The 56,136-nt window shown below is 46.1% G+C and carries 62 protein-coding genes and 2 tRNA genes (2 of these 64 running past the window's edge); 50 read left to right on the plus strand and 14 right to left on the minus strand.

Features of this window, described 5'->3' with window-relative positions:
- The 6 genes from JMX98_RS03830 to JMX98_RS03855 all read left to right on the plus strand — a co-directional run.
- On the plus strand, positions 1-845 hold the 3' end of the coding sequence (locus JMX98_RS03830) for a type I restriction-modification system subunit M (protein WP_201584823.1). The gene continues 1,534 nt to the left of window position 1, outside the view; only the last 845 of its 2,379 coding nucleotides appear in the window; its start codon lies beyond the left edge, outside the window; the stop codon is at positions 843-845.
- The gene (locus JMX98_RS03835; protein WP_201584824.1) at positions 845-2,209 is read left to right on the plus strand and encodes a restriction endonuclease subunit S; all 1,365 of its coding nucleotides are present in this window, start codon (positions 845-847) and stop codon (positions 2,207-2,209) included. Before JMX98_RS03830 ends, JMX98_RS03835 begins: the two co-directional genes overlap by 1 nt.
- A gap of 41 nt (positions 2,210-2,250) precedes the next feature.
- Positions 2,251-2,961: a hypothetical protein gene (locus tag JMX98_RS03840; protein ID WP_201584825.1), complete on the plus strand. Its 711-nt coding sequence runs from the start codon at positions 2,251-2,253 to the stop codon at positions 2,959-2,961.
- Positions 2,962-3,142: 181 nt separating this feature from the next.
- Complete coding sequence (locus JMX98_RS03845) at positions 3,143-3,901, plus strand: hypothetical protein (RefSeq protein WP_201584826.1); 759 nt, start codon at positions 3,143-3,145, stop codon at positions 3,899-3,901.
- A gap of 164 nt (positions 3,902-4,065) precedes the next feature.
- The gene (locus tag JMX98_RS03850; RefSeq protein WP_201584827.1) at positions 4,066-4,686 is read left to right on the plus strand and encodes a hypothetical protein; all 621 of its coding nucleotides are present in this window, start codon (positions 4,066-4,068) and stop codon (positions 4,684-4,686) included.
- Between the two features lie 34 nt (positions 4,687-4,720).
- The gene (locus JMX98_RS03855; RefSeq protein ID WP_201584828.1) at positions 4,721-8,017 is read left to right on the plus strand and encodes a type I restriction endonuclease subunit R; all 3,297 of its coding nucleotides are present in this window, start codon (positions 4,721-4,723) and stop codon (positions 8,015-8,017) included.
- A 588-nt stretch (positions 8,018-8,605) separates the two neighbouring features.
- Here the strand turns inward: JMX98_RS03855 and JMX98_RS03860 are convergent.
- The 7 genes from JMX98_RS03860 to JMX98_RS03890 form a co-directional block, all read right to left on the minus strand.
- On the minus strand, positions 8,606-10,870 hold the full coding sequence (locus JMX98_RS03860) for a DUF3987 domain-containing protein (protein ID WP_201584830.1): 2,265 nt from the start codon (positions 10,868-10,870) through the stop codon (positions 8,606-8,608).
- Between the two features lie 143 nt (positions 10,871-11,013).
- A complete protein-coding gene (locus tag JMX98_RS03865; protein ID WP_201584831.1) occupies positions 11,014-11,190 on the minus strand; it encodes a hypothetical protein in 177 nt (58 codons plus the stop codon).
- Positions 11,177-11,461 (minus strand): hypothetical protein, encoded by a 285-nt coding sequence (locus JMX98_RS03870; RefSeq protein WP_201584832.1) that lies wholly within the window; start codon positions 11,459-11,461, stop codon positions 11,177-11,179. Before JMX98_RS03870 ends, JMX98_RS03865 begins: the two co-directional genes overlap by 14 nt.
- A gap of 3 nt (positions 11,462-11,464) precedes the next feature.
- Entirely contained in the window at positions 11,465-11,761 is a 297-nt protein-coding gene (locus JMX98_RS03875; protein WP_201584833.1) for a helix-turn-helix transcriptional regulator, read from the minus strand.
- 844 nt (positions 11,762-12,605) lie between these two features.
- Positions 12,606-13,004 (minus strand): hypothetical protein, encoded by a 399-nt coding sequence (locus JMX98_RS03880; protein ID WP_201584834.1) that lies wholly within the window; start codon positions 13,002-13,004, stop codon positions 12,606-12,608.
- A 45-nt stretch (positions 13,005-13,049) separates the two neighbouring features.
- A complete protein-coding gene (locus tag JMX98_RS03885; RefSeq protein ID WP_201584835.1) occupies positions 13,050-14,063 on the minus strand; it encodes a tyrosine-type recombinase/integrase in 1,014 nt (337 codons plus the stop codon).
- 164 nt (positions 14,064-14,227) lie between these two features.
- A tRNA-Arg gene (locus JMX98_RS03890) sits at positions 14,228-14,304 on the minus strand.
- A 301-nt stretch (positions 14,305-14,605) separates the two neighbouring features.
- Here JMX98_RS03890 and JMX98_RS03895 point away from each other — a divergent pair.
- The 4 genes from JMX98_RS03895 (at position 14,606) to queF (ending at position 18,333) form a co-directional block, all read left to right on the plus strand.
- A complete protein-coding gene (locus tag JMX98_RS03895; protein ID WP_201584836.1) occupies positions 14,606-15,274 on the plus strand; it encodes a c-type cytochrome in 669 nt (222 codons plus the stop codon).
- Between the two features lie 321 nt (positions 15,275-15,595).
- On the plus strand, positions 15,596-16,558 hold the full coding sequence (locus tag JMX98_RS03900; protein WP_201584838.1) for an ABC transporter ATP-binding protein: 963 nt from the start codon (positions 15,596-15,598) through the stop codon (positions 16,556-16,558).
- Between the two features lie 47 nt (positions 16,559-16,605).
- Positions 16,606-17,379, plus strand: coding sequence for an ABC transporter permease (locus JMX98_RS03905; protein ID WP_105246556.1), 774 nt, complete (start codon positions 16,606-16,608; stop codon positions 17,377-17,379).
- An 84-nt stretch (positions 17,380-17,463) separates the two neighbouring features.
- Positions 17,464-18,333, plus strand: coding sequence for an NADPH-dependent 7-cyano-7-deazaguanine reductase QueF (queF, locus tag JMX98_RS03910; protein WP_201584840.1), 870 nt, complete (start codon positions 17,464-17,466; stop codon positions 18,331-18,333).
- Between the two features lie 95 nt (positions 18,334-18,428).
- On the opposite strand, the gene JMX98_RS03915 is transcribed toward queF, so the two are convergent.
- Positions 18,429-20,153 carry a proline--tRNA ligase gene (locus JMX98_RS03915; RefSeq protein ID WP_105244894.1) on the minus strand — a complete coding sequence of 575 codons (1,725 nt, stop codon included), beginning with the start codon at positions 20,151-20,153 and terminating at the stop codon, positions 18,429-18,431.
- Positions 20,154-20,914: 761 nt separating this feature from the next.
- On the opposite strand from JMX98_RS03915, the gene JMX98_RS03920 reads away from it, so the two are divergent.
- The gene (locus JMX98_RS03920) at positions 20,915-21,694 is read left to right on the plus strand and encodes a DUF4230 domain-containing protein (protein ID WP_201584841.1); all 780 of its coding nucleotides are present in this window, start codon (positions 20,915-20,917) and stop codon (positions 21,692-21,694) included.
- Between the two features lie 17 nt (positions 21,695-21,711).
- Here the strand turns inward: JMX98_RS03920 and JMX98_RS03925 are convergent, their stop codons facing one another.
- A complete protein-coding gene (locus JMX98_RS03925) occupies positions 21,712-23,316 on the minus strand; it encodes a cryptochrome/photolyase family protein (protein WP_201584842.1) in 1,605 nt (534 codons plus the stop codon).
- A 245-nt stretch (positions 23,317-23,561) separates the two neighbouring features.
- Here JMX98_RS03925 and JMX98_RS03930 point away from each other — a divergent pair, with 245 nt between their 5' ends.
- The 7 genes from JMX98_RS03930 (at position 23,562) to JMX98_RS03960 (ending at position 31,907) form a co-directional block, all read left to right on the plus strand.
- The gene (locus JMX98_RS03930) at positions 23,562-24,233 is read left to right on the plus strand and encodes a phosphoribosylanthranilate isomerase (RefSeq protein ID WP_201584843.1); all 672 of its coding nucleotides are present in this window, start codon (positions 23,562-23,564) and stop codon (positions 24,231-24,233) included.
- 164 nt (positions 24,234-24,397) lie between these two features.
- Positions 24,398-25,672, plus strand: a complete 1,275-nt coding sequence (gene trpB, locus JMX98_RS03935; RefSeq protein WP_227680021.1) for a tryptophan synthase subunit beta — start codon at positions 24,398-24,400, stop codon at positions 25,670-25,672.
- A gap of 130 nt (positions 25,673-25,802) precedes the next feature.
- A complete protein-coding gene (gene trpA, locus JMX98_RS03940) occupies positions 25,803-26,627 on the plus strand; it encodes a tryptophan synthase subunit alpha (RefSeq protein WP_201584911.1) in 825 nt (274 codons plus the stop codon).
- 317 nt (positions 26,628-26,944) lie between these two features.
- Positions 26,945-27,922 (plus strand): acetyl-CoA carboxylase, carboxyltransferase subunit beta, encoded by a 978-nt coding sequence (gene accD, locus JMX98_RS03945; protein ID WP_198336862.1) that lies wholly within the window; start codon positions 26,945-26,947, stop codon positions 27,920-27,922.
- 162 nt (positions 27,923-28,084) lie between these two features.
- Positions 28,085-29,452: a bifunctional tetrahydrofolate synthase/dihydrofolate synthase gene (folC, locus tag JMX98_RS03950; protein ID WP_201584844.1), complete on the plus strand. Its 1,368-nt coding sequence runs from the start codon at positions 28,085-28,087 to the stop codon at positions 29,450-29,452.
- A 388-nt stretch (positions 29,453-29,840) separates the two neighbouring features.
- Entirely contained in the window at positions 29,841-31,103 is a 1,263-nt protein-coding gene (locus JMX98_RS03955) for an SPOR and LysM peptidoglycan-binding domain-containing protein (RefSeq protein WP_201584845.1), read from the plus strand.
- 273 nt (positions 31,104-31,376) lie between these two features.
- Positions 31,377-31,907: a DUF2726 domain-containing protein gene (locus JMX98_RS03960; protein ID WP_201584846.1), complete on the plus strand. Its 531-nt coding sequence runs from the start codon at positions 31,377-31,379 to the stop codon at positions 31,905-31,907.
- Between the two features lie 63 nt (positions 31,908-31,970).
- Here the strand turns inward: JMX98_RS03960 and JMX98_RS03965 are convergent, their stop codons facing one another.
- From JMX98_RS03965 to gatC, 5 genes are all read right to left on the minus strand, one after another.
- Entirely contained in the window at positions 31,971-32,906 is a 936-nt protein-coding gene (locus JMX98_RS03965; protein ID WP_201584847.1) for a DUF1853 family protein, read from the minus strand.
- Positions 32,907-33,125: 219 nt separating this feature from the next.
- Positions 33,126-33,202, minus strand: a tRNA-Pro gene (locus tag JMX98_RS03970).
- 115 nt (positions 33,203-33,317) lie between these two features.
- Positions 33,318-34,844: an Asp-tRNA(Asn)/Glu-tRNA(Gln) amidotransferase subunit GatB gene (gatB, locus tag JMX98_RS03975; protein ID WP_201584849.1), complete on the minus strand. Its 1,527-nt coding sequence runs from the start codon at positions 34,842-34,844 to the stop codon at positions 33,318-33,320.
- Complete coding sequence (gatA, locus tag JMX98_RS03980) at positions 34,844-36,340, minus strand: Asp-tRNA(Asn)/Glu-tRNA(Gln) amidotransferase subunit GatA (protein ID WP_201584851.1); 1,497 nt, start codon at positions 36,338-36,340, stop codon at positions 34,844-34,846. The genes gatB and gatA overlap by 1 nt, the downstream gene beginning before the upstream one ends.
- 66 nt (positions 36,341-36,406) lie before the next feature.
- Positions 36,407-36,721 carry an Asp-tRNA(Asn)/Glu-tRNA(Gln) amidotransferase subunit GatC gene (gene gatC / locus JMX98_RS03985; protein WP_105244904.1) on the minus strand — a complete coding sequence of 105 codons (315 nt, stop codon included), beginning with the start codon at positions 36,719-36,721 and terminating at the stop codon, positions 36,407-36,409.
- A 620-nt stretch (positions 36,722-37,341) separates the two neighbouring features.
- Here gatC and JMX98_RS03990 point away from each other — a divergent pair.
- From JMX98_RS03990 to JMX98_RS04145, 32 genes are all read left to right on the plus strand, one after another.
- Entirely contained in the window at positions 37,342-38,370 is a 1,029-nt protein-coding gene (locus JMX98_RS03990; protein ID WP_083608617.1) for a rod shape-determining protein, read from the plus strand.
- Between the two features lie 250 nt (positions 38,371-38,620).
- Positions 38,621-39,475 carry a rod shape-determining protein MreC gene (gene mreC / locus JMX98_RS03995; protein ID WP_105244905.1) on the plus strand — a complete coding sequence of 285 codons (855 nt, stop codon included), beginning with the start codon at positions 38,621-38,623 and terminating at the stop codon, positions 39,473-39,475.
- A gap of 74 nt (positions 39,476-39,549) precedes the next feature.
- Positions 39,550-40,035, plus strand: a complete 486-nt coding sequence (gene mreD / locus JMX98_RS04000; protein WP_201584853.1) for a rod shape-determining protein MreD — start codon at positions 39,550-39,552, stop codon at positions 40,033-40,035.
- A 198-nt stretch (positions 40,036-40,233) separates the two neighbouring features.
- Positions 40,234-40,944 carry a Maf family protein gene (locus JMX98_RS04005; protein WP_201584855.1) on the plus strand — a complete coding sequence of 237 codons (711 nt, stop codon included), beginning with the start codon at positions 40,234-40,236 and terminating at the stop codon, positions 40,942-40,944.
- A 151-nt stretch (positions 40,945-41,095) separates the two neighbouring features.
- Complete coding sequence (locus tag JMX98_RS04010; RefSeq protein ID WP_201584856.1) at positions 41,096-42,733, plus strand: Rne/Rng family ribonuclease; 1,638 nt, start codon at positions 41,096-41,098, stop codon at positions 42,731-42,733.
- Between the two features lie 466 nt (positions 42,734-43,199).
- Positions 43,200-43,511: a 30S ribosomal protein S10 gene (gene rpsJ / locus JMX98_RS04015; RefSeq protein ID WP_010196670.1), complete on the plus strand. Its 312-nt coding sequence runs from the start codon at positions 43,200-43,202 to the stop codon at positions 43,509-43,511.
- A 47-nt stretch (positions 43,512-43,558) separates the two neighbouring features.
- Positions 43,559-44,197, plus strand: coding sequence for a 50S ribosomal protein L3 (rplC, locus tag JMX98_RS04020; RefSeq protein WP_201584857.1), 639 nt, complete (start codon positions 43,559-43,561; stop codon positions 44,195-44,197).
- Positions 44,198-44,211: 14 nt separating this feature from the next.
- Complete coding sequence (rplD, locus tag JMX98_RS04025; RefSeq protein ID WP_201584858.1) at positions 44,212-44,814, plus strand: 50S ribosomal protein L4; 603 nt, start codon at positions 44,212-44,214, stop codon at positions 44,812-44,814.
- Positions 44,811-45,161, plus strand: coding sequence for a 50S ribosomal protein L23 (rplW, locus tag JMX98_RS04030; protein ID WP_075102271.1), 351 nt, complete (start codon positions 44,811-44,813; stop codon positions 45,159-45,161). The genes rplD and rplW overlap by 4 nt, the downstream gene beginning before the upstream one ends.
- 11 nt (positions 45,162-45,172) lie before the next feature.
- Positions 45,173-46,003: a 50S ribosomal protein L2 gene (gene rplB / locus JMX98_RS04035; RefSeq protein WP_201584859.1), complete on the plus strand. Its 831-nt coding sequence runs from the start codon at positions 45,173-45,175 to the stop codon at positions 46,001-46,003.
- A gap of 12 nt (positions 46,004-46,015) precedes the next feature.
- Entirely contained in the window at positions 46,016-46,291 is a 276-nt protein-coding gene (gene rpsS, locus JMX98_RS04040) for a 30S ribosomal protein S19 (protein ID WP_010196682.1), read from the plus strand.
- A gap of 10 nt (positions 46,292-46,301) precedes the next feature.
- Positions 46,302-46,631 (plus strand): 50S ribosomal protein L22, encoded by a 330-nt coding sequence (gene rplV, locus JMX98_RS04045; RefSeq protein ID WP_045446615.1) that lies wholly within the window; start codon positions 46,302-46,304, stop codon positions 46,629-46,631.
- A gap of 3 nt (positions 46,632-46,634) precedes the next feature.
- Positions 46,635-47,357, plus strand: a complete 723-nt coding sequence (gene rpsC, locus JMX98_RS04050; protein WP_201584860.1) for a 30S ribosomal protein S3 — start codon at positions 46,635-46,637, stop codon at positions 47,355-47,357.
- A gap of 3 nt (positions 47,358-47,360) precedes the next feature.
- The gene (gene rplP, locus JMX98_RS04055; protein WP_025644399.1) at positions 47,361-47,774 is read left to right on the plus strand and encodes a 50S ribosomal protein L16; all 414 of its coding nucleotides are present in this window, start codon (positions 47,361-47,363) and stop codon (positions 47,772-47,774) included.
- Positions 47,774-47,971 (plus strand): 50S ribosomal protein L29, encoded by a 198-nt coding sequence (rpmC, locus tag JMX98_RS04060; protein WP_025644397.1) that lies wholly within the window; start codon positions 47,774-47,776, stop codon positions 47,969-47,971. Before rplP ends, rpmC begins: the two co-directional genes overlap by 1 nt.
- On the plus strand, positions 47,968-48,243 hold the full coding sequence (gene rpsQ, locus JMX98_RS04065; protein ID WP_021813375.1) for a 30S ribosomal protein S17: 276 nt from the start codon (positions 47,968-47,970) through the stop codon (positions 48,241-48,243). The genes rpmC and rpsQ overlap by 4 nt, the downstream gene beginning before the upstream one ends.
- 182 nt (positions 48,244-48,425) lie before the next feature.
- Positions 48,426-48,794 carry a 50S ribosomal protein L14 gene (rplN, locus tag JMX98_RS04070; RefSeq protein ID WP_010196702.1) on the plus strand — a complete coding sequence of 123 codons (369 nt, stop codon included), beginning with the start codon at positions 48,426-48,428 and terminating at the stop codon, positions 48,792-48,794.
- Positions 48,795-48,802: 8 nt separating this feature from the next.
- Positions 48,803-49,120 carry a 50S ribosomal protein L24 gene (rplX, locus tag JMX98_RS04075; protein WP_075102275.1) on the plus strand — a complete coding sequence of 106 codons (318 nt, stop codon included), beginning with the start codon at positions 48,803-48,805 and terminating at the stop codon, positions 49,118-49,120.
- A gap of 21 nt (positions 49,121-49,141) precedes the next feature.
- Positions 49,142-49,678, plus strand: coding sequence for a 50S ribosomal protein L5 (rplE, locus tag JMX98_RS04080; protein WP_075102276.1), 537 nt, complete (start codon positions 49,142-49,144; stop codon positions 49,676-49,678).
- Positions 49,679-49,690: 12 nt separating this feature from the next.
- Positions 49,691-49,996 (plus strand): 30S ribosomal protein S14, encoded by a 306-nt coding sequence (gene rpsN, locus JMX98_RS04085; RefSeq protein WP_075102277.1) that lies wholly within the window; start codon positions 49,691-49,693, stop codon positions 49,994-49,996.
- A gap of 11 nt (positions 49,997-50,007) precedes the next feature.
- On the plus strand, positions 50,008-50,406 hold the full coding sequence (rpsH, locus tag JMX98_RS04090; RefSeq protein WP_201584862.1) for a 30S ribosomal protein S8: 399 nt from the start codon (positions 50,008-50,010) through the stop codon (positions 50,404-50,406).
- Between the two features lie 220 nt (positions 50,407-50,626).
- Complete coding sequence (rplF, locus tag JMX98_RS04095) at positions 50,627-51,160, plus strand: 50S ribosomal protein L6 (protein WP_201584864.1); 534 nt, start codon at positions 50,627-50,629, stop codon at positions 51,158-51,160.
- A gap of 11 nt (positions 51,161-51,171) precedes the next feature.
- Positions 51,172-51,522 (plus strand): 50S ribosomal protein L18, encoded by a 351-nt coding sequence (gene rplR, locus JMX98_RS04100; protein WP_075102280.1) that lies wholly within the window; start codon positions 51,172-51,174, stop codon positions 51,520-51,522.
- Between the two features lie 2 nt (positions 51,523-51,524).
- Positions 51,525-52,040: a 30S ribosomal protein S5 gene (rpsE, locus tag JMX98_RS04105; protein WP_075102281.1), complete on the plus strand. Its 516-nt coding sequence runs from the start codon at positions 51,525-51,527 to the stop codon at positions 52,038-52,040.
- 20 nt (positions 52,041-52,060) lie between these two features.
- Positions 52,061-52,240 (plus strand): 50S ribosomal protein L30, encoded by a 180-nt coding sequence (gene rpmD / locus JMX98_RS04110; protein WP_071003155.1) that lies wholly within the window; start codon positions 52,061-52,063, stop codon positions 52,238-52,240.
- Entirely contained in the window at positions 52,240-52,680 is a 441-nt protein-coding gene (gene rplO, locus JMX98_RS04115; protein ID WP_198336875.1) for a 50S ribosomal protein L15, read from the plus strand. Before rpmD ends, rplO begins: the two co-directional genes overlap by 1 nt.
- Before the next feature lie 19 nt (positions 52,681-52,699).
- Entirely contained in the window at positions 52,700-54,031 is a 1,332-nt protein-coding gene (secY, locus tag JMX98_RS04120; protein ID WP_178377954.1) for a preprotein translocase subunit SecY, read from the plus strand.
- A gap of 32 nt (positions 54,032-54,063) precedes the next feature.
- A complete protein-coding gene (rpmJ, locus tag JMX98_RS04125; protein WP_025644371.1) occupies positions 54,064-54,180 on the plus strand; it encodes a 50S ribosomal protein L36 in 117 nt (38 codons plus the stop codon).
- Positions 54,181-54,431: 251 nt separating this feature from the next.
- Positions 54,432-54,788: a 30S ribosomal protein S13 gene (gene rpsM, locus JMX98_RS04130; RefSeq protein ID WP_198336876.1), complete on the plus strand. Its 357-nt coding sequence runs from the start codon at positions 54,432-54,434 to the stop codon at positions 54,786-54,788.
- Positions 54,789-54,808: 20 nt separating this feature from the next.
- Positions 54,809-55,198 (plus strand): 30S ribosomal protein S11, encoded by a 390-nt coding sequence (gene rpsK / locus JMX98_RS04135; RefSeq protein WP_058368279.1) that lies wholly within the window; start codon positions 54,809-54,811, stop codon positions 55,196-55,198.
- Between the two features lie 48 nt (positions 55,199-55,246).
- A complete protein-coding gene (gene rpsD / locus JMX98_RS04140) occupies positions 55,247-55,888 on the plus strand; it encodes a 30S ribosomal protein S4 (protein WP_105244911.1) in 642 nt (213 codons plus the stop codon).
- Positions 55,889-55,969: 81 nt separating this feature from the next.
- Positions 55,970-56,136 carry the 5' end (the start) of a DNA-directed RNA polymerase subunit alpha gene (locus tag JMX98_RS04145; RefSeq protein WP_075102286.1) on the plus strand. Its footprint extends 841 nt past the window's final position, so only the first 167 of its 1,008 coding nucleotides appear in the window; its start codon is at positions 55,970-55,972; the stop codon falls past the right edge of the window.

Consider the following 56,136-nt stretch of genomic DNA (forward strand, 5'->3'; position numbering starts at 1 on the left):
GCTATCGCCGTATTACCATTGAGCGTCCGCTACGTCTATCGGCTCAGCTGTCAGATAGCGCGTTAGAGACCCTACGTTATGCACCTAAACCGTTCGATATGGTCATGCCAGCGCTGTATGAGGCATTTGGTGGTAACTGGACGACTGACAACTATGGCGACTTATCGGCGGTTACGACTGAGGCGCGTGCGATGATTAAGGCGGACTTTTCTGAGCTAAAAGAAAAGCAAATCAAAGACGTGCTTGACTCTAAAGTATGGCGAGATCAGCTTACGCTTATACATAAAGCCAAAGCCTTGCAAGCGGCGATTGGTGAAAACCAATTCGATGACTACAATGAGTTTGAAAAAGTGTTTAAGCAAGCGTTAAAAGACGCTGAGATTAGCTTAGACACCAAAGAGAAAAAGCAGCTGATGGATGCTATCACATGGAAAAACCCTGAAGCTGAGCCCGTCATCAAAAAAGCGGTCAAGGTTGAAAGTCCGCTTTATGGTGCGTTTAGCTATAAGCCTAGTCAATCAGACAAGCCAGCCAAAATAGTAGAGTTCCAAACAGACAGCGATCTACGTGATTATGAAAACGTACCACTTAATCCTGAAGTGACGACCACTGAACTGATTGAAAGTTACTTTGCCAATGAAGTGCAGCCGCATGTGCCTGATGCGTGGATCAATGCCGATAAAGTAGACGCGATAGATGAAGAGATTGGTATTGTTGGCTTTGAGATACCGTTTAACCGTCATTTCTATGTGTATGAGCCACCGCGCCCGCTGGCTGAGATTGATGCGGATTTAGATAAAGTCAGCGCGGAGATTATGCAGTTATTGGGTGAGGTGCATTCATAATGGCAAAATACATTACTTATGCAAGTCATAAAGCTACAAATATTACTGGTTTAGAAAACATACCTGAACATTGGGAAATTAAACAAGTTCGCTACTTATTATTAGATGGTCAAGACGGTATTAAAATAGGACCTTTTGGTAGTGCTTTGAAACTAGAGGATATGGTTGAGGCAGGTTACAAAGTTTACGGGCAGGAAAATGTCATTAAGAAGGACTTTTCTTTGGGTAAAAGATGGATTAGTGAAAATAAATTTAATGCTATGCAGGTTTATCGAGTTCACTCTGGTGACATACTAATCACTATGATGGGTACTAGCGGTAAGTGTGAAATCGTACCTGATGACCACCAGACTGGGATTATTGATTCGCATCTTATACGTTTGGGATTACAAAAGGATAAAATGTTACCCAAATTTTTTAAGGTTTTAATTGATGGAACTTTAGAAATTGAGTATCAGGTTAAAATTCAGGGTAAAGGTTCAATAATGCATGGGCTTAACTCCAGCATAATCAAAAGCTTAGAACTGCCTATACCTCCATTATCAGAACAAAAGGACATTCTAAACTTCCTCGACTTTGAGACCGCCCAAATCGATACCCTAATCGAAAAGCAGCAAACCCTTATCCAACTGTTAAAAGAGAAACGCCAAGCGGTCATTAGTCATGCGGTGACGAAAGGCTTAAACCCTGATGCGCCGATGAAAGATTCAGGCGTCGAATGGCTTGGTGAAGTGCCTGAGCATTGGGAAGTAAAAGGTATCAAACGTCTATCTGAGATAAAACGAGGTGCTAGTCCAAGACCTATCGCTGACCAAAAATATTTTGACGACGAAGGTGAGTATGCTTGGACACGTATTGCAGATGTTTCTAGAGCGGGTATGTACTTAGATACGACAACACAGCGTTTGTCTGATTTAGGCGCTGCTTTAAGTGTCAAGTTAGAAGCAGGTGAGTTGTTTTTGAGTATCGCGGGTACTGTAGGCAAGCCATGTATAACAATATCAAAAGCATGTATCCATGATGGATTTGTTTATTTTCCAACTTTAAAAATTAATAATAAGTTTCTCTTTTATATTTTTGAAGCAGGACAAGCTTATTTAGGTCTAGGCAAGATGGGTACTCAGTTAAACTTAAATACTGAAACTGTTGGCGGTATTGAAATAGGTTTACCACCTAAAAAAGAGATAGAGGCAATCATCAAATATATAGAAGATGAGACAGCTAGATTTGACCATCTAATAGATAAAGCAGAACAAGCCATCCAACTCATGCAAGAACGCCGAACCGCTCTAATATCCGCTGCTGTTACGGGTAAGATTGATGTGCGGGGTTGGACTGCGCCTGATATTGAAGTAGGAACTTAATCACTAAACTAACTGTAATGATTTGCAAGAAGGTATAAGTAATGCTTGAGTCTTTAAAAGCCTTAAGGGTATTAAAAAAAATTAATAAATTCAATGCAAAAGGTGACCATGAAGCTGCCCTAAAGTTATGTAATGAAGGATACGCGACCTATGCTAGTAGCAAAAAATTAGCAACTCGTCTCCATGCGCAGGCTATTTTGACAGCGAAAGGTACCACCTTACTTTATCTCGATAGAAATCTTGATGCGATTTCAAACTCCGATAGCATCATTAGGCTAATTGCTGAGAGGGTAGATAGTGATCTTTGGTCTGCCTATGACAGAGAAGCTCACTGGACTAAAATAAGAGGGCTATACGCCCTAAAAGATTATGAAAAAGTCGTTCAGCTTATAGATTCAATCAGTGATGAATATACAACCTATACTGACAGCGTGACAGAATGTATAACAGCTAGTATGTTACTGCTAAAAACTGAAGTTCTAAAGGTAGAAGGAGGGTTTAATGCTGAGCGATTTGAGATACTTCGAAAAATAGTTAGCCGCTATCATCCCAGTAGTGAACCCAATGTGATAGCACAAGTCATAACAGCAATTAGTGAGATGTTAGTTACTTGTATTCAAGAAGATCATTATGAACATGCTTTTCAAATGTACCAGCATGCGGTGTCTCTGTATGGACCACATAGAATAGAAGTACAGAGAATGGAAGCTGCTTTACAGCCATTCAAAGCGTATTTAGATGGGAATGAATAGTTTTGTAGCAAGAGTTATATGCACCTAAAAGCCGTAAAAAGAAAGTATTGCTTTGTTCAGCTTGTAATGAAAACCCTTTAGATAGCAATTTTGCTATTATTGATTTTACTTAATTTGCTAAAAAGACTGGTAAGTTAAATACGTCTTTTACTTAAATAATATAACCACAAGGACCAAAGTTGTGAAAGTATTTACCCTAGTCGCTATAGTAGCTGCCATGACCGTAACCAATACCGCACAAGCCGAAACTTATAAATGGGAAGATGATTTTTGCAGTATGCAGGGTGAGTTTGACAGTAATAAATATACTGCTAAGCAAATCAAGAATTCACATTTAGTATTAGAAAGCTTAACCAGATCAAATCTAGATAGCTTTTTTTCGCCTATGAGTATTGAGGCGTTAGACAAATTGTCGATGAAAGACCTAGATATACTAACCGAAGAATACAAGCAAGTTAAGCGCAATGTAGAACGACTTGACGTTGTGCCTGAAGCAAAAGGTTATAAGCAAGAGTTGGTCAAATCTATTGACGGCGAATATAAACAAAATAAATTGACGATTTTGGGATATCTGAATCCCAGTGAGGCACTCAAGCAAAGCCCGCAAATGTGTAAAACTTATATTGAGCCGTTATTAAAGAATGAAACGGCTGTGCAAAATAGATGGAAGCAGTTTGTTGAAGAGCAAATTCAAGAACAAGCAGATATCACAGACGATGGTGGTAAGTATTATCGCAGTTTGGCTACCAAGCGCTATCAGGAAGAAAAAGCCAGCAACCCTACTAAGTACGCCAAGATAAACTTGGTTACTTTTGGCTTTGGTAATTGCGTGAATGAGCAGGTCTATCATGCTGACTCTGAAGTGGTATTTAAAAATCAGCAAAAGCTCAATAAAACCTTGTTTGGTAAAAGCTTTAAGCAGATGTGCGATGAGCCGTAAAACTTGGATTACGTTTTTTAATGAAGCCGAATAAACCGCCCAACTCGTGCAAGTATGCCGCACCGCTCTAATATCTGCTGCCGTCACGGGTAAGATTGATTGATGTTCGAGGGTGGGTTGTGCCTGAGTAGAGTACACGGTCTGAATTAAAAATAGAGTTAGCTATGAAAAACAACGCTATAAAATACCGAAAAATAAGAGGCATCAACCGCCGTAAACGTGCTATTGAGCAATGGGGTGATAATCGTAAGAGCCTTAATATTGATCTACTGACTCAAGAAAAAAGAGACTACGTTAAGTTTCGGGTACAACCATGGTCGCGCTTACCTTTAGGCAGTAGTGTTTATCCTGAGCCAACAGGTGACTGTGAGTATTTACTGATTAAAAATTTGCAAAAAATCTATCAGTCATGGCAAGACCCGTTAGAAGCGTTGCAAACTCCTTACTATCTACAAATTTGGCTATACGAAGAATATATCAGTCAATCCCAAGTAGTTTGCGCGATAAAGGATCATAAAAACTTTTATCAGAATACCTTTGAGTCAGTAGATAAACAGCCCCAAAATGGTATTCAAAGCTCTATTCACTACAATGCAAACACTGCTAAGTACTTAGATTGCCATATCTGGCAGCTCAGTCGGCATATTGAAGCTTATGATATGACCGATGAAGACAGTAGAGAAATGGTGCAAGAGACTGACCCTAGTAAGATATTGAGAACAGAGATTATTAATGGTCGAGAACATAAGATCGTTGAAATTAACAAAGTTTGGTTGATCTCGTAAGCCTAATTTATAACCCAATAATAAGAATCATGTCATGACTCAGACTAGCACTGCTACTAACGCCCATAACATTACCTACGAATCTGTCTTCCAAGCCGATATCGTCACTCAGATGCAAGCGCAAGGCTGGCAGCTGGGCAATCCTAGCGGCTATCAGGCAGAGACCGCACTATACGAGCAAGACGTGCTGGATTTTGTGAAGACCACCCAACCGCAGGAATGGGAGAAGTTTTGCCGTACCTTTCCTATCGACTCTGAGCGCCACTTTATCGCCGCCTTAGTTAAGCAGCTCAACAAGGCAGACGCGCACGCCACCGATAGAGCGTCGCGTACCTATGGCACCTTAGGTGTATTGCGTCATGGTCTAAAGATTCGTAACGCGCGCTTCTCACTTTGCCAGTTCAAGCCTGAGCACAACCTCAATCCTGAGACCATGGCACGCTATGAAGCCAATATTTGCCGCATCGTACCTGAAGTAGTGTATAGCCCGCACATTGTTGCTAATAAAAGCAGTCTTCAAGATAGCACTGATGGCAAGGTCGCTAAGCGTAACCGTATCGATATCGTACTATTCGTCAATGGCTTGCCTGTCACAACGATGGAGCTAAAGTCAGAATTTAAGCAAGCGGTACAAAATGCCATTACTCAGTATAAGAAGACCCGCCTGCCAAAAGACCCTGATACTAAAAAACCTGAGCCGCTGCTAACGTTTAAGCGCGGCGCATTGGTTCACTTTGCCGTCAGTCAGTATGAAGTCTATATGACCACGAAGCTGGCAGGTGATAGCACTTACTTCTTACCGTTTAACAAAGGTACCAGCGATGGCGGTGCGGGTAATGACGTGCCAGCGGATAGCAGTCGTTATGCCACCGATTACCTATGGAATGAAGTGCTGACGCCTGATAACTTGCTGGCTATCCTTGGGCACTTTATGCACTTGCAGATAGAGGAAGAAGAGGACGCTATTGGCCGTAAGTCCAAAAAAGAGACCATGATGTTCCCGCGCTATCATCAGTGGGACGTGGTGACCAAGCTGGTCAATGCGGCCATTACTGAGGGCGCAGGTCAAAAGTATCTCATTCAGCATAGTGCGGGTTCGGGTAAGTCTAACTCTATCGCATGGACAGCGCATCAGCTATCCACCTTGTACAACAGCGACGGCGATAAGCAGTTTGACTCGGTCATTGTCATCACTGATCGCACTGTACTGGATGACCAGCTTCAAGATACTATCTATCAATTTGAACATGCCGATGGCGTAGTCGGTAAGATCAACCGTAAAGAAGGTGACGGCTCAAAGTCTGAACAGCTTGCCGAAGCACTGGTCAACTCCCAGCCGATTATTATCGTCACTATTCAGACCTTCCCATTCGTACTCAAAGCCATTGAAGACTCTAGCGTTTTAAAATCACGTCGCTATGCCATTATCGCCGATGAAGCGCACTCCTCACAGACAGGCTCTACCGCACGCCAGCTCAAAGAAGTGCTGGTCTCAGGTGATATAGACAGTAATACAGATGATGATAAGCCGCTCTCTAGTGAAGATGTTTTAGACGCCACATTAGCTGCGCGCCGTAGCAGTCCGAATCTGAGTTATTACGCCTTTACCGCCACACCTAAGCCAAAAACCATTGAGCTGTTTGGCCGTCTGCCTAACCCTGACTTGCCAGCCGCTAGTGATAACCTGCCAGCCGCTTATCACGTCTATTCTATGCGCCAAGCGATTGAAGAGGGTTTTATCTTAGATGTGCTCAAGAACTACACCAACTACAAAGTGATGTATCAGCTCACTCAAAAGCTGGCTAGCGATGACGATGAGGTCGATGCCCGCCGCGCCAAGATTAAGCTGAATAACTGGGTGCGACTGCATGAGCACAATATCGCGCAGAAAGTTAAGATCATCATTGAGCACTTTAACGACAATATAAAAGGCTTACTCGGCGGGCAGGCCAAAGCGATGGTAGTGACAGGCTCGCGTAAAGAAGCGGTACGCTACAAGCTGGCCTTCGATAACTATATTGCAGATAGTGGCTATCGCGGCATCAATGCCATGGTCGCGTTCTCAGGGGAAGTTACCTTTAACGATAATGATCCTGATAGCGGCGCACTACTTGGCGAGAAGTTCACTGAGCATAATATGAATATTGGGCTAAAAGGTCGTGATATGCGTAAAGCTTTTGATAGTGATGACTATCAAGTGATGCTAGTGGCCAATAAGTTCCAGACAGGCTTTGACCAGCCGAAACTCTGCGCCATGTACGTAGATAAAAAGCTGACAGGCGTGGACTGCGTACAGACCCTTTCACGGCTGAATCGTACCTATAAGGGTAAGGCTGAGAGCGGTACGTTTGTGCTCGACTTCTTTAATGATCCTGAAGACATCCTTGAGGCCTTCCAGCCGTACTATGAGACCGCCACTTTAGTGAATGTGTCTGACCCCGATCAGGTGTATGACCTGTATGAGAAGCTACGCGCCAGCGGTATCTTTTTATGGCATGAGGTCGAGCAGTTTGTTGAAGCTTTTTATAGTAAGAGTAAGTCTAACGCTGCCATTAGTAACATCTGCAAGCCAGCGGTCGAGCGTTGGCAGAAGCGCTATAAGCTAGCACGCGAGCAAGCCCAGCACGCTAAGGAAATGCTTGAGCGTACCAAAGCGACAGGTGATGTGGTGCTGATGACCAATGCGGAGAATGACTATAAAGGTTTTAAGGCTGATCAAGATGCGCTAGAGATCTTTAAAAAGGACTTAGGGACATTCACCCGCCAGTATGAGTTTATGTCGCAAATCGTTGACTACGACGATAAAGAGCTGGAAAAGCTGAGCTTATACGCCCGTAACCTACGGCCATTATTACGCGAAAGTGTGGACAATGAGGATGATATTGATCTAACCAACATCGCTATGAGTCATTACCGTGTCTCAAAGCTGCACCAGCAGGATCTAAAGCTAAAGGAGGGTAGTGGTGAGTTAGAAGCTGGCGGCGGTGGCGGTACAGCAAAGCCAAAAGATCAGAAAGAAGAGCTGTTATCAAAGGTCATTAATCGATTAAATGAGGTGTTCGCTGGCGAGGACTTTACCGATAAAGACATGATCAACTTTCAAAACACAATTTGGGATAAAGTGACTGAAAATGAGATCGTGGTAAAGCAGTTTAGTAATAACAGTACCGATCAGATTATGCTCGGCGGTTATCCTGATGCGGCGATGGATGCGTTATTTGAAAGCCAAGAAGCCTACGAAGGTATGACCATGCACTTACTATCTAACCCTGATCAGTTTAAGAAGTTTATTCGTTTGATGCTTGATACGAAGCTGGGTGAGCATGCGTAGGTGAGGTTCTTTAGGGAAAAGTAAGGGTTTAAGGGCAGCATTTATCTAGATAAATAAGCTCCTTTTTTCTGCTTCCTCTTGCTTCCAAAGCCCTTCGCCGATTCCGCTGTATCTATTACGTATCAAGGGATCGGCGTAATTGCAGTTTTTTGAAAAACGTGTTTCCTGCTTCCAAATTCGCTTGCTTCCATCGACCTTGGCTCTAGATATTTGATGGATCTACTAAGGATAGTAGAAGTATGAATAATTAATATTATGTACCTATTCACCTGCCAGCCTATTCTGTTGAATTAACCATATTGGCTCTAACCTAAGCCTGACAAAACTGACAAAACTGACAAAACTAATTAATAGGCAATAAAAAAGACGCTATATCTCAATAACGTCTAACTATTGCACTGACATAACTGACGAAACTAGGGCATGTCCTCAATTCAATCAATAGTCATCTAAATGGGCTAAAAATGGCTAAATCTGGCCAGACGGTGTCAAATAGCTGACTAATATCTCAATATTATCTGCGCTATTTTCCTTGTTTGACGGCGATTTATCTCATTTTTATCGCCATTTTTGAAATGAGGACACACCCTATAAAAGCTCATTTAATCTTGAGTTGATATAGTAACGCTCTGTCGGTCTACCTCCTTGCCCTGTGCTTTTTACTTCCTGCCAGCTTAGCCAGTTGTGTTCGACTAATATTTCTAGCGCGTTCAATACGTCATCGCTATCAGTTAAACCTCTCCACCCTTTGCGGATTAGCTGGCGTGCGGTAAAGCCGTGACCGATCCAATCGGTTTTGTCAGTTTTGTCAGCTCCCTTTTTGACCATTTTCATTATTTTATCGGCTAAATAAGAGGCTTTGATATTCGCGCTATCGGTGACAGTGCTATATATTCTCATCATGTGGCTCTCTAACACTTCGCACCATGCCAGCGCTGCATTAAGTGCGTTCAAGTTGACTGCACCTAATGACGTACCATGTTCGATACAATCGACTAAGTGAAAGACTAATGCTAATGACGGTACTGTTTTAGCATACTTGATTAGATGCTCAGCTATGATGCTATGCTCAGCGTCACTAGCTCTTACTTTAAGCGCGTCATACCAACTCATAAACACTTGATAAGCATCATCAGTAAAGCGGTAATAAGGGCGCTTGTGATAGTCATCAATCGGGTTTGCACCATAGCGCATAAAGTCACCTAACTGCATACTATCAATCGTTTCAAACAAGCTATAGATAGCGTCACGGCTTGGCTTGTCAGGTGGCAAGTCACGCTCTTTACTGTTTGGTAATGGGTCGGGGTAAACCATCAACTGAAAGCGCTGAATAAGTCCGTCATTGCCTAAACCTTTCATCGTTTTAGATAAATAATACTCGAGCTTGTCAGGCTGAATACCACCGATAACCGATAAACAATGGGTGTCGATAAACACTGAGCCTCTGCCTATTCTATCGACTTGAAAGCTACCTAAACCATTAAAGCCCTCAAGATAGAATGATCGCGCTTGTTGATTGCTTTCACTCTCTAATGAAGCAAGCCAACCTGTCAGCTCATCACGCTTTACCAGCATACCGTTTTTGTGTTTGCTCTCAAGCTCTCCGATACTCTCAATCGTACCGTCATCAGTAACGTAACGCTTAATCTCAGGTATAAGCTCATCACTTTGCTTTACCTCTGCCAACTCTTGCGCTTTGGCTTTTAAATCAACATGACTAATTTCAGCATCATCATCAGTTTGGGTCGCTAGCTTTTTAGCAAGGTCACTAAGCTGCTTCTCAGCTGCCTTTGTCATATGCTTGTTAAGCTCTTTTTGTGTATCATGCTCGAGCTTATCTGCATTATATTTATCTTTAGCAAGTCCGACTAAATGTGATATTGGCTTTAACCCTTCAGATAATGACGGTGATTTCTTACTCGATGGGTTGCCAATGATTGCACCATAAAAGTTCGGTACTACCTCCCAGTTATCGTACATCTTAGGGTAGATGCTCAATTTTGAGCCTATCAAGCTGCCTAACGATACCATCAAGGGCATTAGCACATATTCAATAGGTACGCTCAAGCGCTCAGCACAGTTTGAAGCATAATTCCATAGCAGTTTTGGCATTATATCGCTTGTGAGTGTCTTAACTGGTGGCAGTGTTTGACTGATTGGCTTAGGCTTTGGTTTGCCTAGCGCCTGTAAGTCGATAATCTCAGCATCAGCGATTAGGTCATCATAATCAGCATCAAACTCAAGCGCGTCATAAATGAGCGTATGCTCACAAATAATGGCTTCAACATTCACGCCTTTAAGCGGTGTTATTACTTTGGCCTTGTGCTGTGAAGTGGTCATGATGGTTACTTGCTGCACCTCTGCAAAATGTTTCACCGTCCGATTAAACAAACTAGGTACAAGGCAAGTGAGTACCGTTATATCAATACCTAATTTACGATAAGCGTCATAACAGCACACTGCCTCAGCAAGATCAGCTATGACTATCCACTTACTATCACGACTCATTGAGCCAATGACAAAAGCACTCGGTATATCAGTGTCAGATATAAAGATACGTCCGTTATCCTTAAGCGGTACGCTGGCAAGTGTGACAATCTCAGCTTGATTATTAACTTTTAGCAGTCCGATAGTGTTAGCAGTGTCGAGCTGCTTTTCTCCTGCCAGCGCTCCTGTAAATATGCTAATATCTCTATCTAGATAGATAACTGAGTTTAATGATCCATTACTTAGTAAGCTTTCTAACGTGCCATGACCTGTTACATCTGCCAATGTAGCGAGTCTAAAATCTGCTATAAATTGTGACAAGCCTGTGCTGATAGCATGGGCTTTGTTGTCTTTATCGGTTGTCATTGCTGCCCCCATCACCATGTGTTATGCGCTTTGCTGCCTGTTTATAGTGTGGGTAGTGATAAGCGCGTCTGTTTTTACGCTTTTGTGCTTTACCGTGTTTTGATTTGGCAAAAACTAATTGCGCGTCCATAAGAGTCTGTGATTTATCGCTGCTCATGGGTCACCTCGCTATACTGTACGATGCAAAATATTGGTGACAGTAGTAAGCCAATGACGACTACCCATACCATAAACTCTAGTAGCTTTGATGGTAGGCTGCGCTTGCCAGCTTGTACTTCATGCTGGGGCTGTAGGTTATCTTTAGAATTATTGCTGCTCATAGGGGTTCACCTCCAATTCAGGCATCAAGATCAGCTGGGTCATGATGCTTTCGCTCAAACCAATAGCGCTTTCATTAATACTCACCAAAGCCGCCCTTACTGCTATTATCACGCCTTTGCTGGCTGGGTCGCTAACTTCTATCATATTGAGCGCATAAGCTAGGCTTTCACAATCCTCAGCGTAGCTTTGTATATAATCATCTACTAATGACAATTCATGACTATCTACTGCGACTAGGCGCGGCTCTAATATCTCATTTGATTGGTTCATGACTTATACTTCATTTTTGGTGGTAGCATCGTCGTCTGACGGCTGAACATGACTGCCTAGCCAGCTATTAATATCAGACAAGCGCCATAGACTAGCCCGCCCAATTTTGATCGGTTTGGGGAATTTGCCTTCATTGATTAGATGGTAGATGTGCTTTGCACTAAAGCCTGTGATACCGCGTGTGGCGGCTTTGGCAGTGACGGTGCGCGTTTGACCTGACTTGGTGGTGTAGGTCTTAGCGTTTCGCGCTGGTTGGTTGGCAAGATCTGTCATTCTCAGATACTGATCTTTCAATATCATTTTGTTATACCTTCTCTTAAGTTTTTTGTCTGAATTAGCGATAAGTCAAAAAATTGGCAATAAAGCACCTAGACCGCCTTATTTTGTAAAAGACAGTTTTAGTTTTTCGTAATTTGGCTTTATATTTGCAACTTGGCTTAATGCTGTGATTCTTGTGGTGCTGGAGCTTCTAGAAGAGGAAGTGAGAGAAATCTGAGATGGCAATATTAACTTGCTAATTTTGCTACTAATGATAGTATACGGTTAACATTCTAGCGAGCTAGCTTTGAATATAGAGTGTTGACAATAACCAATGTATAAATTCTGATCTCTCTCTCATCTCTTTTTGAGGGTTAGTTATTTCAAGAATTTGTCTCCTTATGTTGGTTTCTCAATAAAATAGGTGGGCAGATAAATCGCTTTGAAGTTTGGCGACTAGGCGCGATTTATTAGCCCATACTATTCATTAATTTCTAATAAGTTTAATTAAAAACGGCTATGTGTTATTCAGTAACATAGGGTTAGCTTAGCACACCTTTATATATTCACAATAAGTGCGCTTAGTGCCGAACAATCGCTTATATGAATATTAGATTTTATTCACTATCTGATAGTGAACTTTTGTTCGTTGTTGTTCGTTGTTGTTCGTTGTTGTTCGTTGTTGTTCGTTGTTGTTCGTTGTTGTTCGTTGTTGTTCGTTGTTGTTCGTTGTTGTTCGTTGTTGTCAGTTATAAGCAGTAAGCCTGTTCAAGCTATTGATAATGAATCTCATTAATTAGTAACATTTCTTTACAATAACCCAGAGATTAATGATGAGAGTTTTTTAAAACTCAATTTTTACAATGAATATCTTCATTGCCTTCTACTATAAATGCTTAAGAAGTCCTTGTATGACATCTTCTGGTACTCCTTGAGCTTGTAAGCTTTTGATTATAATATCTCTATCATGCAGTGCTATATCAGTCGTTTGCTCATTACGGCTTTCCATTTCTTTAGTGAGTTCATCAGGAGTCAATAAATCAAAGCTGACCGCCTTGCCTGCGCGTAAGTCATCAAGATAGTTCGCCCAGCGGTGCATCATCATTTGGCGCTCGGCTAAATTCTCTGATAAGTCGTAGCGCCTTCTCACGCTCGATTGCTCTAAGTGAGCAAGTTGTATCTCTATGAGGCTTTCACGAAATTGCAGCTCATACAGTCCTGTGCTGGCAAGCTGCCTAAAGCCGTGCCCCGTCATTTTAGGGTAGGGGTCACCTGTATAGCCCATGCGCTGTAGTGCCTGATTAAACCATGCTTCACTATAGGGTTTGTTTCATTCAAAGTTATAGAACACATATCCTGTCTGCTCTGTTAAGGGACGCATACGTTCAATGATAGCCATTGCTTGCGGTGACAGCGGAATAATATGGTCTTGGCGCATTTTCATCTTGTGCGCTGGAATACGCCATACGCTTTTATGATAATCAATCTCTGACCATTCAAAGTGCCTTAGCTCTTTGGTACGCACAAAGCACAGCGTCATCAGCTGTAAACCTGCTACGGTCTGCTCATGAGCGTTTGGGTGGTTATTAATGTACTGATCAATGTTGCGGAGTAGGTCGGGGAATTGGTGCTGCTCTACCGCTTTCATACGTTCGGCTTTATGCGGCCTGAGCGCTTTGTTACGTCCAATGGCGATATTAGTAATATCATAACCCAGTGTATTAATAGCATACTCAAAGATGGCGCTGATCAAACCCATACACTTGTGCGCGGTCTCAGAGGTATGTTTGCCTTGCTGCTCAAAGCTGGCTTGAATGGCAAGCCCTGTCTTAATAATATCTTGCGCGGTGATGGCACCAATAGGGTAGTTACCTAGATGTTTTAAGATGTGGTTATCTAAGAACCCTTGCAGCTTTTGTACGTTCTTTGCGGTAGTCTTGGATTTTCCATCAAGATAGCTTTTAGCAATGACTTTAAATAAGTCCTTTTGCTCAAAGTTGTTCTTTTCAATGCTTTTGTGTTCGGTGGGGTCGATACCATCAGCCAATAATGCTTTTGCTTTGTCACGTTCGATACGCGCTTGCTTGAGTGATACTTGCGGCTTGAATGATGAATCAATCACTTGTTTTGATGATTTATAGATACCGATTTGGTAGGTTTTTTGTTTGGGCTTAATGTCTTTGACCGATTGATAGCGGTATGACATTTGCCAAAACAGTGAGCCATTAGGATGTTGTATTAGAGATAAACTATTACCATCACTGTGACGGGTGACTTTGTCAGGTGCTGACTGCTTAGCTATGGCCTTCACACCGTTATCAGTTAATAGATAGTCTTTTCTCATAATCAGGGCAGCCGTAAAAGATGTTAAATGTTTTAACAACAAATTTAACAACATTCTATAGGTGCTACTAGGTAATGACAAGTAATATCAAAAGACTTGAACTGAAGCTATTAAAGGTGTGTAGGGGTTTGAGGTAATGCTAGGAAGTGGTGAAATACGATGATTGGTGCGCTCGGCGGGAATCGAACCCACGACCCTCGGCTTCGGAAACCGATACTCTATCCAACTGAGCTACGAGCGCCTAAAACAGACTTAAAAATCAAGACCGCTTAGTCTAACAAATAAAAGTCAGAAAGCCAATAAACGAAGGCAGAGATTGAGGTTTTTTAAGAAAAAACAGGATAGTCATTAAACAAGCATGGCAATCTACCCGCCTTTTCCCTTATAATGTCAGGGAGAATTCATATTTATAATCACCGATTGCAAGTGTGCTGGCACGCGGGATGGCTGTTTGCTATTGATGACGAGAGGTCGTCAAAGGAGGACAGACAGAATGTCCGAGCCGTGCCAGCCTTTGTATACGTAATAAGAGAACGTGACGAATGAGAAAAGTAGTTATGTTATCGGCAGCTGCCATTCTAGGAATCGCTAGTATCGCGGTGAGCCAAGCTGAAAGTGTTGTCGACACGCCTGTGACTGTCTCTGATGTAGCAGAAGCGCAGGAAGTGGTAGAAAACGCACCTGAGCAGTTGGGCGATGCCCCACAAGCTGCTGCAGATACCACTGATGGCGACGCTGCGACTGACGCTGCGGCCTCAGAAGATGGTCAAGCAGATGACGCAGTAGAAACTGCCGCTGCCGCACCTGCCGCCGAAGAAGAGATTCCACAAGATACGCCGCAAGTGCAAAAGCTGATCGCGCTATATCCAAACTTGATTGCTCGTATTCAGCCAGTTGCCAAAGTCTGCTTCGAAGACGACGAAGTGTGTGACGTGACCCCGCGCGCCGCTGGCCCAGCCGCTGGCGATGGTCCTCGCGACGGCAAAGCTGTGTATAATGCGGTATGTCAGACATGTCACGGTGCAGGCCTACTTGGCTCACCTATGTTAGGCGATGCTGGCGCATGGGGTCCACGTATCTCAAAAGGTAAAGACACCCTATATACCCATGCCATCAATGGCTTTAACGCCATGCCTGCCAAAGGCGGTGCGGATATCCCTGATGAAGAAGTCCAAAACGCTGTCGATTATATGGTTGGTGAAGCAAGCTAAACAGTTGCTTTTATCGGCTTGGGGTGTCTGATTTAGATTAAATAGGCATCCGTAACCTGTCACGGTCTATTGACTTGTCGTGAGCGACTTGCCGCAAACCATATGTATCTGTAAGCTATATGTGTAAAGCCTATAACTCGCCTATTTCATTTTATGAGGTAGGCGTTTTTTTTTATGATGAGTATTATCAAACGGATGGTTCTGGTATAGCACCGTTGAAATCCGACCCTAGTAGCCTCATTTTATGAGATTACATCGTCTCATTTGGCTGTTTTTCTCTTCTCAAACGCTTTTACATCGATAATCAATAAAGAGGTATTCATGTCTGAGGTACCAGCACTTGCTATCCAGAATTTATCCAAAACCTATGGTAATGGGTTTTCGGCACTCAAAGATGTCAGTTTAACCGTCCCGCAGGGTGGTTTTTTTGCGCTGCTGGGGCCAAACGGTGCTGGTAAGTCAACGATGATTGGCATTATTAGCTCACTTTTTAAACCCACCACTGGCAGTGTCAAAATTTTTGGCACCGATTTGCTCGAAAACCCAGCGCTGGCCAAGCAGTATCTTGGCGTGGTGCCGCAAGAGTTCAATTTTAATCAATTTGAAAAAGTCCAAGATATCTTGATTACCCAAGCAGGGTATTTTGGTATCCCGGCCAAAGAAGCTCGTCCAAGAGCCAAGCGCTTGTTGACCGCGCTTGGGCTGTGGGATAAGCGCAACAGTAAATCACGCGAGCTATCTGGCGGCATGAAACGTCGTCTGATGATTGCTCGTGCTTTGATTCACAAACCAAAACTATTGATTTTGGATGAGCCGACGGCTGGGGTCGATATCGAGCTGCGCCGATCTATGTGGGATTTTATGCAGCAGATCAATATCGAAGAAAAAACCACCATTATCTTGACCACTCACTATCTTGAAGAAGCAGAGCAGCTGTGTAAACGCATTGCGATTTTGGATCATGGTGAGATACGCATCAATACCGAAATGAAAGATTTGCTCGCTCAATTATCGGTGGAGACATTTGTTTTTGATCTTGAAGTCCCGTTGACCCAGCCGCTAGAGCTGGATGGGGTGACAGGGTTGTCGCAGCCAGATGAGCAGACCTTAGAGGTAACCCTAACAGAAGGCGAGTCGTTAAATGGTGTGTTTAACCAATTATCTGCTCAAGGCATTACGGTGGCCAGTATGCGCAACAAAGCCAACCGCTTAGAAGAGCTATTTATGCGCTTGGTAGAAAAAAACATTCAAAGTGCAGACAGTATGAAGGAGGCGGGATTATGAGTCAAAAGGCCGTTGATCAAGATCAGAGCATCGACTATCACAAAACCATGTCGTGGAATAAAAGATGGATCTCTTTTCGTACCATCTGGCTAAAAGAGGTGCGCCGAATCCTACGTATCTGGCCGCAGACCCTACTGCCACCTGTCATTACCATGAGCCTGTATTTTGTCATCTTTGGTAAGATGATCGGCTCACGTGTCGGTGAGATGGGTGGGGTGCCGTATATGCAGTTTATCGTGCCTGGTCTAATCATGATGGCGATTATCACCAACAGTTACTCCAACGTTGTCTCAAGCTTTTTTAGTGCCAAGTTTACCGCCAGTATTGAGGAGCTTTTGGTCTCACCGGTCTCCAAGCATGCGATTTTGATGGGGTATATCAGTGGTGGTATTTTCCGCGGGCTGGCAATTGGTTTGATTGTCTCGATTGTGGCGTTGTTTTTTACCGATTTGGGTATCGAGCACTTATTTGTCACGGTGTTTACCGTCCTTGGCACCTCGACTTTGTTTTCATTAGGCGGCTTTATCAACGCGGTATTCGCTCGCTCGTTTGATGACATCTCCATCATTCCAAGCTTTGTATTGACGCCGCTTACTTATCTTGGCGGGGTGTTTTATTCGATGGAGAATCTGTCACCATTTTGGCAAAACGTCTCGTTATTGAACCCGATTGTCTATATGGTGAATTCGTTCCGTTATGGCATCTTAGGGTATTCTGATGTCAACGTTTGGTACTCGATGGCGGCGATTTTTGTATTCTGTGCGATATTTTATACCATCGCTTATCGTTTGTTGAATAATGGCTCACGCGTGCGCTTGTAATGGTCAGCGTGTGAAGCGATAGCGATGCCCAAAGCGCTGTCGGTTGAGCAGTTAGGGTTTAACGATTAAATAGTAGGAAAGTAAATGAGCATACATGGCATCTTAGGTGAGCAAACCACCGATTATCCGACGCAGTATAGTCCAGAGACGCTATATCCGATTGCGCGCAGTCTGGGTCGTGACGCGATTGGTTGGCAAGACGATAAATTAGCGGTGGGGGTGGACTGGTGGCAAGCCTTTGAGATGTCTTGGTTAAATAAGCAAGGCGTCTCGCAAGTTGCCATTGCGCGCTTTGGTATTCCTGCCAGCTCACCATTTATTGTCGAGTCAAAATCGTTGAAGCTTTACTTAAACAGCCTAAATTTTACCGAGTTTGCCAGCTGGGACGACGTGCAAGCGCTGATAGCCAAAGACTTATCAGCCTGCGTGCAAGCTCAGGTAACCGTTGAGTTGTTTCGCTTAGATGATGAAACATCAGGGCTACATATTGCTCAGCCCGATGGCGTCTGTATTGATGATGCCTTAGCGAATAGTAGCGAGAAGGTAACACTGTGTGCGCATCCCGATGCGTCATTGCTGCGTGATGAAGCAGAGGCGCGTGGTGAGAGTGTGATAAGTGATGGCACTCAGCCTTATCGTTTTTATTCTAATTTGCTGCGTAGTAACTGTCCGGTGACCAACCAGCCAGATTGGGGTACATTAGCTGTGTCAATTACAACGGAGCAGCCCATTCATACGGCCAATATGCTGCGCTACATATTAAGCTTTCGTCAGCACAATGGTTTTCATGAGCAGTGCGTCGAGCAGATATTTGCTGACTTGAGCCAACACTATCAGCCACGCGCATTGATGGTTCGTGCGTGGTACACCCGCCGCGGCGGTATCGATATCAATCCTTGCCGCGTCAGTGATATGAGTTTGTTGCCGACGCCGAGTCGTTTGACTCGTCAATAGAGCCATTGTTTAAAATAGCTTGGCTGATACAAAAAAAGCGCCTATCTTATTGAATAAGACAGGCGCTTTTTATTGCATAGGTTTTACTAATAAAACTATTTGCTACTTACTTTTGCCATGACTTCTTCGCGGCTGAGCATTTGTTTTTCTGATTCACGGCGATTGACGTACTCAAATTTACCTTCGGCCAAATTACGGTCAGAAACCACGATGCGATGCGGGATACCAATCAGCTCAAGATCGGCGAACTTGACCCCTGGACGCTCGTTACGGTCGTCTAGCAATACGTTGACGCCTTGAGCTTTTAGCTCTTCGTATAACGCGGTGGCCGTTTGCATGACGGTTTCTTCTTTAGACTTCATCGGAATGATAGCAACTTCAAAAGGCGCAATCGAGTCCTCAACGGTCGGCGTTTGTGGCCACATGATGCCGTTTTCGTCGTTATTTTGCTCGATGGCTGCTGCGATGATACGGCTGACGCCGATACCATAACAGCCCATCATCATGGTCACAGGCTTGCCATCCTCACCAGAGACGGTTGCGTTCATCGCTTGCGAGTATTTATCGCCCAACTGGAAGATATGACCGACTTCGATGCCGCGTTTGATTTTGAGCGTGCCTTTGCCATCAGGAGAAGGGTCGCCTTCTTGCACATTACGCACATCAACGATACGCGTAATGCTGGCGTCACGTGCCCAGTTCATGCCGATGGTATGTTTATTCACTTTATTCGCGCCTGCCACAAAGTCTGACAAGGTCGCCGCTGAGCGATCGACAAATACCGGCATATCCAAATCCACACCGATATAGCCTTTATGCAGGCCAGCAGCTTTTAGCTCTTCATCAGAGGCCAGGGTCAATGGTACGTTGGCTTCTTCGATTTTCTCAGCTTTGATGGTATTAAGCTGATGGTCTCCGCGTAGTACCACCGCAATCAGCTGCGGTGTGCCATCTTCTTTATGACCATGGACGATCAAGGTTTTGACGGTATTGGCAAGCGGAATATCTAAGTGTTCCGCCACCATCTTACAAGTGGTCATGCCTTCGGTGAGCACGTCTTCGCGCTCTTGCTTTGGCGGTTGGCGTTCAGCCATGTTAAATGAGATAGATTCGGCAAGCTCGACGTTGGCCGCATAGTCTGAGGAGTCAGAAAAAGCGATATCATCTTCACCGCTGTCAGCCAACACATGAAACTCATGCGAGGCAAAGCCGCCGATAGAGCCGGTATCCGCTTGTACCGCACGGAAGTCTAAGCCTAAGCGGGTGAAGATACGCGTATAAGCCTCATACATATCATGATAAGTCTTTGCGAGCGAAACTTGATCGACATGGAACGAGTAGGCGTCTTTCATGGTGAACTCACGCGCGCGCATCACACCAAAGCGGGGACGAATCTCGTCGCGGAATTTCCCTTGGATCTGAAAGAAGGTAATCGGTAGCTGCTTATAGCTGCGGAGCTCGCCTTGGGCCAGATTGGTGATGACCTCTTCGTGCGTCGGGCCTAGCACAAAATCCCGATCGTGACGGTCTTTAAAGCGCAATAGCTCAGGACCATAGTCATCAAAACGCCCGGTGGTCTGCCACAGTTCAGCGGGCTGCGTCATCGGCATCAGGACCTCTTGAGCGCCTACGTTTTGCATCTCTTCACGAACAATACGTTCGACCTTTTGCAAGACGCGTAGCCCCATGGGCAACCAGATATAAAGCCCCGAAGCGATTTTGCGAATAAGACCGGCGCGCACCATCAACTGGCTTGAGACGATGTCGGCGTCGCTTGGGGTTTCTTTTAGAGTGGCAAATAAAAATTGACTGGCTTTCATAAATAAAGCGTAACCTTATCAACGATAAAAAAATAAGAAATAGTGGGGTGTTGAGCATAGGGCTATCGTTTCATGGACGCCGTAAGCTTACCTTTATCACTTAGCAATGAACTAGGGGTTTCCTAGTAGATAATGTGTCGCAACTGGTCTCTAACCACTAATCGCGGGCAACTACGCTTTTGCGGCCAAGACACTGGTAAACAAGACACTGGTAAAGCAGTATCGTCACAAAACCGCTCTCACAATAAAAGGGCAGATTTGGATTGACGTATCGATAGAGTAGACGGCGACATATCGGAATTGAACAAGTCACCAAACGTGTGATGAAAACCTATCTTGCAAAAAACCTGACCAATAAATCTGTGCCGACATTTTATCAATACAATCTGTCTATGTTAGGTAAAGTTCGCCCAAGACGCAATGACTTTTTGTTTTTTCAGCCGTAACTTCGGTCAAAGAATGGCAGATGATTATTGAGACTCGATTATTTACCAGTGTTAAGCTGATTTATGGCAAATGGCGCGCGTGTTTTTACTCATAATCTGGTCGCAGGTTATGTTGCGTCTTGGTAGCTATTACTTGAAGTAATAGGTGATTAGTAGCATTTATAGACAGACAGGCGGATGAGATAGGTAGGTGGTATCACGCAGCGAGATAAAAGTACGATTTGATAATAGCGAGGCAATAAAAAGCGCTGTTAAGTCGCTGTCGCCAAGAGACTCATCTGATCTATATAACTGATAATACTGAAGGTGGTGTCGATGAATCATCCTGATAATAAAGCGCCTGCGGATAACGCGCGCGACAACAAATATCCAGCGACAAATCCATCAACAAAAAAGCCCATTGCCTTTATGTCGTGGCTGATATTGCTGATTGGTTTGGCCGCGCTGGCATTTGCTATCTATAGTATGCAGCCAGCAAGTGAAGAAGCGCCTATCGAAACCATCAGCCGTGAGGGCGTGGTGACGCAGATTCAGCAGTTAAACCGCCTACAGACAGTCGCCTTTAGTGTCGATACGGTGATTACCAGCGAGCGGCAAGGCAGCTGGATGAAGCTGTGGCAAGATGAACAAAAGGGGCTGTTTATCGCGCGCGGGCGAGTCGATGCAGGGATCGATTTGAGTGCGCTGACGCCTGAGATGGTGCAAGTCATCCAGCCCGATCCAGCGGCTGACAGTGAGGCGCTGCGCAAAGCTGCTCAAAATGACACGCAGGCCACAACTGTCAATACCGCTGCCATGATGCCGCAAATCAATATCACCTTACCGCCGTCAGAGATATTTTCAGTATATCTGGATGATATTGAGATTTATGACTGGCAGACGGGCGCGTTTGGGCTGATGCAGGTCGATCCAAAGATACTTGCGCAAGCACAGACCATGGCAAAAAAAGAAGTGCTAGAGCGTGCCTGCCGCGGTGATGTGATGAATATTGCCTTGCAAAACGCTCAGACGCAGCTGCAGCAGTTATTTGCCATGACGGGCGCGGTGGTTACGGTGACCACCCAAGGCGCGGGCGCGTGTCAGTTGCCCTCGTAGCATGTCAGTCGACTGTATTACGATTTTTTAAACTCAGCAATGGCCAACTGACGAGCCGCTTTATGCTCGACCATCGGCACAGGGTAGGCGATATCAGCAAACTTGCCGCCCTTTGCCAGCTCTTTACGCATCTTGTCCTCACTATGCAAGATGCTGGCAGGAATATCTTTTAATTCAGGTAGCCAAGTTTTGATAAACACGCCATCCTTGTCATGTGTTTTGCCTTGGCTAAAGGGATTCATAATCCGAAAGTAAGGCGCAGAGTCCGTACCGGTTGAGGCGCTCCACTGCCAGCCGCCATTATTAGAGGCAAAGTCGCCATCGATGAGCTGCTGCATAAAATAGCGCTCGCCTAAGCGCCAATCAATCAGCAAGTCTTTGGTCAAAAACATCGCGGTGACCATACGCAGGCGATTGTGCATAAAGCCAGTCGCATTTAGGCTGCGCATCGCCGCATCAACGAGTGGCACGCCTGTCTTGCCAGTACACCATGCCTCAAGGTCATCCTTGTCATACGACCAATCAATCTTCTTATCTGTCTCTTCTTTATAGGCCTTGTGGCGGATAAGAGCCGGCTTGTCCACTAGCACATGGCGATAAAAGTCGCGCCATGCCAGCTCACTTATCCAGCGATTGATGTCTTCATTGTCGCCATCATTGCCGTGTAGTTTTTCTTGCGCTAGGCTTGCCTGTAGATAGCATAATCTAGGACTGATGACGCCAATGGTCAGGTAGGCGGATAGCTGACTGGTGGCCTCGAGGCTAGGCGTATCACGGCTGATATCATAGTCGTCGATGTCGTCGGCAATAAAGTCGTTTAGACGCTGACAGGCAGCTGTTTCGCCTGCAGAGTAGGCGGCGCGGGCTTTTGTTAATTGAGCGTCCATATCGAGATGCTGCGATAAATCAGCCTTTTGTCGTGCGTTTTGATAAGTGCTGACCACCTTGTTACTCAATGCTTCGATGTCTTGTAGTGTGGTGGCTCTGTCTTTTGATAATTTTAGCTTGGTTTTATTATTATTTATGGCGGTGGCTTCATGCATTTGTATGCTGCTGATATCTAAAGTATGCCGCCATTTTTTATAAAACGGGGTAAACACTTGATACATGCTATCGCCATCATTGGTGGTGATACTTTGTGGTGGCAAGATACATTGGTCATGCCAGCGTACAAACTCGATATTGTCTTTTGCTAGCTGCTTTGCTAATTTTTCATCACGGTCGATCTCATTGCCTTCGTACTCATGATTGGCCATGATACAGCGGATATTATTGTCCTGACATAGTATGCTGAGCGCGTCGATACAGTCGGCAAAGCTGGGACAAAGTTGTACCGTCAATGTGATGTTTAGCTGCGCTTGTAGCGCCTTGGCAAGTATGGGCAAGGTGCGGGCGATATGATCCACCTGTACTAAGGAAGTATCGTGCGCATACCACTGCTCTGGCGTCAAAAAAAACACCGCACTGACGCGCGCATGATCTGCCTGCGCTCGCTCGCAAAGTGCCGTCAGCGCTGTATTGTCATGCAGTCGTAAATCTCGGCGAAACCACATTAGATAATGCGGCATATTCATATCCGTATTATCATCGTTATCGCCATTAGCAGACGCAGTCTTAGACATGCAAGTACCCTTATACCAATCAATCGTAATCATAAACAAAACGATGAGTAAAAGTATGCTAGGATAAGTTTTTTGATGCAATGGGTCTGGCAGACAAGTAACAAAACAGCATCATAGCGTCAGGTCGATATAAAAGGGATACAACGAGATTGGGAGCACCAGGCTCTCAGTACAATATACGCTCAGTACAATGGTAGATATTGAACCTATTAAATCTTTTAAGCGTTTCAAATTAAGGTCAGACAATGCAGGTGAAGTTTTGCGGGTTTACCCAGCTCAGTGATGTTCAGACCGCTGTGCAGTTGGGTGTGGATGCGGTTGGTTTGGTGTTTTACCCACCAAGCCCGCGTGCTGTCACGGCCAAACAGGCGCAGGCATTGAGTGCCGCTGTACCGGCGTTTGTCAGTGTCGTGGCACTGGTGGTCAATATGACTCACGATGAGCTGCTGGCGCTGGCAAACCATGTATCTTTTGACATCATTCAATTCCACGGCGACGAAACGCCTGAGCAGTGCCAGCAGCTGGCAAGCGCGGTCAATAAACGCTGGATCAAGGCGCTACGTATCGATGCCGAGCAAGACACGGCAGCTAGCGTGCGCGCGCGTATCGATAGCTTTGCCGCGATGGGTGCCAGTAGTATCTTGCTCGATGCTTATCATCCGCAAAAATACGGCGGTACGGGCGCGCGCTTTGATTGGAGTTTGATACCACAGGGCAGCGCGTTACCGATTGTTTTAGCCGGCGGCCTTGCTGCTGATAATGTCGCAGGCACACTTGATTTACCTATCTATGGCGTCGATGTCAGCGGCGGTATCGAATCTGCTAAAGGCAAAAAAGACGCTGCCAAAATGCGCGCCTTTATGAAGGCAGTCAAACGTGACCGATGGCAAAACGAGACGGTCACTGACGGGCTTTAAGATAATTGCTATATTGGTGTCTATGTGATGTCTATATATTGTTATTTGCTCGTTATTCCGAATTTTTGCTTGTCGCCTAGTTATATGACGATATGGCGGCAAGCCTAGACGCTTTATCTCCTTCACCTTTATATTAAAAGCCCCCACTTATCGTAGGAATTATCATGAGTCATGCCTCAAACAAAGCGCTATCTGATGCTGCAAAATCTATCAATACCTTTACCAATCCAGCAGATGTGCAAGACTTTAATCAATACCCTGATGCACGCGGACACTTTGGTGTCCATGGCGGTCGTTTTGTTTCTGAAACGCTGATGGCGGCATTAGAAGAGCTTGAAACCTTATACACCAAAGTCAAAGCTGATCCGGCTTTTTGGGAAGAATATCACAATGATTTGGTCAATTATGTCGGTCGCCCAACCCCGCTTTATCATGCCAAACGCCTGAGTGATGAGATTGGCGGCGCGCAGATTTATTTTAAACGTGAAGACCTCAATCACACAGGCGCACACAAGGTCAATAATACCATCGGGCAGGCACTACTTGCCAAGATGTGCGGCAAAAAACGCATCATCGCCGAAACGGGCGCAGGACAGCATGGCGTGGCGACAGCGACAATTGCTGCGCGCCTAGGCTTAGAATGCATCGTCTATATGGGCGCTGATGACGTCGAGCGCCAAAAGATGAACGTCTATCGTATGCGCCTGCTTGGTGCGACAGTGGTGCCAGTGACGTCTGGCTCGCGCACTCTCAAGGACGCCATGAACGAAGCGATGCGCGACTGGGTGACCAACGTTGACACCACTTATTACATCATCGGCACCGTTGCAGGGCCGCATCCTTATCCGCTACTGGTACGTGATTTCCAAGCGATTATCGGTAAAGAAGCCCGTATTCAACATTTAGAAAAAACGGGCAAATTGCCTGATGCGTTGGTTGCCTGTGTTGGTGGTGGCTCCAACGCGATTGGGCTGTTTTTTGATTTCTTAAACGATACTGACGTTAAAATTTATGGCGTCGAAGCAACGGGTGACGGTATAGAAACGGGTCGCCATTCAGCGCCATTGGCCGCTGGTCGTATCGGCGTGCTGCATGGCAACCGCACTTACCTGATGGCAGACGATGAAGGTCAAATCCAAGAGACGCACTCTATCTCAGCGGGTCTTGATTACCCTGGCGTCGGCCCTGAGCATAGCTTCTTAAAAGACATGAAACGCGTCGAATATGTCGGTTGCACTGATAAAGAGTCGTTGCACGCTTTTCATGAAGTCACGCGCAAAGAAGGCATCATACCTGCATTAGAGTCTGCGCATGCTGTCGCCTATGCGTTGAAACTGGCGAAAACCATGACCCCTGAGCAGAGCATTGTCGTCAATATGTCGGGTCGCGGTGATAAAGACTTGCATTCAGTGATGAAGGCAGAAGGGATTGCGTTGTAGTGGTGAGCATTGTTTTTGCGACAAACCCACGTTGATGACATACATTGAGTGGCCCTTTGATTGAATGATAAAGCGCCACTGTAGCCAGTTTTTATTAATTTTAGAGACGATTATGACCCGAGTTAAAAGTATGACCCGAATTGAAAGCACTTTTGAAACTTTAAAATCACAAAACAAAAAAGCCCTGATTCCTTATGTGATGGCAGGCGATCCAACACCTGATAACTTTGTCGGCCTCTTGCATGACTTAGTCAAGCATGGCGCGGATATGATCGAAGTGGGTTTGCCGTTTTCTGACCCCATGGCCGATGGGCCAACCGTTGCCTTGGCGGGCGAGCGCGCCTTAGCAGCTGGTACTAGTACGCGTGATGCGCTAAAAATGGTGGCAGAGTTTCGCAAACAAGACACGCAAACGCCAATTATCCTGATGGGTTATCTAAACCCTGTCGAGATCATCGGTTATGATAACTTTGTCACCTTGTGCGAGCAGGCAGGCGTCGATGGTATTTTGATGGTGGATTTGCCGCCAGCGGAGGCGGGAAGCTTTACTCAGCATTTAACTGAGCACGCGATGAATGAGATTTTCTTATTATCGCCCACCACTTTGCCTGAGCGCCGTGAGCAAGTGCTGAACCACTGCGGTGGCTATATTTATTATGTGTCGCTCAAAGGCGTGACGGGCTCAGCGACGCTCGATACCGATGATGTCGCCATTCAGGTACAAGCCATCAAAGCAGAGACCGATTTGCCGGTCTGCGTAGGTTTTGGTATCCGTGATGCGGCCTCTGCCAAAGCGATCGGTCAGCATGCTGATGGGATTATCGTTGGTAGTGCGCTGGTACAAAACTTCGCCGATATCGATGCTAGTGATGCGGCAGCCGTGGCCAATGCTCAACAAAAAATCATGGCAAAAATGGACGAGCTGCGCGGTGCTTTAGACAGTTTGACAGTTTAACGGACGGTATCATAGGTAAGCGGTGAGTTGTTCAAGGTGTCCCTAGGGGTGATGAGCTGAGGCGACGGCGCGCTGGACGAATGACAAGGTTTATCATAACAGGGTTTATAATAACAATGTCTATAAAGACAGCACGAAATGGCTTTGCTAAAGTTAGTTTACGTGTGTAAACTAACCTCACATATAAATTGTGACCGTCTCGCATGAGCGTACCTGCTGATGGCTTATATCATCGAGTGCTGTGACGATTAAATTGATTTTATAAATGGACTCTTAGGGACAAGTAAACGAGCCAACTTGCCTGTAAGCCTTTGATAATGGCGAATACTATGACTGATACAATAACCAAAGCTGATATGACAACTCCAAACAATATCGAAAAAACCGCAACTGACAAACCCAGCGCCGAAAAAAACGGCAATGCTGCTGGCCAATCGTGGTTTAATCGCCCAATACCTGGTATTAAGCAGCAACTGACCGCTCCATTGACTGCGGTTGAGACTGAACCATCGACCAAGTGTAGCAACTGCCACTCGATGATTACCAATACCGCGCTGATTTTTAACTGTTATGTGTGCCCGCATTGTGACCATCATCTACCGATGAGCGCCCGTGAGCGTCTAAACTGGCTGCTCGATCAAGTAGATGGCGAGATGGGGCAAGAGTTCAATGCAAAAGATCCATTGAGCTTCGTCGATAGTAAGCCGTATCCGCAGCGCATGAGCGAAGCACAAGACAAGACAGGCGAGTCTGAAGCGCTGATCGTGATGTATGGCAAGCTGCGCAATCTAGACATTGTCACTTGTGCCTTTGATTTTCGCTTTATGGGCGGCTCGATGGGATCGGTGGTCGGTGATCGTTTTGTACAAGCCGCTGAAAAAGCCCTTGAGGAAAAAATACCACTGGTCTGTTTTGCAGCCTCAGGCGGCGCGCGTATGCAAGAAGGCTTGCTGTCGTTGATGCAAATGGCGCGCACCGCCGCTGCGATTGAGCGCTTGCGATTGGCGGGCGTACCGTATATTGTGGTGTTGACCAATCCCGTCTATGGCGGTGTGACTGCCTCGCTGGCGATGCTAGGAGACATTCATTTGGCAGAGCCAAAAGCGATGATTGGTTTTGCTGGCAAGCGCGTGATCGAGCAGACGGTGCGCGAAACCTTAGAAGAGCCGTTTCAGCGCGCTGAGTTTTTGTTAGAGCATGGGGTGGTGGATGAAGTGGTGCATCGTCATCAGCTGATCGATACCATTTATCGTCTGCTGGCAAAACTGTGTCACGTCACCAATGTGGATGCGTAACGCCGCACCGGTTATGGCGCTTATCGCATAGGCACAGCTACAAAACTGCTCTTAAAAATAGCATTTATCGTCAATCACGGTAAATGCTATTTTTGCTTTTTGGCTGGGTAGTTATATACTGTCTTCAGTTTTTATTTGATTCTTTTTTGATAGGTTTTCTTCATGTCTGACTCCTTAGTTGCTACCTCAAGTACGCCCGATAACCAGTCTAGTTTGACCGAATGGCTCAATTATATGCAGCAGATCCATGTATCGGCGATTGACATGGGGCTGTCGCGCGTGTTGCCAGTGGCTGAGGCGTTAGGCTTGGTACAGTCCGCCAAAAACGATGCTTATGTATTTACTGTAGCGGGCACCAATGGTAAAGGCTCAACGACCGCAGTGATTGCGCAAATGTGCCAAGCGGCAGGGTATAAAACGGCGCTGTATCAATCACCGCATTTAAGCGTTTTTAATGAGCGGGTGCGCATCGATGGCGAGATGGTCAGCGATGAGACCTTAATCAATGCCTTTAGTAAGGTGGAGGCAGCGCGGCTGCAGTGCGATTTGACATTGTCGTTCTTTGAGATGACGACACTTGCTGCATTATTGATATTTGCCGAAGCAAACTGCGCGGTATGGGTATTAGAAGTGGGGCTGGGCGGTCGCTTGGATGTGGTTAATATCATCGATCCTGACATGGCGGTGATTACCAATATCGGTATCGACCATATCGATTGGTTGGGCGACAATGTCGAGGATATCGGACGCGAAAAAGCAGGTATATTGCGTGAGGATATCACGCTGATTTATGGGGCGACTACGATGCCAGATAGCGTGCAGCAGGCGATTGATCAGCACCAAGCGCGCTGCTATCAGGTCGAGCAGGACTTTGCTTACCAAAGCCTCGACTCAGCCACATGGCAGTATAGCAATGCCGCTGTCACGATGCAGCTACCACGCCCAGCATTGTCGCTTATGAACACTGCCAATGCCTTATCGGCTGTGCTAGCCAGTCCATTAGATATCGATATCAGTGCCATCGAGCAGGCGCTGCAGACTGTCAAGCTGGCAGGACGGTTTGATTACCGTCATACCCAGCAGCGTCATTGGCTATTTGATGTGGCGCACAATGAGCAAGGTGTCGAGTTTTTATTGGCGCAGCTTGTACCGCTTTGGCAGCAGCACCTCGCCGAGCAGCACGAGTCTAAAGACAGTCATAGCGGCAGCCAACCTGCCAGCATCAAAATGCTGTTTTCTATGTTAGGTGATAAAGATATCGACCATGTCGTCCAGCGCTTAAGCCAAGCTAGCTTGCCGATCAGCGAGTGGTTTATCGCGGAGATTGACTATCCACGTGCCGCGAGTACCGAGCATTTATACAGCGTCCTGTCTCGCCATGTCGAGCAGACGCAGATACATCAGTTTGGCAGATTAAAAGATGCCACGCAGGCGGTGATGCAAGCGAGCAGCGCACAGGATCTCATCGTGGTGTGTGGCTCGTTTCATACCATCGGTGAGGCATTAGCGGCATTGACCACCGATCAGTGATAATTGATGAAGTGACGACCCGTGATTAATTATAGTCGATACACTGTAAAAATGTCATAGCGCTACTGGGATGCTGTTTTTACACGTAGGTTGCGCAGCCTCTGGGAACGCAGCACGCAAGGAAAATTTATACCAGTAGCGCGTTTAAATCCATAACAGTTTTACATTCAGCTAACTATAAAAGGGCTTTGCTTTCGTGTTACGCTTAGCACAAGTGTGATAGCAGACAGCGCGAAAAATATGCTTTATAATCAAAGTGATTGAAATATAGCGTATAACGCCAAAAAACTGACGGATGGGTAAACTTTTAGAGCCTTGCCCGCCAAGGTCTTAAAGCGATAGCTGCGCCGCTCAATCAACCTTATTACCAACTAAGAGACGTAAACGGATGAACTTTTCGAGACAAGCCTTATTGGGCATTGGGATGATTATCGGCGGTAGCGTGATGCTATACGCTATGGTGCAACAAATCGGCGATAATAGTCAGCCTGCGCCGACCTCAGCGATGGTCGAAAGCTCAAGCACTGAGCAAACCACGCAGCCGCCATTGACAACAGACATCGAAACAGAAAAACGCATCTTGGCACAAAAACAAAAAGAGCGCGCCGCTCGCGTCGCAGAGCAAGAAAGACGTGCTCAGCAGTTTTTGCTTGAGCAAGAAGCCGCTGAAGCTGAAGCACTGGCCAAAGCGCGCGCAGAAAGCCAGCAATATATAACAAATACTACCGCTGCTGATGATAGCGACAGCGCCGCGGCTAAGAAAAAAGACGATACCGCTTCGGCGACAGCAAGCCTTGAAGGTACGGAAAGTTCTGAAAGTGCTGATAGCAATACGGCGCAAGCCGCCGCAGCCGAAAAATTAAAAACTGCCCAGCAGCAAGAAGCCAAACGTCAAGTAGAAGCTGAGCAACCGGCCGCCAAAGAATTGGCACAGCAGCAAAAGCAAGCCAAACGTCGAGCAGAAGCTGAGCGTCAAGCAGAAGCTGAGCGTCAAGCAGAAGCCAAACGTCAAGCAGAAGCTGAGCGTCAGGCTGCCGAGCAGGCCGCTGCAAAAAAGCAAGCGGCTGAAAAAGCTGCGGAAGCCGCCAAAAAAGAGCCGCCCAAATCCCCCACTGACTATGAAGTCAAACGAGGCGACGGCCTGATTAAACTTGCCAGACAGTACAACGTACCGGTGGAAGCGCTGGCTCAGGCAAATAATATGTCACCCTCGACCTCACTGCAGCTGGGTCAGACACTGACTATTCCTTCACGCAAACAAGTACAGCGTCTAGAGCGAGAAGCAGCCGCAGCCGAAAAAGCGCGTGAAGCGCAGCGCAAAAAGGAAGAAGCATTGGCAAAAAAATCAGCAGAGGCCAAACGTGATGCGCAGCAAAAACTGCGTGATGCCCGCCAACAGGTCAAGGAAACCGATGCCAAAGGAAGCTTTGGGGTGCAAGTCGCACTTGCCAATGATCAGGCCAAAGCAGATGAATTGGCCAAAAAGTTTCAGGCAGCAGGGTATCAGGTAAAGACCAGTCCGACCAGTCGCGGTGTCCGCGTCATCGTCGGTCCTGAGCGCGGTAAAGTGGCAGCGCTGGCGCTCAAAGACAAGATCAACAGCGATCCTAAAGTAAACACCACCAGCGCTTGGGTATTATACTGGCGCTAAACCGCGGCTAATGTATCGCCACTGGTAGTGAGTATAGACGCCTTCGCTGTTTCGATGATATGAGAAAACACGACACTAGATGTCGTGTTTTTTGTTTTATTGATTGCTCGGCTGGGTAGGTTTCGCTACCATGCTGCGCATTTATTCTCTTTTTGTATCACCTGTTAGCCTAAAAAGGTTGACCTGCCGTGATTATTCAAATGCCCAGCTGTGCTTGTGAACCGTCGCAGCTGGAACTTGGGTAATCACTTGTTTATTTTATAAGGTAAAACCATGTCGTTTGGCGTTGTATTTTTAATATTGGCCGTTGGGTTTTTAGGGCTAATTACGTTATCAAAACTATCCTCAAAGCGTCAAAGCACCGAGCCTGAGCCAAAGCCTGTGCGCGGTGATGAGTTGGCCATTTGGCCATTTGCACCGACGCCTATCATGACTGATACTGAGGTGATTTTTTTTAAAAAATTAAAAAACGCCTTGCCCGAGTATCACATATTTGTGCAGGTGCAGCTGTCACGAATCATTGAAGCCAATAGCGATGAGACCTCCGAGCGTAGCTTTTGGTTTAACCGCATTTGTCGTCAGAGTGTCGATTATGTCATCGTCGATATCGACGCGCAGACCACCTTAATGGCTATCGAGCTTGATGATTGGACACATAGCAGCAAATCACGCCAAAAAGCTGATGACAAAAAGGACAAAGCCCTTGCTAGCGCAGGTATTCCTATCGTGCGCTTTCACGCTGAGCGTATGCCAAGCGCGGATATGCTCAGATATGAGCTGATGCAGGTGATTGAGACGTACTGATAATGATCGTTGTTGGTCGTGATTAAAGCTGACCTCTCGGATTGAGGGTGCGGGCTACTCACACTACCTCGGATAGATGACAATTGGTCTGTCACCTTCAAAATATAGCCCTGTTTTTGGCAGGCTCTTCTCTGACCAAGCCTGTGCAAGCGCTCGTCTGGCGTAACGGTCATAAAAGCTGCGTTTGGTAAACCACTCAATATAGTGGGCTTGGCGTAGCGAGTTTTTATCGAGATGAGCAAGAGTAGTTTTATCGTTTATATCGCACCATTCATGCATAGGAAATGTCGGCTCTAGCCAGTCAGGATAAGTAAAATCAGTATAATGAACAGGCAAAAAGAAGCGGCCTTTGATAATACCGTAGCGTTTGTCGATTTTTACTTGCCCGTGATCAGCGGTATCGACCCACACAGCGCGGAACTGCTTGGTCTGCATGTGGGTCATTTTGCGCTGTAAGTTATCATTGAAATTGATACCGACCCAGTTTGCAGGCTCAAACGGCGGTGCCCCCATAAAAAACTTGATCGCCAGCTCCCAGTGTTCGGTCAGATTGTCCTGATGATTGTATAAGATCAGATCCAGCTCGCCCGTCGTCTGTTTGCCGTTATATAACTGCACATTGTTAGCAAGCGTCTCGTACGGATGTAATTTGCGCACAAAGCCATCTTCTAGCCAAAATGATAACAATCCCTCAAAGTGAAAACCTAAGCGATTGGGACTGGGACGTGCCAGTAGATATCGCGTCAGCGCCTGATACGCATTGGTGGTATCGAGCTCCTCTAAGCGCGTCTGATATGCTGCAAACTGCTGCTGCCAAAAGTGCGCGCTATGGACCGACACGGTATGTGTGTTCTGATGCGGCGCAACGTCCAACCACTTTGTTAAGACAGTGGGGCAGGCTAGCACATAAGCCAAATCGCGCACATAAGGGCGCCGATAGGCTTCCCACGGTGCGGTATGTAGATAAGTAGACGGGCCATGAGCCGTCGGCTCGATCATAGGATAAACCATCATTACAGTGTACGTTTACCCTAGCGGCTCATGTACCAAAAGTCTATAGTCAATCGATGACGTATTATAAGTCTAAAGTGTTTGTCATCAATGAAGCGCTGAGCGCAATGACGAAGGCATCTTTGTAGTATTTGGTAAGCAGCCATTAACCATAAAAAAAGCCAACCATTAATAGCAATGGTTGACTTTTTCTTTAACTACGATGTTTGGTCGGAACGGCAGGATTTGAACCTGCGACCACCACACCCCCAGTGTGGTGCGCTACCAGACTGCGCTACGCCCCGAATGACTGACTATTTTACGCAAAATTAGGCATATTGCAAGGGCTATTTATCTTGCTACCCATTTGTCCCAAAATTTGACATATCCATAGCCAGTATGAGCGCCATATTAGCAGGGCTATCCCAGCAGCTCTTTTAAAATTTGGTTGACTTGCTGCGGGTTGGCGCTACCGCGGCTGGCTTTCATCACTTGCCCGACCAGACCATTAAAGGCTTTTTGCTTACCGCCTTTATACTCATCTACCATCGTTTGGTTGTTGGCGATGACCTCTTCGACCATGGCTTTGATAGCGCCAGTGTCCGTTTCTTGTTTTAGGCCCTTTTCTTCGATGATTTTATCTGCCGCATCATCGCCGTCGCCGCCTTCGCGCTCATATAAGGCACTAAAGACTTTTTTGGCCAATTTGCCAGATAGCGTATCGTCTTTGATACGAGCCAGCATACCAGCCAATTGTTTGGCGCTGATAGGGGAGTGGGTGATGTCTTTATCGTCTTTGTTGAGGGCGCCGAGCAAGTCGCCCATCACCCAGTTGGCTGCCATTTTGGCATCTTGCTGGCCGACTTCTGCCACCACAGCTTCGAAATAATCAGCAAGCTGACGGCTGCCTGTTAGGATGCGCGCATCGTATTCTGACAGACCAAGCGCTACCTCAAAACGGCCACGGCGAGCCACAGGCAGCTCAGGCATGGCAGCACGAATGCTGTCAATCGAATGCTGCTCGATACGGACAGGCAGTAAGTCAGGGTCAGGGAAATAACGATAATCGTTGGCGTCTTCTTTGGTGCGCATGGTGCGGGTTTCATCGCGCTCAGGATCATAGAGCATCGTTGCCTGCACGACTTTACCGCCGTCTTCGATGATGTCGATTTGACGTTCAATTTCGCGGTTGATGGCGCGCTCGATAAAACGGAACGAGTTTAGGTTTTTAAGCTCAGTACGGGTACCGAGCTCGCTGCCAGGTTTGCGCACAGAGACGTTACAGTCACAGCGGAATGAGCCTTCTGCCATGACCGCATCCGAGATACCCAGCCAAGTGACCAGTTGATGAATGGCCTTGATATAAGCCAGCGCTTCATCCGCTGAGCGCATGTCAGGCTCAGAGACGATTTCGATGAGCGGCGTACCCGCACGGTTGAGATCGACACCCGTCATGCCATCGACGGCATCGTGGACTGATTTACCCGCGTCTTCTTCTAGGTGCGCGCGGGTGATACCCATCCGTTTTGGGTATTCGTTTTTTTCGCCTTCATTGACCACCACATCGATATAGCCGGTACCCACGATAGGGTTGGCCATTTGGGTGATTTGATAGCCTTTGGGCAAATCAGGATAAAAGTAGTTTTTGCGATCAAAGGTGTTAAAAAGACCCAGCTCGGCATTGACGCCCATACCGAACTTCAGTGCGCGCTCGACCACGCCAGCGTTGAGTACCGGTAGCACGCCAGGTAAGCCTAAATCGACGATGTTGGCTTGGCTGTTTGGCTCGTGGCCGAAGTCAGTTGGGGCGCTAGAGAAAATTTTACTGTCAGTGTTTAGCTGGCAGTGAATCTCAATGCCGATGACCACTTCGTAACCATCAACAAACAATTCGGGACGAACGCTGTCGTTATGAGCGGTATTCTCAGTCGTAGTAGCTGTGTTCATTATACCGTCTCCTTTGCGACGAGTGAGTGTTGTAGATGATGATCGGTATGCTGCTGAAACAGATGAGCGGTCGTTAGCAGCTGACTTTCTTGCCAGTGCTTACCAATTAACTGTAAACCGATCGGCAGACCGTCTGAGGTCAAACCAACGGGCTGACTAAGTGCAGGCAGACCCGCTAGGTTGACTGCGATGGTATACACGTCGCCTAGGTACATGGTCGCAGGGTCGAGGTCTTCTGCCAGCTTATAAGCTGCGGTCGGCGCGGTGGGACTGGCGATGACGTCACAATTGGCAAAAGCATCATCAAAGTCTTTGACAATTAAGCGGCGCACTTTTTGCGCTTTGGTGTAGTAAGCATCGAAATAGCCTGCCGATAGTGCATAAGTACCAGTGAGGATACGGCGCTGTACTTCAGGGCCAAAGCCTTCAGAGCGTGAGCGCGTATATAGGTCAATCAGATCTTTTGGTGCTTCACAGCGATAGCCAAAGCGCACGCCATCAAAGCGTGATAGGTTGGAAGACGCTTCGGCAGGGGCAAGCATATAGTAAGTGGCCAACGTGATATCAGGATCGGTGATATTGACCTCGACGATGGTCGCTCCCAGCTCTTCGTATTTTTTGAGTGCGGCACGGGCGGCTTGTTCGACTTCGCGATCGAGGCCTTTGCTAAAGTACTCTTTAGCGACACCGATACGTAGTCCTGCAAAGGGCTTGTCGCCTGCAGCGGCCTCTGCATCATGGATGTCTTGTACATAATCTGGCATGTCGTGCTTGATGGAGGTGGCATCGCGCGGATCATGACCGATCATCGGCTGCAGCAGATAGGCACAGTCTTTGGCGCTTTTGCCCATGCTGCCGGCTTGGTCGAGACTTGAGGCATAGGCAATCATGCCAAAGCGTGACACACGGCCATAAGTGGGCTTGATGCCGGTGAGGCCACAAAACGAAGCGGGCTGACGAATCGAGCCGCCCGTATCACTACCGGTCGCCACAGGCACAAAACCGGCGGCGACAGCGGCTGCACTACCACCAGATGAGCCGCCAGGGACGCGTTCCAAATTCCATGGGTTTTGTACTGTGCCATAGTAAGAGCTGCTGTTGTCCGAGCCCATTGCAAACTCATCCATATTGAGCTTGCCTAGGCTGATCATGCCCGCTTTTTCGATATTGGTCACGATGGTGGCATCATAAGGCGAGACAAAATTGTGTAGCATCTTTGAGCCACAAGTGGTCAGCACGCCTTGGGTACAAAAAATGTCTTTATGCGCCATGGGCACGCCAAGCAGGCGGCGTTTATCGCCTTGGGCGCGCATCTCGTCCGCAGCTTTCGCTTGCGCGCGCGCCGTCTCAGCGGTGTGGGTGATAAAGCTGTTGATCTTAGTATCTAGGGCGTCGATACGTTTGATATAGTGTTCGGTTAATTCTGCGCTGCTAAACTGTTTTTCTTGCAAGCCTGTAATCAGCTGCTCGGTACTTAATAGATGAATCTCAGACATAGGGTGTCGTCCGTCAAAGTGTTAATAGCATAAAATAAGATAAAGCCAATAAAGTCATGCAAGTCGTTATTCAATCACTTGTGGCACCAGATATAGGCCGTCTTCGACTGCTGGTGCGACCGATTGATTGCGCGTGCGATCGATATCATGTTTGGCGACGTCAGCACGCAGCTCTTGGCAGGCTTCATGGATGTTTGATAAAGGCTTGATGCCTGCGGTGTCGACATTGCTTAGCGTGTGCATCAGTTTTAACACTTTGCTGATGTCGTCCGCATAGCTGCTCGCCGTGCTGTCATCCACGCCCAAACGGGCAAGGTTGGCAACTTCTAAGATTTCTTCACGGCTGACGTTGTTGTCAGACGTTGCTGGTTGCTGTGACATAGTTTCTCCAATGAAGGACAGTTTTGGTTAGTGTCAATTTGGGTGGTGTCAAGACGTGACCACTAAAAATAAGAGGATTGCTAAATAAGATTGTATCTTGAGTTGGCTTATTATAAAGCATCTGGCCTAAGTTTACAGAGCACAGCATTTGATTAATGCATAATATCAACCAAGTTAAAATGATTTACAAAACTGACCGTATAGTTAGTGTTTCATTTTTAAATGCTCACCCATTGTTCGCTGAAATACGTTACAGTATGCACCTGCTACTGAGCAAAATCATCATCTGTCTGTAGCGCCTTGTTAGTTATTGAATTAAATGGTCTTTCATGAAGTCAAATGGTCTTGCTGACGATTTCAAACTTTGTAACAACTTTTAGCATTTAGGACCAAAATCCTGACTTACTGACGCAAATATCTGTGTTTTTTTTGAGCCAAATCGGTATAATTTGCCTCAGTTTTTTCATTTCATTATTATTGCTTAGGTTTGACTTGTTGCGAGGTTCAATTTTCGCCACAGGTAATGTCTATCGACGACCTGCTCAACACTGACGAGAAACGCCTCAGTCACTCTCATTCGCCTCATTCGCCTCATTTGTAATACGCTGGAAATATTAGTCATGAACCTGTTTGGATTTTTATCAAATAATATCGCTATCGACCTCGGTACTGCGAACACCCTCATTTTTATTCCTAATAAAGGCGTCGTGCTTGACGAGCCTACGGTGGTCGCGCTACGAAGTAATCGTACTCAAAACCCTACCGTCGCCGCTGTTGGTATCGATGCCAAGCAGATGCTAGGTCGTACACCTGCCAACATCACCGCCATTCGTCCACTAAAAGACGGGGTGATTGCAGACTTTGAGGTGACCCAAAAAATGCTAAAGCACTTTATCACTAAGGTAAAAGCCAAGCGTTTTATGGCGGAGCCAAATGTGGTGGTATGTGTGCCATGCAAGTCTACTTTGGTAGAACGTAAAGCGATACGTGAGGCGGTGTCATCAGCGGGCGCCAATAAAGTATTGCTGCTTGAGGAGCCAATGGCAGCAGCAATCGGTGCTGGCATGCCTGTCCATGAAGCCAGCGGTTCGATGGTGGTGGATATCGGTGGCGGCACCACTGAGATTGCCGTGATTGCATTATCAGGCTGCGTCTATGCCGAGTCGATTCGTATCGGCGGCGATATGTTTGATGAGGCCATTATCACCCACGTACGCCGTACCCATGGCTGCGTCATCGGTGAGACGACGGCTGAGCGTATCAAACAAGAAGTGGGCTCGGCACTGAACGAAGACAGCCAGCTAGAGGTAGAAGTACGTGGTCGTAGCATGGCAGAGGGTGTGCCAAAGACCTTTACCGTCAATTCAGAAGAAGTACAAAAAGCTCTTAGCGATCCATTAAGCGGTATCGTCAGTGCAGTCAAAGCAGCACTCGAGCAAACGCCACCTGAGCTATCATCAGACATCGCTGAGCGCGGTATTGTCTTGACAGGGGGCGGTGCGCTATTACGTGATTTAGACAAGCTTATCTCCAAAGAGACCGGTCTACCAGTGACAGTCGCCGAAGACCCATTGACCTGCGTGAGCCGCGGCGGTGGTATTGCGCTTGATTTTATCAATAACAAAAGCCTAAACATGATTTTTGTCTAAACAGCTTTAGCAGGCGCATGGCTGGGGTGGTACTAGTCGTGCGCTGATGAGGGCGGTAGAGCGCGTGGCAGTATCCATCATGTTCAAAAGACCCTAATAAGGGTATCGCTTTATAGTGAAGTGAAAAAAGGTGAAAGTAAGGTGGCCAGATGCGCGGCCTGTCATCTCAGTAATAAGTACAAAGTACGCTCAAGCCATGAAAAGCAAGGCCATATCCTTGCTTATTTTAAAATTGCTAATTAGACCTCTTATGATTCCAAGTATTTTTGCCCGTCAGCCGTTATCACTTCGTAAGACTGCCATTGTATTGATAGTCGCTTCGATACTGATGTGGTTTGATAGCAAAAACGCAGAGTGGTTTAACCCTGTCCGTAATACCAGCCATGCCGCCATGCAGCCCATCTATCAGCTGTCACTGTTGCCAAGTTATGCTCAGCACTGGGCTAGTGGTAGTTTGCAGTCCAAAGAAGCCTTGCGCCGCGAAAACATGCAGCTAAAATCACAGCTGATCCACGCGCAGGCCAAGCTGCAGCAGCAAGACTATATTTTGGCACAAAACGCTCGCTTGCAAGGCATTTTGTCGACCACCAAGCCTGAGCAGTTTGATCTTAATTTGGCGCAAGTGATTGGTACCGACACCAACTTGCTCAGGCAAATTGTGGTCATCAATAAAGGCGCGCAAGATGGCGTACAGGTGGGTCAGACGGTCATCGACGAAGATGGTATTTTGGGGCAAATCATCAATGTCTATCCCAACACCAGCCGATTGCTACTAATCACCGATGAGCAGCAGTCTGTGGCGGTGACGGTCAAACGTACCGGTCAGCGTGCCATCGTGACAGGCAAAGGCATCCCGACGTCTTTGAGCTTGGATTATGTGTTTAAAACCTCAGATGTGCGGGTGGGGGATGAGCTGGTGTCGTCAGGGTTGGGTGGCCGTATCCCAGCAGGGTATCGCGTTGGCCGTATCGCTCAGATCGAGGACACGCAGGCGGATAACTTTAGAAGCATCGAGGTCACACCCACTGCCAATTTTATTGACAATGCCTATGTACTGATATTGCAAGACAAGCTGATCAATAAAAACAATACCGTCATCAATTAGCCATCGCCTAAGCCTAAGAAAGTATCTCATCGTTTGGCGTTTGCAGCCGCTACGTCTCATTAAGGTAAGTGCTCATGTCGTATCCTGATTCTGAGAATGAAACAGTACTGCTGATTGCTGTCATTATTGTCAGTATCGTCGTGGCCTCATCCCTCAATGTCTATCCATTAAGCCCCAGTATGGCCACCTTGCGACCCATGGTCATGATTATGGTGCTGATTTTTTGGCTGTTGTTTCAGCCGCGCTATGTCGGTATCTTTACTGCCTTTACGGTGGGTATCATTGCCGATTTGTTGATGGATACCCATTTAGGTCAGCAAGCCTTTGCTGCTGTGCTGGTCGCTTTTGTTATCAAAGTCACCAGTATTTATGTCAGACAATTAAATACATGGAGCGCGTGGCTACTTGCCAGTCTTAGTTTGCTGATCTTTCAGTTGACGCTGTGGATATTGCAAATGTTTATCCAAAATGTGTTTGTCGCTCAGTCCGCTTTGTCATTAGTCATGAGTATTCTTAGCTGGCCTTTGGTGCTTTTGGTGCTACGTAAGTTTGCGCGTTGATACGTTGATACTGACGCATCCATGAGCGAGTCGATCACCCTATAAGACAAGCGTGCTCACTGTGCTTGCTGCTAGCAAAATATGCCCTCATGAAATGTTAAAACAAATCAACATGACCGTATTTATGACCTTATCTGCAAGCGTTGTCAGCCCACAAGTTTATACAATCAGACAAATTTATATAATAAGAGATGAATAATGGATATTATTTTAGCGTCCGGCTCACCGCGTCGTCGTGAGCTGTTGTCTAGAGCGCAGCTGGACTTTACGGTCATGAGTGTCGATATCGACGAAACCCCGCATGCCAATGAATCCCCCAAAGACTATATCGAGCGCATGGTCGCGACCAAAGCCACCGCCGCGGTACAGCAGCTAAATGCTAACAGTAGGGAAGAGAATGTGGATAAAGACGTTGAGCCGCGTCTGGTGTTAACAGCCGATACCATCGGTGTCCTAGCAGACGGCAAAACGGTGCTGGTCAAGCCTACAAGCCGTGAGCAGGCGTATGAGATGTGGCAGCAGATGTCTGATACGGCGCATGAAGTATGGACAGCGGTGCAAGTGACCCTTATCGCCCGCTCTGCTCATCTGGTGCCCTGCGATAACGCCGCTGCGCATGCAACAGCCGCCCATGCACTCAAGCAGCCTGCATGGCAGGTCGTTTCTCAGCAGCAGCTCACGGAGCGCACAGCGGTGACCTTTATCCCCTTAACGGCGCAGATGATGAGTGAGTATTGGGACAGCGGCGAGCCTCAAGACAAAGCAGGAGGTTATGGCATTCAGGGGTTAGGCGCTGCTTGGGTGAGCCGTATCAACGGTAGCTATACCAATGTCGTCGGCTTGCCACTTGCACAAACGTTGGCTCTGATCAATACCGTCAGCCAACACAGTAGTGCAAGCGTGTCGTGATAATCAGCTACTGAGTTGTTTTTTACGCACACTTTTTTCCACATAATGACACGCTAGGATAATGGGCAAGCACAAGGCGCATTTGTTACACTGTAAGCTTAACAGGCGATGAACGTCGAATAAGAAAGCTGAGAGATAAGAGAAAAATATTATGTCCGAAGAGCTGCTGATTAATATTAGTCCAATGGAGTCGCGTGTCGCCGTGCTAGACAACGGCATTTTGGGCGAGATTTATATTGAGCGTCATCATAAATTGGGGTTGGTGGGCAATATTTATTTGGGTACAGTGGTGCGGGTCCTGCCAGGTATGCAGGCCGCTTTCGTTGATATCGGTCAATCACGCACAGCGTTTTTACACGTCAACGATATGCAGCGCGAGCCGCGTCCGGCAGTAGATAAGACAAACGCAATAGCCAAAGATAGTCATGCCCAAGCTGGCACTACTGTCGATGGTATGGCCAATGAGCGCGCGATTAGCGATGATGGCGTGATTGGTGGGACGGACGATCTAGCAGTGAAGCCGCCTGGGGTCGAGGTACAGAGTACAGAGGTCGTACCAGCCGCCAAGACCTTGATTCAGCACCGTTTGCATGAGGGCCAACGTATCCTTGTGCAAGTGACCAAAGATCAGCTCGGCAGTAAAGGCGCGCGCTTGACCACCAATATCTCGCTGCCTTCACGTTATTTGGTTTATCTACCATCGAGCGACCATATCGGCATCTCACAGCGTATCGATGGCGCTGATGAGCGCATGCGTCTAAAAACCGAGCTAACCTGTCTGATGCAGACAGTCAATCTCAAGGGCGGCCTGATTGCACGTACGGCCGCTGAGCGTGTACCAGTCGCAAAACTAGAAGAAGACATCTACTATCTGTTGCAGTTATGGCGAACGATCTGCGCACGCCGTCAAGAGATCAATCATCATCAAAGCTCAGAGCTTATCTATCAAGAATTATCCTTACCGCTACGCTCGATACGCGACTTGGTACATAGTGATACCGAAAAAGTCGTCATCGATAATAAGCAGGTGTATGAGCAAGTCAGATACTTTGCCAAAGAGTTTGTCCCCTTTATCTATGATCGCATCGTTCACTACACGGCAGAGCAATCACTGTTTGATGTGCATCGAGTCGAAGATGATCTGCGAGATGCGCTCAAACGCCGTGTCGATCTCAAATCTGGCGGCTATTTGATTATCGATCAAACCGAAGCCATGACGACCATCGATGTCAATACCGGCTCTTTTGTCGGTGGTCGCTCATTAGAGGATACGGTCTATAAGACCAATCTTGAAGCCACCCATGCCATCGCCCGCCAACTACGACTGCGCAATCTGGGCGGTATTATTATCCTCGACTTTATCGATATGCTCGAGCAGCAGCACAAAGATGACGTATTGACCAGTCTGCAAGAGCAGTTGGCGCAAGATTATGCTAAGACCAAAATCACCCAAGTCAGTGAGCTGGGGTTGGTTGAAATGACGCGCAAACGTACCCGTGAATCGCTGGGGCAGCAGCTCTGTGAGCCGTGCTCTACCTGCCAAGGTCGCGGCTTTGTTAAGACCGCTGAGACCGTCTGCTTTGAGATTTTCCGCGAAATCATGCGCTGCGCTCGCACTTATAACTCTCCAAAAAAGTTTACCGTGGTGGCTCATGCCGCTGTGATCGATTTACTGCTCACCTCAGAATCAGATACCGTCGCTGATTTGGAGTATTTATTGGGTCGGGTTATCACCTTCGATGTCGAAAACCTCTACACTCAAGAGCAGTATGATATCGTTTTAGACTAGCGAGTGAATTGAAGACACACCCTAAAATAACAGCCATTATTGAGAGGTTTTATTGATGTTTTATCAGGGTGTAAAAGAGACTTCAATAAAAATATTATCGATAAAAACGCTTGTTTATAAAGAGTAAAATCTCAAGCGCCCATTGATATTACTCTTGCAATGACCAAAATTCTATGTATAATACACACCACTGAATTATATATGCGCAGCCAATAAAACAGCTGGCGCTATGACAGCTAGAGCATCGTTTCTAGCACTATTTCATTATGCCTTTGCTGACATCCATAAAAGTGGAAGGGTCGGCGGGGCTTTAAATTATTTTGCTTTTAGCACGCTGCTGGTTCTCTCGAAGAACAGATTCTGCAAAGAATGGGAAGCCGCTTGAAGTAAATCTTTAACCAAACGGCTTTTGATCATAGTCTTGCAGCGCAAGAATGACAAAGGCACATATTAGGAGCTTGCTGGCATGGCTAACCAGAGAATCCGTATCCGTCTCAAGTCATTTGATCATCGTCTGATTGATCAGTCGGCCCAAGAGATTGTCGATACTGCAAAGCGCACCGGTGCGCAAGTTTGTGGTCCTGTACCGTTGCCGACTCGCATTGAGCGTTTCAACGTTCTAACCTCACCACACGTCAACAAAGACGCACGTGACCAGTACGAAATTCGTACCCACAAGCGTATGGTTGATATTGTTCAGCCTACTGACAAAACTGTGGATGCGCTAATGAAGCTTGATTTAGCGGCGGGTGTTGACGTTCAAATTGCTTTGGGTTAATGCAAAACACACCCAACCCATTAATATAAGATATAAAGAGGTCTAAAATGGCGATCGGTTTAGTCGGTAAAAAATGCGGCATGACCCGTGTCTTCACTGAAGCAGGCGCATCTATCCCTGTCACAGTGGTTGAGGTCGATGCAAACCGCATTACTCAAGTAAAAAATACTGATGTAGATGGTTATCAAGCCATCCAAATCACCACAGGTACCCGTCGTGACAGCCGCGTAACGGCCGCACAAAAAGGTCACTTCGCGAAAGCTGGCGTTAAAGCTGGCCGTGGTGTTTGGGAATTTCGTGTCAATGATAGCGAACTTGAAGGTCGTGAGATTGGCGGTGAGATCCTAGCTGACTTGTTCGAGCAAGGTCAGATGGTTGATGTCACAGGACAAAGTAAAGGTAAAGGCTTTCAAGGCGGCGTAAAGCGTCACAACTTTAGCATGCAAGATGCGACTCACGGTAACTCAGTATCTCACCGTGCCCTTGGTTCAACTGGTCAGAACCAGTCACCAGGTAAAGTATTCAAAGGCAAAAAGATGCCAGGTCAAATGGGTAACAAGCGCGTTACCGTTCAGGGCCTAGAAGTGATATCAGTGGATGCCGAAAAAGGGTTACTTGTCATCAAGGGTGCTATCCCAGGTGCCACCGGTGGCGATGTCATCATACGTCCGTCAGTCAAAGCCTAAGCAAGGGGATTAACGTGGATTTAAAAACAGTTACAGGTGCGGCGGTTGAGCTTTCTGATACGGCTTTTGGTCGTGAATTCAACGAAGCATTAGTGCATCAGGTCGTCACCGCATATCTTGCAGGTAGCCGTCAAGGTACACGTGCGCAAAAAACCCGTGCCGAAGTTTCTGGCGGTGGTATCAAGCCATGGCGCCAAAAAGGTACTGGTCGCGCTCGTGCAGGCTCTATTCGTAGCCCAATCTGGCGTTCAGGTGGTCGTGCATTTGCTGCAAAACCACAAGATTGGTCACAGAAAGTAAACCGTAAAATGTATCGCGGTGCGATGCAGTGTATCCTAGCCGAATTGATTCGCCAAGAGCGTTTGATTTTGGTAGAAGAGCTAAGCGTTTCTGAGCCAAAGACCAAAGAGCTGGTTGCAAAGTTAAATGAGCTTAATGCACCTCGTGCACTCATCGTCACCAAAGAAGTTGACGAAAATTTATACTTAGCCGCTCGCAACATTCCACACGTCAATGTACTTGGTACAAACGAAGTGGATCCAGTGAGTTTGATCGCATTTGATAAAGTGATCATGTCAGTTGAAGCTGCGAAACAATTTGAGGAAGCACTAGCATGAATAACGCAAGACTTTATCAGGTCTTAAGAGGGCCTGTATTCTCAGAAAAATCTCAAATGCTTGGCGACTCACTTGGTGTGCAGGTATTTAAAGTTGACTCTAACGCTACTAAGCTAGAAGTCAAAAAAGCAGTTGAGATGATGTTCGAAGGTGTTGAAGTTACTAAAGTGAACACTTTGAATGTTAAAGGTAAGACAAAGCGTTTTGGTAAGAGTATCGGCCGTCGTAACGACTATAAAAAAGCCTATGTTACCTTAAAAGCTGGTCAAGATGTACAAATGGCTGATGCTGGTGAAGAAGTTGCAAACGCGACTGATTCTACTAGTGAAACAGCGAACAACGAATAAGGATTACACTCATGCCTATCGTAAAAGCAAAGCCAACATCACCAGGCCGTCGTTTTGTTGAAAAAGTGGTGCATCCACACCTTTACAAAGGTCGTCCTTATGCAGCGCTTGTCGAATCAAAAAGTAAGTCAGGTGGTCGTAACAATAACGGTCGTATAACCACTCGTCACGTTGGTGGTGGTCATAAGCATCATTATCGTGTTATCGATTTCAAACGTACTAAAGACAATATCCCAGCTGTGGTTGAGCGTATCGAATACGATCCTAACCGTACTGCTCATATTGCACTACTTAAGTACGCTGATGGCGAACGTCGTTATATTATTGCACCAAAGAAACTAGCTGCTGGCGATACTGTACAGTCAGGCGAAACTTCTCCAATCCGCCCAGGTAACTGCTTACCGCTAAAAAATATCCCATTGGGTACTGTGATTCACAATATCGAGCTTAAAATCGGTAAAGGTGCACAGATTGCTCGCTCTGCGGGTGCAAGCGTACAGCTACTAGGCCGTGATGGTATCTACGCAATTCTACGTCTACGTTCAGGAGAGACTCGCCGTGTACACGTGAACTGCCGTGCGGTTATCGGTGAAGTATCTAATACTGAAAATAACTTGAAATCACTTGGTAAAGCCGGTGCTTCACGTTGGCGCGGTGTTCGTCCTTCAGTTCGTGGTGTTGCTATGAACCCGGTTGATCACCCACATGGTGGTGGTGAAGGTCGTAACAAAGGTCGCCATCCTACTAGCCCTTGGGGTCAGAAGTCTAAAGGACTTAAAACGCGTCACAATAAGCGTACTGACAGTATGATCATCCGTCGCCGTCGCGCCAAGAAGAAATAAAGGAAGAATTTCATGCCTCGTTCATTGAAAAAAGGTCCATTCATAGACGCGCATTTGTTTGCCAAAGTTGAGAATGCATTAGACACCAACTCTCGCAAGCCAATTAAGACTTGGTCGCGCCGCTCGATGATTCTGCCACAAATGGTTGGCCTAACTTTATCTGTTCACAACGGCCGTACTCACGTACCGGTTATCGTAAGCGAGCAGATGGTTGGTCATAAACTAGGTGAATTTGCCCCGACTCGTACATATCGTGGTCATGGCATTGACAAAAAAGCTAAGAGATAAGGTGCTTACCATGGAAGTAACTGCAAAATTACGCGGTGCCGCCATATCGGCACAAAAAGTTAGACTCGTTGCTGATGAAGTTCGTGGCAAATCGATTGAGCGTGCTTTGGATATCCTAACGTATAGCAACAAAAAAGGCGCTGTCTTTGTTAAGAAATGCCTTAACTCAGCCATCGCCAATGCCGAACACAACAATGGCTTAGATATCGATACTTTAAAAGTATCAACTATCTACGTTGATGAAGGCATCACGCTAAAACGTATCCTACCACGTGCTAAAGGTCGCGCTGATCGTATCAGTAAGCGTACTTGTCACATCACTATAAAGGTAGGAGAATAAGTTATGGGTCAAAAAGTACATCCAATCGGAATTCGTCTTGGTGTTGTAAAAAAGCATAATGCAAACTGGTATGCTAACCCTAAACAATACTCAGAATACCTAATCAACGATATTCAAGTTCGTGAGTATCTGCGCAAAAAGCTAGACAACGCGATGATCAGCAACATCATGATCGAGCGTCCTACTGGCGCAGCTAAAATCACCATCGCTACTGCGCGTCCTGGTATCGTGATCGGTAAAAAAGGCGAAGACATCGAAAGACTTCAAAAAGAATTGACCAAAATCATGGGCGTACCTGCTCAGGTCAACATTGAAGAAATCACATCGCCTGATCTAGATGCACGTTTGGTAGCAGAGGGTATCGCAAGCCAGCTTGAGCGCCGTGTGATGTTCCGTCGTGCCATGAAGCGCGCCGTACAAAACAGCATGCGCTCTGGTGCTAAAGGTATCAAAGTTGAGCTGTCTGGCCGTCTTGGCGGTGCTGAGATTGCTCGTACTGAATGGTACCGTGAAGGTCGTGTACCATTGCATACACTCCGTGCTGATATTGACTATGCGTCAATTCGCGCCGAGACAACTTACGGCACCATCGGTGTTAAAGTTTGGATTTTCCGCGGAGAGATCCTTGACGGTATGAACAGTGTTTACAATCCCGTCAACGAAGAGAAGCCTCGTGCGCCAAAACGCCGTGGTCGTGGAAACCGTCGAAACTCAGACAGAGGTTAAACTATGTTACAGCCAAAACGTACCAAGTTTCGTAAAATGCACAAAGGTCGTAACACAGGTCTTGCTCATCGTGGAAGCACCGTTGCATTCGGACAAATTGGTCTAAAATCACTGACGCGTGGTCGTATGACAGCTCGTCAAATTGAAGCAGCACGTCGTACCATCACTCGTAAAATCAAGCGTGGCGGTAAAATTTGGATTCGTGTATTCCCAGACAAACCAATCACCAACAAGCCTCTAGAAGTACGTATGGGTAAAGGTAAAGGTCCTGTCGAGTATTGGGTATGCGAAATCAAACCTGGTAAAGTGCTATATGAAATCGAAGGGGTCTCAGAAGAGCTTGCTCGCGATGCATTAACGCTTGCTGCGGCAAAACTGCCCTTTAAAACTACCATTGTTAAGCGGACGATAATGTAATGAAGATCAGTGAATTACGTGATAAATCATTAGAAGAACTGACCCAGTTACTTGATGAAAAGCAACTTGATGCTTTCCGTATTCGTATGGCTAAAGCAACTGGTCAGTTGGGTAATACCCATGAAGTACGTGCCAATCGTCGTACGATTGCTCAGCTTCAGACTTTGATTAACGAGAAACAACGAGGCGACTCATGAGCGATAACAATCAAACAGCTACCAATGCTAGCGTATTGACAGGACGAGTTGTCAGCGACAAGATGGACAAATCCATCACAGTTTTGATTGAGCGTCTGGTTCGTCATCCTTTGTATGGCAAACAGCTTCGTCGTTCTACAAAAATCAAAGCTCATGATGAGAATAACGTTTGCCAACAAGGCGACCTTGTCCGCATCAAAGAAACGCGTCCAATCTCAAAAACTAAGTCTTGGACTTTAGTTGATGTGGTTGAAAAAGTAGAAAAAATCTAAGTAAATTGCATTAAAAGCCAGAAGCTGTTAAAATAGCCGCCTTTTTAAGGATGCTGATTGCGCCCGTCGCATATCACTCACATTAAGAGTAAGTCGCGGTTATTTATTAAAAAATGCCGTCTACTCATACTGTGCTAGCGGCAGCAACTGGTTTTTATTGCTCATACGTGTGGAGTAACGCTATGATTCAGGTTGAGTCAATGCTGGAAGTTGCAGACAATAGCGGTGCAAGGCGAGTTCAGTGCATTAAAGTACTGGGTGGTTCTCATCGTCGTTATGCATCAGTTGGCGACATTATTAAAGTAACGGTTAAAGAAGCCATTCCGCGTGGTCGTGTCAAAAAAGGCGACGTGATGAATGCAGTAGTTGTACGTACCAAAAAAGGCGTTCGTCGTCCTGATGGTTCTGTCCTGCGTTTTGATGACAATGCTGCGGTATTGTTGAACCAAAATAAAGCACCGATTGCAACTCGTATTTTTGGACCGGTAACTCGTGAACTACGTGGTGATCAGTTTATGAAAATTGTATCACTAGCACCAGAAGTATTGTGAGGTAATCCATGTCAAAATTACGTAAAGGCGATACAGTTATCGTGATTGCTGGGAAAGACAAAGGCAAGCAAGGTACTGTACAAGCTGTAAAAAATGATCGTATTAAAGTTGAAGGCATTAACATCGTCACCAAGCACCAAAAGCCAAATCAGGCGACTGGTACTGAAGGTGGTATCGTTAAGCAAGAAGCTTTTTTGCATATTTCAAATGTCGCAATCTTAAATGCGCAAACCCAAAAAGCAGATCGTATTACTTATCAGTTTGACGAAGACGGCAACAAACAACGCGTCTATCGTTCAAACGGTGAAGTAGTGGCGACTGCGTAAGACACTAAGGGTGTAATGGTAATGGCAAGATTAAAATCTTTATATAACGATAAATTAAAACAGCAAATCAAAGAAGAGCTTGGTTTGGCAAACGTGATGCAGGTGCCTAAAATCACCAAGATCACACTAAATATGGGTGTAGGCGGCGCGTCTCAAGACAAAAAATTGCTTGAAGGTGCTGTGTCTGACATGACCGCAATCGCTGGTCAAAAACCTGTTATCACCAAAGCGCGCAAATCAGTTGCTGGTTTTAAGATTCGTGAAGAATGGCCAATTGGCTGTAAAGTAACGCTACGCGGTGAGCAAATGTACGAATTTTTAGATCGTCTCATTGCCATTGCAATTCCTCGTATTCGTGATTTCCGCGGTTTTTCGCCTAAAGCCTTTGACGGACGTGGCAACTACTCATTGGGTATCAAAGAACAAATCGTATTCCCAGAAGTAGATTTTGACAAGATCGATCGCATCCGCGGTATGGATGTGACCATCACCACGTCAGCAGGTACTGATGAAGAAGGTCGTGCGTTGCTTAAAGCATTCGGCTTCCCATTTAAATAAGGTAAAGACGTTATGGCAAAGAAGAGCATGATTAACCGCGAATTAAAACGCGAAAAAATGGTTGCTAAGTATGCTGAAAAGCGTATCAAGCTAAAACAAACTATCAGTGATATCAACGCATCAGACGAAGAGCGTATGGACGCGATGTTAGAGCTACAAGCACTACCACGCAACGCCTCACCAGTACGTCTACGCAATCGTTGTGCTATCACCGGTCGTCCTCACGGTTACTTCCGCAAGTTTGGCTTATCACGCAATATGCTGCGTGAGCGTGTCATGCAAGGCGATGTGCCTGGTGTTCGTAAAGCAAGCTGGTAAGGAGTAACTACATGAGTATGCAAGATACCGTTGGGGATATGCTAACCCGTATTCGTAACGCACAAATGGCCAATAAAGTGTCGGTAGCAATGCCGAGCTCTAAACTACGTAAATCAATCGCTGATTTATTAGTTGCTGAAGGTTATGTGGCGAGCGCAGTTGTGACAGAAGAAGAAAACAACAAAGCGACACTAACTATTGAGTTAAAATATTTCGAAGGCCGCCCTGTCATCGAAACGATCCAACGTTATAGCCGTCCTGGCCTACGCCAGTTCCGCGGCAAAGACGCTATCCCTTCTGTTAAGCAAGGTATGGGTGTTGCTATCGTATCAACCAGTCAAGGCATCATGAGCGATCGTGCTGCACGCGCTGCTGGTATCGGTGGTGAAATCGTCGCATTCGTTGCCTAATTAGCATTTGTTGCTTAGGTAATCGGACGATAAAGTCTACTTGAACCCATTAAGCTTGTCGTGGTTTATAGTGGTATATGACAAGCTTAGAAAGCTAAACATCAGATTTTAACAAAATTGTATGGTGTTTAACGGGGACAATTATGCTAAACTAGCAGGCTTTTTAGCCTGTTAGTTTTTTCGCTAATAAAAGCAAGTTAATTTTTTAAGGAATATTCCTATGTCTCGTGTGGCTAAAGCCCCAGTGACGCTGCCAAACGGCGTAAGCGTTACTTTGAACGATCGGCAGGTCGAAGTTAAAGGCAAGAACGGCACTATGTCTTTACGCCTGCATGAATTGGTCGAGCTGAAACAGGAAGATGATGCTATCATTTTCTCACCTGCAGTCGATTCACAAGAAGCTATGATGCACACAGGCACCATGCGCGCACTGTTAAACAACTATGTGACAGGCGTGAGCGAAGGCTTTGAAAAACGTCTTCAGCTAATTGGTGTTGGTTATCGCGCACAAGTTACTGGCAACAAAGTAACCCTAAACGTTGGTTACTCACATCCAGTAGAGTATACGCTACCTGAAGGTGTGTCAGCTGAAACCCCAACGCAAACTGAAATCGTTTTAAAGTCAAACGACAAACAGCAGCTTGGTCAAGCAGCGGCTAATATCCGTGGTTTCCGCCCACCTGAGCCTTATAAAGGTAAAGGTATTCGTTATAGTGACGAGCGCATTATTCGCAAAGAAGCTAAGAAAAAATAAGGTGAGTTGAAATGTTTGATAAAAAAGCAGCTCGTCTACGTCGAGCAAAGAAAACCCGTGCGCATATCCGTCATCTAGGCGTTCATCGCTTAACGGTTAATCGTACACCAAGACATATTTATGCCCAGATTATCTCTCCAAACGGTGGTGAAGTGATTGCTCAGGCATCTACCTTAGACAGCAGCTTACGCTCTGGCTCAACTGGTAATGTTGATGCAGCAACGTCTGTAGGCCAAATGATCGCAGAACGCGCAAAAGCAGCTGGCATTACGAAAGTTGCCTTTGACCGTAGTGGTTTTAAATATCATGGTCGAGTAAAAGCTTTGGCTGAAGCTGCTCGCGAAAACGGATTGGAGTTTTAATCATGGCTAGAAATGATAAAAATGATAAAAATGAACAGACTGACGGTTTAGTAGAACGCTTAGTTACCGTTGATCGTGTTGCAAAAGTAGTTAAAGGTGGTCGTATTTTCTCATTCACCGCCTTAACGGTAGTGGGTGATGGTAATGGCCGTGTTGGTTTTGGTCGTGGTAAAGCACGTGAAGTGCCAGCTGCTATCCAAAAAGCACTAGAAGCTGCTAAGCGCAACATGATTACTGTTGAGCTAAATGATGCAACTTTGTATCATCCGATCAAAGCACGTCATGGTGCTAGTAAAGTCTTTATGCAGCCTGCATCTGAAGGTACTGGCGTAATCGCCGGTGGCGCAATGCGTGCGGTATTAGAAGTTGCTGGTGTCAAAGATGTTTTGACTAAATGTTATGGTTCTACCAACACTGCTAACGTTGTTCGTGCAACGTTTAACGGTTTACGTGATATGTCAACTCCAGAAAAGATGGCAGCAAAGCGTGGTAAATCTGTAGACGAAATCTTGGGTTAACTTAGACTAGGTGAGTTACGATGAAAAAAATGAAAGTCACTCAATTTAAATCGGGTGCCCATCGCCTAAAGAGCCACAAAGCGAGCTTGAAAGGATTGGGTTTACGCCGTATTGGTCATAGTGTGGTCGTTGAAGATACTCCTTCAACCCGTGGTATGGTTAATCGCGTCAACTACATGGTAAAAGTGGAGGAAGCGTAATGGGTCTTAGATTAAATGAATTATCACCAGGTGTTGGCGCAAAGAAAACTGCCCAACGTCGTGGTCGTGGTATCGGTTCAGGTCTTGGTAAGACTGGTGGCCGCGGTGTAAAAGGCCAAAAGTCTCGTTCAGGTTCTAGCATTCGCTCAGGATTTGAAGGTGGTCAAATGCCTTTATATCGTCGTCTACCAAAATTCGGTTTTACCAGTAAAATGGCAATGACAACTGCAGAAGTTCGTCTGTCTGAGCTGAACAAAATTGAAGGTGATGTGGTTAGCATTGAAACACTAAAAGCAGCCAACCTTATCCGTCACGATATGAAACGTGCTCGCGTTATGCTATCAGGCGAAGTTACTAAAGCTTATACCTTCAAAGGTATCAAAGTGACTAAAGGCGCCAAGCAAGCAATCGAAGCTGCTGGTGGTAGCATCGAGGAGTAGTAACGTGTCAAAACAATCAATGACCTCAAGTGGTATACCGCTCAATCCATTTGCCTTCATACGCAAGTATGATGAGCTATGGACGCGTTTATTATTCTTAATCGGCGCATTGATTGTTTATCGTTTAGGGTCGCATATTCCAGTACCGGGTATTAATCCGGTCAACTTGGCTGATCTGTTTTCGCGCAACGAAAACACCATTTTGAGCATGTTCAATATGTTTTCAGGTGGTGCGCTAGAGCGTATGTCGATCATGGCACTTGGCATTATGCCATATATTTCGGCATCGATTATTGTACAGATGATGTCTGCAGTATTGCCATCGCTTGAAGCCCTCAAAAAAGAAGGTGAAGCAGGACGACGCAAGCTAAATAAGTATACGCGTCAAGGAACGCTTGCTTTGGCTCTAGTACAGTCATTAGGAATGTGTGCTGGCTTAATCAGCCAAAATCTTACTTTATCTACCGGCCTGACTTTTTATATTCCAGCGGTTACTTCGCTGGTAGCAGGTGCTATGTTCTTGATGTGGCTTGGTGAGCAGATTACAGAGCGTGGTGTCGGTAACGGTATCTCAATGCTGATTTTTGCCAGTATTGTAGCCGGTACGCCAGGCATGATTTCGCAGTCTATCGAGCAGGTCAATCAAGGTCAGATGAATTTGATTGTACTGTTTATTTTTGTGTTACTAGGCATCGCGGTGACCGCTGGTATCGTTTATATTGAACGTGCCCAGCGCCGTGTTCCTGTCAATTATGCGCAGAAACAGCAGCAAGGGCGCAAGATTTATGCTCAGCAGCAGTCACATTTGCCGCTGAAATTAAACATGGCAGGGGTTATTCCCGCCATTTTTGCCAGCTCTTTATTGTTGTTTCCAGCCAGTTTAGGGCAGTGGGTCGGTCAATCAACAGATCCTACTTTTACACAAAAAATATTACAAAATATGGCATTGGTACTGTCGCCAGGACAACCGCTATATTTAGTACTGTTTGGCGCAATGATTATTTTCTTCTGTTATTTTTATACGGCATTGGTCTTTAGCCCGCGTGAAGTAGCAGAAAACCTTAAACGTAGTGGTGCGTATATCCCAGGTATTCGCCCCGGACAACAAACTCAGCGTTACCTCGATCATGTATTAAACCGACTGACCTTTATTGGCGCGATGTATATGACGGTTATTTGTTTAATGCCAATGGTCGTCCAGTCATCGTTTGGTGTACCTTTCCAGCTTGGTGGTACGTCTTTGCTGATTATGGTGGTTGTGGTAATGGACTTTATCTCGCAAATTCAAGCGCATTTGATGACCCATCAATATCATGATCAGACGTTAATTCAATCGCCCACTCAACCTTAAATGAGCGGTACGATATCTCAAAGGAGCATGCTATGAAAGTTCAAGCATCAGTTAAAAAGATTTGTGGTAGCTGCAAGATTGTACGCCGTAAAGGCCGTGTACATGTTATTTGTACAGCAGAACCTCGCCACAAGCAACGTCAAGGTTAATATCTAGTAGCAACAAACCCCCGGTTTTGTTACTATATCAATTAATACTTGAAAAATAACGGCGGATGCGATATCATCCGCCACTTGCCGTAGTTTATGCAAAAATTTTATAATACTGTCGATGACTAGGCTTATTGATGAGTCAAAGCAGCGATAGTCGTTATAAAAGCTTTCGTATTGACAGCAACAAATCTGAAAAATACAGCCTTATTGATAAATAACGCTTATTTTTCTTTAATGGAGAGAAATCAATGGCTCGTATTGCCGGCGTAAACATTCCGGATAATAAGCATGCTGTTATTTCACTAACTTACATCTTTGGTATAGGTCGTACCACTGCTCAGAAAATTTTAGACGCAGTTGGCATCGCTCCTACTACTAAAGTAAGTCAGTTGGATGATACACAGTTAGATGCTATCCGTGCACAAGTTGCAGAATACATGACTGAAGGTGATCTTCGTCGTGAAGTGTCTATGAATATCAAGCGTTTGGTTGATCTAGGTTGTTACCGTGGTATTCGCCATCGCCGTAACCTACCTGTTCGTGGTCAAAACACCAAAAACAACGCTCGTACTCGCAAGGGTCCGACACGCCCTCTCAAAAGATAATTAACTTAGGAAGCTAAAAGATGGCTAAAGACACTCGTAGTCGCAAAAAAGTGACTCGTCGTTCAGTATCGGAGGGCGTTGCCCATATCCATGCGTCTTTTAATAACACCATTGTTACGATTACCGATCGTCAAGGTAATGCACTGGCTTGGGCCACTTCAGGTGGACAAGGCTTCCGTGGTTCACGTAAATCTACACCATTTGCAGCTCAGGTTGCAGCTGAAGTTGCTGGTAAAGCCGCTCAAGAATATGGTGTTAAGAATATCGACGTTTTGGTCAAAGGACCAGGACCGGGTCGTGAGTCTGCGGTAAGAGCACTAGGTGCATTGGGTTATAAAGTAAACAGCATTTCTGATGTAACCCCAATCCCACACAATGGTTGCCGTGCGCCGAAAAAGCGCCGCGTCTAATATTAAAGACGAAGCTTTTTATCATAAGAGCTTATAGGAGACATAACAATGGCCCGTTATATTGGACCAAAACTCAAATTATCACGTCGTGAAGGCACAGACTTAGGCCTTAAGTCTGGTGTTAAGCCATATGACGTAAAAACAAAGAAAGCTGCTCGTCCACCTGGTCAACATGGTGTGAGCCGTAACAAAAGCTCAGAGTACTCTTTGCAGTTACGTGAAAAACAAAAGGTTAAGCGTATCTACGGTGTACTAGAGCGTCAGTTTGCGAACTACTATAAAGAAGCGGCGCGTAAGCGTGGTGCTACTGGTGAGAACCTACTAGCCATGCTTGAGAGCCGTTTAGACAACGTAGTATATCGCATGGGCTTTGGCTCAACTCGCGCCGAAGCACGTCAGCTAGTCAGCCATCGTGCTGTTATGGTCAAAAAAGCTGGCCGTGATGAGTTTGTTCGTGTGAACATTCCATCAATTCAGTTGCAAGATGGTGATGTCATCGCTATCCACGAGAAGTCTCGCGAACAGCTACGTATCAAAAACGCTATCGAACTAGCGACTCAGCGTGGCATTCCAGAATGGCTAGATGTTGATCACAGCAAACTACAAGGCACGTTTAAACAAGCGCCTGATCGTATTGATCTACCTGCTGACATCAACGAAAGCTTGATCGTTGAGCTATACTCTAAGTAAATGACGTACCGCTCAATGTCATAATCATGGCGCTGAGCAATGAACGTTAATTAAACCAGTTTAATAAATCGAGGTGACATCATGATGCTAAATGCAACTGAGTTTCTAACGCCGAACGCCATTAATGTGGATACGGTGAATGAAACGATTGCGAAAGTCACGCTCGAACCGTTAGAACGCGGCTTTGGGCATACCCTCGGGAATGCTCTGCGTCGCATCTTGTTATCTTCATTACCTGGTGCTGCAGT

The organism is Psychrobacter sp. HII-4, from assembly GCF_904846595.1.
GTDB lineage: Bacteria > Pseudomonadota > Gammaproteobacteria > Pseudomonadales > Moraxellaceae > Psychrobacter > Psychrobacter celer.

Excerpts from the sequence above, each read along its gene's own strand:
- JMX98_RS03835 (WP_201584824.1), top strand. The coding sequence starts at position 845 with ATGGCAAAATACATTACTTATGCAAGTCATAAAGCTACAAATATTACT.
- JMX98_RS03840 (WP_201584825.1), top strand. The coding sequence starts at position 2,251 with ATGCTTGAGTCTTTAAAAGCCTTAAGGGTATTAAAAAAAATTAATAAA.
- JMX98_RS03850 (WP_201584827.1), top strand. The coding sequence starts at position 4,066 with ATGAAAAACAACGCTATAAAATACCGAAAAATAAGAGGCATCAACCGC.
- JMX98_RS03855 (WP_201584828.1), top strand. The coding sequence starts at position 4,721 with ATGACTCAGACTAGCACTGCTACTAACGCCCATAACATTACCTACGAA.
- JMX98_RS03860 (WP_201584830.1), bottom strand. The coding sequence starts at position 10,870 with ATGACAACCGATAAAGACAACAAAGCCCATGCTATCAGCACAGGCTTG.
- JMX98_RS03865 (WP_201584831.1), bottom strand. The coding sequence starts at position 11,190 with ATGAGCAGCAATAATTCTAAAGATAACCTACAGCCCCAGCATGAAGTA.
- JMX98_RS03870 (WP_201584832.1), bottom strand. The coding sequence starts at position 11,461 with ATGAACCAATCAAATGAGATATTAGAGCCGCGCCTAGTCGCAGTAGAT.
- JMX98_RS03875 (WP_201584833.1), bottom strand. The coding sequence starts at position 11,761 with ATGATATTGAAAGATCAGTATCTGAGAATGACAGATCTTGCCAACCAA.
- JMX98_RS03880 (WP_201584834.1), bottom strand. The coding sequence starts at position 13,004 with ATGGGCTATACAGGTGACCCCTACCCTAAAATGACGGGGCACGGCTTT.
- JMX98_RS03885 (WP_201584835.1), bottom strand. The coding sequence starts at position 14,063 with ATGAGAAAAGACTATCTATTAACTGATAACGGTGTGAAGGCCATAGCT.
- JMX98_RS03895 (WP_201584836.1), top strand. The coding sequence starts at position 14,606 with ATGAGAAAAGTAGTTATGTTATCGGCAGCTGCCATTCTAGGAATCGCT.
- JMX98_RS03900 (WP_201584838.1), top strand. The coding sequence starts at position 15,596 with ATGTCTGAGGTACCAGCACTTGCTATCCAGAATTTATCCAAAACCTAT.
- JMX98_RS03905 (WP_105246556.1), top strand. The coding sequence starts at position 16,606 with ATGTCGTGGAATAAAAGATGGATCTCTTTTCGTACCATCTGGCTAAAA.
- queF (WP_201584840.1), top strand. The coding sequence starts at position 17,464 with ATGAGCATACATGGCATCTTAGGTGAGCAAACCACCGATTATCCGACG.
- JMX98_RS03915 (WP_105244894.1), bottom strand. The coding sequence starts at position 20,153 with ATGAAAGCCAGTCAATTTTTATTTGCCACTCTAAAAGAAACCCCAAGC.
- JMX98_RS03920 (WP_201584841.1), top strand. The coding sequence starts at position 20,915 with ATGAATCATCCTGATAATAAAGCGCCTGCGGATAACGCGCGCGACAAC.
- JMX98_RS03925 (WP_201584842.1), bottom strand. The coding sequence starts at position 23,316 with ATGTCTAAGACTGCGTCTGCTAATGGCGATAACGATGATAATACGGAT.
- JMX98_RS03930 (WP_201584843.1), top strand. The coding sequence starts at position 23,562 with ATGCAGGTGAAGTTTTGCGGGTTTACCCAGCTCAGTGATGTTCAGACC.
- trpB (WP_227680021.1), top strand. The coding sequence starts at position 24,398 with ATGAGTCATGCCTCAAACAAAGCGCTATCTGATGCTGCAAAATCTATC.
- trpA (WP_201584911.1), top strand. The coding sequence starts at position 25,803 with ATGACCCGAATTGAAAGCACTTTTGAAACTTTAAAATCACAAAACAAA.
- accD (WP_198336862.1), top strand. The coding sequence starts at position 26,945 with ATGGCGAATACTATGACTGATACAATAACCAAAGCTGATATGACAACT.
- folC (WP_201584844.1), top strand. The coding sequence starts at position 28,085 with ATGTCTGACTCCTTAGTTGCTACCTCAAGTACGCCCGATAACCAGTCT.
- JMX98_RS03955 (WP_201584845.1), top strand. The coding sequence starts at position 29,841 with ATGAACTTTTCGAGACAAGCCTTATTGGGCATTGGGATGATTATCGGC.
- JMX98_RS03960 (WP_201584846.1), top strand. The coding sequence starts at position 31,377 with ATGTCGTTTGGCGTTGTATTTTTAATATTGGCCGTTGGGTTTTTAGGG.
- JMX98_RS03965 (WP_201584847.1), bottom strand. The coding sequence starts at position 32,906 with ATGATCGAGCCGACGGCTCATGGCCCGTCTACTTATCTACATACCGCA.
- gatB (WP_201584849.1), bottom strand. The coding sequence starts at position 34,844 with ATGAACACAGCTACTACGACTGAGAATACCGCTCATAACGACAGCGTT.
- gatA (WP_201584851.1), bottom strand. The coding sequence starts at position 36,340 with ATGTCTGAGATTCATCTATTAAGTACCGAGCAGCTGATTACAGGCTTG.
- gatC (WP_105244904.1), bottom strand. The coding sequence starts at position 36,721 with ATGTCACAGCAACCAGCAACGTCTGACAACAACGTCAGCCGTGAAGAA.
- JMX98_RS03990 (WP_083608617.1), top strand. The coding sequence starts at position 37,342 with ATGAACCTGTTTGGATTTTTATCAAATAATATCGCTATCGACCTCGGT.
- mreC (WP_105244905.1), top strand. The coding sequence starts at position 38,621 with ATGATTCCAAGTATTTTTGCCCGTCAGCCGTTATCACTTCGTAAGACT.
- mreD (WP_201584853.1), top strand. The coding sequence starts at position 39,550 with ATGTCGTATCCTGATTCTGAGAATGAAACAGTACTGCTGATTGCTGTC.
- JMX98_RS04005 (WP_201584855.1), top strand. The coding sequence starts at position 40,234 with ATGGATATTATTTTAGCGTCCGGCTCACCGCGTCGTCGTGAGCTGTTG.
- JMX98_RS04010 (WP_201584856.1), top strand. The coding sequence starts at position 41,096 with ATGTCCGAAGAGCTGCTGATTAATATTAGTCCAATGGAGTCGCGTGTC.
- rpsJ (WP_010196670.1), top strand. The coding sequence starts at position 43,200 with ATGGCTAACCAGAGAATCCGTATCCGTCTCAAGTCATTTGATCATCGT.
- rplC (WP_201584857.1), top strand. The coding sequence starts at position 43,559 with ATGGCGATCGGTTTAGTCGGTAAAAAATGCGGCATGACCCGTGTCTTC.
- rplW (WP_075102271.1), top strand. The coding sequence starts at position 44,811 with ATGAATAACGCAAGACTTTATCAGGTCTTAAGAGGGCCTGTATTCTCA.
- rplB (WP_201584859.1), top strand. The coding sequence starts at position 45,173 with ATGCCTATCGTAAAAGCAAAGCCAACATCACCAGGCCGTCGTTTTGTT.
- rpsS (WP_010196682.1), top strand. The coding sequence starts at position 46,016 with ATGCCTCGTTCATTGAAAAAAGGTCCATTCATAGACGCGCATTTGTTT.
- rplV (WP_045446615.1), top strand. The coding sequence starts at position 46,302 with ATGGAAGTAACTGCAAAATTACGCGGTGCCGCCATATCGGCACAAAAA.
- rpsC (WP_201584860.1), top strand. The coding sequence starts at position 46,635 with ATGGGTCAAAAAGTACATCCAATCGGAATTCGTCTTGGTGTTGTAAAA.
- rplP (WP_025644399.1), top strand. The coding sequence starts at position 47,361 with ATGTTACAGCCAAAACGTACCAAGTTTCGTAAAATGCACAAAGGTCGT.
- rpmC (WP_025644397.1), top strand. The coding sequence starts at position 47,774 with ATGAAGATCAGTGAATTACGTGATAAATCATTAGAAGAACTGACCCAG.
- rpsQ (WP_021813375.1), top strand. The coding sequence starts at position 47,968 with ATGAGCGATAACAATCAAACAGCTACCAATGCTAGCGTATTGACAGGA.
- rplN (WP_010196702.1), top strand. The coding sequence starts at position 48,426 with ATGATTCAGGTTGAGTCAATGCTGGAAGTTGCAGACAATAGCGGTGCA.
- rplX (WP_075102275.1), top strand. The coding sequence starts at position 48,803 with ATGTCAAAATTACGTAAAGGCGATACAGTTATCGTGATTGCTGGGAAA.
- rplE (WP_075102276.1), top strand. The coding sequence starts at position 49,142 with ATGGCAAGATTAAAATCTTTATATAACGATAAATTAAAACAGCAAATC.
- rpsN (WP_075102277.1), top strand. The coding sequence starts at position 49,691 with ATGGCAAAGAAGAGCATGATTAACCGCGAATTAAAACGCGAAAAAATG.
- rpsH (WP_201584862.1), top strand. The coding sequence starts at position 50,008 with ATGAGTATGCAAGATACCGTTGGGGATATGCTAACCCGTATTCGTAAC.
- rplF (WP_201584864.1), top strand. The coding sequence starts at position 50,627 with ATGTCTCGTGTGGCTAAAGCCCCAGTGACGCTGCCAAACGGCGTAAGC.
- rplR (WP_075102280.1), top strand. The coding sequence starts at position 51,172 with ATGTTTGATAAAAAAGCAGCTCGTCTACGTCGAGCAAAGAAAACCCGT.
- rpsE (WP_075102281.1), top strand. The coding sequence starts at position 51,525 with ATGGCTAGAAATGATAAAAATGATAAAAATGAACAGACTGACGGTTTA.
- rpmD (WP_071003155.1), top strand. The coding sequence starts at position 52,061 with ATGAAAAAAATGAAAGTCACTCAATTTAAATCGGGTGCCCATCGCCTA.
- rplO (WP_198336875.1), top strand. The coding sequence starts at position 52,240 with ATGGGTCTTAGATTAAATGAATTATCACCAGGTGTTGGCGCAAAGAAA.
- secY (WP_178377954.1), top strand. The coding sequence starts at position 52,700 with ATGACCTCAAGTGGTATACCGCTCAATCCATTTGCCTTCATACGCAAG.
- rpmJ (WP_025644371.1), top strand. The coding sequence starts at position 54,064 with ATGAAAGTTCAAGCATCAGTTAAAAAGATTTGTGGTAGCTGCAAGATT.
- rpsM (WP_198336876.1), top strand. The coding sequence starts at position 54,432 with ATGGCTCGTATTGCCGGCGTAAACATTCCGGATAATAAGCATGCTGTT.
- rpsK (WP_058368279.1), top strand. The coding sequence starts at position 54,809 with ATGGCTAAAGACACTCGTAGTCGCAAAAAAGTGACTCGTCGTTCAGTA.
- rpsD (WP_105244911.1), top strand. The coding sequence starts at position 55,247 with ATGGCCCGTTATATTGGACCAAAACTCAAATTATCACGTCGTGAAGGC.